This window comes from Roseomonas genomospecies 6 (genome assembly GCF_008365375.1).
GTDB lineage: Bacteria > Pseudomonadota > Alphaproteobacteria > Azospirillales > Azospirillaceae > Azospirillum.
Genome location: NZ_QOKW01000024.1, coordinates 55,658 through 104,353, shown reverse-complemented (window position 1 = coordinate 104,353; position 48,696 = coordinate 55,658). Strand labels below are relative to the sequence as shown.

Annotated in this window: 37 protein-coding genes, 2 tRNA genes and 1 riboswitch (1 of these 40 running past the window's edge); of the genes, 17 read left to right on the top strand and 22 right to left on the bottom strand. The window is 69.1% G+C overall.

The genetic code is table 11. The features are described 5' to 3' along the window. Positions 1-237 precede the first annotated feature (237 nt). From DS843_RS23995 to pyk, 5 genes are all read right to left on the bottom strand, one after another. A complete protein-coding gene (locus DS843_RS23995; protein ID WP_208852302.1) occupies positions 238-1,224 on the bottom strand; it encodes a TRAP transporter substrate-binding protein in 987 nt (328 codons plus the stop codon). A 430-nt stretch (positions 1,225-1,654) separates the two neighbouring features. Then, positions 1,655-2,416 carry a GntR family transcriptional regulator gene (locus tag DS843_RS23990; protein ID WP_149471350.1) on the bottom strand — a complete coding sequence of 254 codons (762 nt, stop codon included), beginning with the start codon at positions 2,414-2,416 and terminating at the stop codon, positions 1,655-1,657. Between the two features lie 162 nt (positions 2,417-2,578). Next, a complete protein-coding gene (locus DS843_RS23985) occupies positions 2,579-3,481 on the bottom strand; it encodes a formate/nitrite transporter family protein (RefSeq protein ID WP_149471349.1) in 903 nt (300 codons plus the stop codon). 28 nt (positions 3,482-3,509) lie between these two features. Next, positions 3,510-4,289, bottom strand: coding sequence for a pyruvate formate-lyase-activating protein (gene pflA, locus DS843_RS23980; RefSeq protein ID WP_149471348.1), 780 nt, complete (start codon positions 4,287-4,289; stop codon positions 3,510-3,512). A gap of 67 nt (positions 4,290-4,356) precedes the next feature. Next, positions 4,357-5,880 (bottom strand): pyruvate kinase, encoded by a 1,524-nt coding sequence (gene pyk / locus DS843_RS23975; protein ID WP_149471347.1) that lies wholly within the window; start codon positions 5,878-5,880, stop codon positions 4,357-4,359. Positions 5,881-6,385: 505 nt separating this feature from the next. On the opposite strand from pyk, the gene DS843_RS23970 reads away from it, so the two are divergent. Next, complete coding sequence (locus DS843_RS23970) at positions 6,386-8,926, top strand: HWE histidine kinase domain-containing protein (RefSeq protein WP_149471346.1); 2,541 nt, start codon at positions 6,386-6,388, stop codon at positions 8,924-8,926. A 76-nt stretch (positions 8,927-9,002) separates the two neighbouring features. Here DS843_RS23970 and DS843_RS23965 read toward each other — a convergent pair whose 3' ends face one another. The 3 genes from DS843_RS23965 to DS843_RS23955 all read right to left on the bottom strand — a co-directional run bounded on the left by DS843_RS23965 (position 9,003) and on the right by DS843_RS23955 (position 13,505). After that, the gene (locus DS843_RS23965) at positions 9,003-11,807 is read right to left on the bottom strand and encodes an ATP-binding protein (protein WP_149471361.1); all 2,805 of its coding nucleotides are present in this window, start codon (positions 11,805-11,807) and stop codon (positions 9,003-9,005) included. A gap of 130 nt (positions 11,808-11,937) precedes the next feature. Continuing rightward, positions 11,938-12,579, bottom strand: coding sequence for a TetR/AcrR family transcriptional regulator (locus tag DS843_RS23960; RefSeq protein WP_167525442.1), 642 nt, complete (start codon positions 12,577-12,579; stop codon positions 11,938-11,940). Between the two features lie 215 nt (positions 12,580-12,794). After that, positions 12,795-13,505, bottom strand: coding sequence for a TetR/AcrR family transcriptional regulator (locus tag DS843_RS23955; protein WP_149471345.1), 711 nt, complete (start codon positions 13,503-13,505; stop codon positions 12,795-12,797). 204 nt (positions 13,506-13,709) lie between these two features. On the opposite strand from DS843_RS23955, the gene DS843_RS23950 reads away from it, so the two are divergent. From DS843_RS23950 to DS843_RS23935, 4 genes are all read left to right on the top strand, one after another. Continuing rightward, the gene (locus DS843_RS23950; protein ID WP_149471344.1) at positions 13,710-14,894 is read left to right on the top strand and encodes an efflux RND transporter periplasmic adaptor subunit; all 1,185 of its coding nucleotides are present in this window, start codon (positions 13,710-13,712) and stop codon (positions 14,892-14,894) included. A 31-nt stretch (positions 14,895-14,925) separates the two neighbouring features. Next, positions 14,926-18,078, top strand: a complete 3,153-nt coding sequence (locus DS843_RS23945) for an efflux RND transporter permease subunit (RefSeq protein ID WP_149471343.1) — start codon at positions 14,926-14,928, stop codon at positions 18,076-18,078. A 273-nt stretch (positions 18,079-18,351) separates the two neighbouring features. Then, positions 18,352-19,821: a bifunctional enoyl-CoA hydratase/phosphate acetyltransferase gene (locus DS843_RS23940; protein ID WP_149471342.1), complete on the top strand. Its 1,470-nt coding sequence runs from the start codon at positions 18,352-18,354 to the stop codon at positions 19,819-19,821. Between the two features lie 10 nt (positions 19,822-19,831). After that, the gene (locus tag DS843_RS23935; RefSeq protein WP_149471341.1) at positions 19,832-21,049 is read left to right on the top strand and encodes an acetate/propionate family kinase; all 1,218 of its coding nucleotides are present in this window, start codon (positions 19,832-19,834) and stop codon (positions 21,047-21,049) included. Positions 21,050-21,134: 85 nt separating this feature from the next. Here the strand turns inward: DS843_RS23935 and DS843_RS23930 are convergent, their stop codons facing one another. From DS843_RS23930 to DS843_RS23910, 5 genes are all read right to left on the bottom strand, one after another. Then, positions 21,135-22,268 (bottom strand): glycosyltransferase family 61 protein, encoded by a 1,134-nt coding sequence (locus DS843_RS23930; protein ID WP_149471340.1) that lies wholly within the window; start codon positions 22,266-22,268, stop codon positions 21,135-21,137. Positions 22,269-22,335: 67 nt separating this feature from the next. Next, positions 22,336-23,103 carry an alpha/beta fold hydrolase gene (locus DS843_RS23925; protein WP_286192286.1) on the bottom strand — a complete coding sequence of 256 codons (768 nt, stop codon included), beginning with the start codon at positions 23,101-23,103 and terminating at the stop codon, positions 22,336-22,338. Positions 23,104-23,285: 182 nt separating this feature from the next. Beyond that, complete coding sequence (gene kduD / locus DS843_RS23920) at positions 23,286-24,050, bottom strand: 2-dehydro-3-deoxy-D-gluconate 5-dehydrogenase KduD (protein ID WP_149471338.1); 765 nt, start codon at positions 24,048-24,050, stop codon at positions 23,286-23,288. A 31-nt stretch (positions 24,051-24,081) separates the two neighbouring features. After that, the gene (gene kduI, locus DS843_RS23915) at positions 24,082-24,918 is read right to left on the bottom strand and encodes a 5-dehydro-4-deoxy-D-glucuronate isomerase (RefSeq protein ID WP_149471337.1); all 837 of its coding nucleotides are present in this window, start codon (positions 24,916-24,918) and stop codon (positions 24,082-24,084) included. A gap of 49 nt (positions 24,919-24,967) precedes the next feature. Beyond that, complete coding sequence (locus tag DS843_RS23910) at positions 24,968-25,717, bottom strand: GntR family transcriptional regulator (RefSeq protein WP_149471336.1); 750 nt, start codon at positions 25,715-25,717, stop codon at positions 24,968-24,970. Positions 25,718-25,863: 146 nt separating this feature from the next. Here DS843_RS23910 and DS843_RS23905 point away from each other — a divergent pair, with 146 nt between their 5' ends. The 5 genes from DS843_RS23905 (at position 25,864) to DS843_RS23885 (ending at position 30,079) form a co-directional block, all read left to right on the top strand. Next, positions 25,864-28,341, top strand: coding sequence for a mechanosensitive ion channel domain-containing protein (locus DS843_RS23905; RefSeq protein WP_286192285.1), 2,478 nt, complete (start codon positions 25,864-25,866; stop codon positions 28,339-28,341). A 136-nt stretch (positions 28,342-28,477) separates the two neighbouring features. Continuing rightward, positions 28,478-28,564 (top strand) — tRNA-Leu (locus tag DS843_RS23900). 30 nt (positions 28,565-28,594) lie between these two features. Further along, positions 28,595-28,670, top strand: a tRNA-Ala gene (locus DS843_RS23895). Positions 28,671-28,840: 170 nt separating this feature from the next. After that, a complete protein-coding gene (locus DS843_RS23890) occupies positions 28,841-29,215 on the top strand; it encodes a hypothetical protein (protein ID WP_149471335.1) in 375 nt (124 codons plus the stop codon). 126 nt (positions 29,216-29,341) lie between these two features. Beyond that, a complete protein-coding gene (locus tag DS843_RS23885) occupies positions 29,342-30,079 on the top strand; it encodes a superoxide dismutase (RefSeq protein WP_286192284.1) in 738 nt (245 codons plus the stop codon). 65 nt (positions 30,080-30,144) lie between these two features. Here DS843_RS23885 and DS843_RS23880 read toward each other — a convergent pair whose 3' ends face one another. Further along, positions 30,145-30,825 (bottom strand): energy-coupling factor ABC transporter permease, encoded by a 681-nt coding sequence (locus tag DS843_RS23880; RefSeq protein WP_149471334.1) that lies wholly within the window; start codon positions 30,823-30,825, stop codon positions 30,145-30,147. A 177-nt stretch (positions 30,826-31,002) separates the two neighbouring features. Beyond that, a riboswitch (cobalamin riboswitch) is annotated at positions 31,003-31,244 on the bottom strand. Positions 31,245-31,415: 171 nt separating this feature from the next. Here DS843_RS23880 and DS843_RS23875 point away from each other — a divergent pair. Both DS843_RS23875 and DS843_RS23870 read left to right on the top strand, forming a co-directional pair. Beyond that, positions 31,416-33,332, top strand: coding sequence for a glycosyltransferase family 9 protein (locus tag DS843_RS23875; RefSeq protein WP_149471333.1), 1,917 nt, complete (start codon positions 31,416-31,418; stop codon positions 33,330-33,332). A 207-nt stretch (positions 33,333-33,539) separates the two neighbouring features. Continuing rightward, complete coding sequence (locus DS843_RS23870) at positions 33,540-34,691, top strand: glutathionylspermidine synthase family protein (protein ID WP_149471357.1); 1,152 nt, start codon at positions 33,540-33,542, stop codon at positions 34,689-34,691. Positions 34,692-34,777: 86 nt separating this feature from the next. Here DS843_RS23870 and DS843_RS23865 read toward each other — a convergent pair whose 3' ends face one another. Together DS843_RS23865 and phaR are read right to left on the bottom strand one after the other, a co-directional pair. Further along, entirely contained in the window at positions 34,778-35,002 is a 225-nt protein-coding gene (locus tag DS843_RS23865; protein ID WP_149471332.1) for a hypothetical protein, read from the bottom strand. A 160-nt stretch (positions 35,003-35,162) separates the two neighbouring features. Continuing rightward, on the bottom strand, positions 35,163-35,822 hold the full coding sequence (gene phaR, locus DS843_RS23860) for a polyhydroxyalkanoate synthesis repressor PhaR (RefSeq protein ID WP_149471331.1): 660 nt from the start codon (positions 35,820-35,822) through the stop codon (positions 35,163-35,165). A gap of 503 nt (positions 35,823-36,325) precedes the next feature. Between phaR and DS843_RS23855 the strand changes: the two genes are divergently transcribed. From DS843_RS23855 to phbB, 3 genes are all read left to right on the top strand, one after another. Further along, positions 36,326-37,573: an alpha/beta fold hydrolase gene (locus DS843_RS23855; RefSeq protein ID WP_208852301.1), complete on the top strand. Its 1,248-nt coding sequence runs from the start codon at positions 36,326-36,328 to the stop codon at positions 37,571-37,573. Between the two features lie 112 nt (positions 37,574-37,685). Further along, positions 37,686-38,861 carry an acetyl-CoA C-acetyltransferase gene (locus DS843_RS23850; protein WP_149471329.1) on the top strand — a complete coding sequence of 392 codons (1,176 nt, stop codon included), beginning with the start codon at positions 37,686-37,688 and terminating at the stop codon, positions 38,859-38,861. A 97-nt stretch (positions 38,862-38,958) separates the two neighbouring features. Beyond that, positions 38,959-39,681, top strand: coding sequence for an acetoacetyl-CoA reductase (gene phbB, locus DS843_RS23845; RefSeq protein WP_149471328.1), 723 nt, complete (start codon positions 38,959-38,961; stop codon positions 39,679-39,681). Positions 39,682-40,150: 469 nt separating this feature from the next. Here phbB and DS843_RS23840 read toward each other — a convergent pair whose 3' ends face one another. The 3 genes from DS843_RS23840 to DS843_RS23830 form a co-directional block, all read right to left on the bottom strand. Beyond that, positions 40,151-40,558, bottom strand: coding sequence for a hypothetical protein (locus tag DS843_RS23840; RefSeq protein ID WP_149471327.1), 408 nt, complete (start codon positions 40,556-40,558; stop codon positions 40,151-40,153). A 4-nt stretch (positions 40,559-40,562) separates the two neighbouring features. After that, positions 40,563-41,816, bottom strand: coding sequence for an MFS transporter (locus tag DS843_RS23835; RefSeq protein WP_208852300.1), 1,254 nt, complete (start codon positions 41,814-41,816; stop codon positions 40,563-40,565). 115 nt (positions 41,817-41,931) lie between these two features. After that, on the bottom strand, positions 41,932-42,867 hold the full coding sequence (locus tag DS843_RS23830; protein ID WP_149471326.1) for a LysR family transcriptional regulator: 936 nt from the start codon (positions 42,865-42,867) through the stop codon (positions 41,932-41,934). A 111-nt stretch (positions 42,868-42,978) separates the two neighbouring features. Between DS843_RS23830 and DS843_RS23825 the strand changes: the two genes are divergently transcribed. Continuing rightward, positions 42,979-43,440 (top strand): NUDIX hydrolase, encoded by a 462-nt coding sequence (locus tag DS843_RS23825; RefSeq protein WP_149471325.1) that lies wholly within the window; start codon positions 42,979-42,981, stop codon positions 43,438-43,440. Here DS843_RS23825 and DS843_RS23820 read toward each other — a convergent pair. The 3 genes from DS843_RS23820 to DS843_RS23810 form a co-directional block, all read right to left on the bottom strand. Next, positions 43,403-44,224, bottom strand: coding sequence for a putative bifunctional diguanylate cyclase/phosphodiesterase (locus tag DS843_RS23820; protein ID WP_149471324.1), 822 nt, complete (start codon positions 44,222-44,224; stop codon positions 43,403-43,405). The genes DS843_RS23825 and DS843_RS23820 overlap by 38 nt on opposite strands. Positions 44,225-44,419: 195 nt before the next feature. After that, the gene (gene ychF, locus DS843_RS23815; protein WP_149471323.1) at positions 44,420-45,520 is read right to left on the bottom strand and encodes a redox-regulated ATPase YchF; all 1,101 of its coding nucleotides are present in this window, start codon (positions 45,518-45,520) and stop codon (positions 44,420-44,422) included. A 199-nt stretch (positions 45,521-45,719) separates the two neighbouring features. Continuing rightward, positions 45,720-47,606 (bottom strand): ATP-binding response regulator, encoded by a 1,887-nt coding sequence (locus DS843_RS23810; protein ID WP_286192283.1) that lies wholly within the window; start codon positions 47,604-47,606, stop codon positions 45,720-45,722. Positions 47,607-47,801: 195 nt separating this feature from the next. Between DS843_RS23810 and DS843_RS23805 the strand changes: the two genes are divergently transcribed. Then, a protein-coding gene (locus DS843_RS23805; protein WP_149471321.1) for a chemotaxis protein CheB crosses the window boundary here: on the top strand, positions 47,802-48,696 show its 5' portion. Its footprint extends 125 nt past the window's final position; 895 of the gene's 1,020 nt are visible here — the first part of the coding sequence; its start codon is at positions 47,802-47,804; its stop codon lies off the right edge, out of view.

Below are 48,696 nucleotides of genomic sequence, written 5' to 3'. Positions count from 1 at the left end.
GAGTCGTTCAGCACGTAGCGGCCGAAGACCTGATAGAACACCACGCCCACGATGGCCATCAGGCCGACCATCGCCACGCACATCCCCGACCGCGCCAGCCGCGCGTTCACCCGTGTCAGCAGGCCCGGTGGGGCAAGAGGTCGGACCTCTTCCAATTCCAGTTCGATGCTCATGATGCCGTCCTTCCCGCGGGTTCGCGGCGCCGGCCGGGGCAGGCGGGCGCCGCGACCGCGCGGCTTACTTCGTGTCTTGGATGCGCTGGACGAGGCCTTGCAGCTTCGGCGTGTTCGCGAACTTGGCGAACACGGGCTTCATCGCATCGATGAATTCCTGCTTGTTCGCCACGTCGCCGATCTGGGTTCCGGCCTTCTCGACGATGGCGCGGGACGCCTCCTCGCGCTCCGCCCACAGCTTGCGCATGTGGGGGACGGAGTCCTTGGCGGCCTTGCGGATGGCGGCCTGGTCATCCTTCGACAGCCGGTCCCAAGAGGTCTTCGAGAAGACCAGCACCTCCGGCGCCATGGCGTGTTCGGTGCGGGTGTAGTACTTGGCGGCCTCGAAATGGCGCGAGGATTCATAGGAGGGGTAGTTGTTCTCCGCCGCGTCGATGATGCCGGTCTTCAGGCCGGTGTAGACCTCGCCCATCGGCATCGGCGTCGGGTTGGCGCCCAGCGCCTCGATCATCGACACGAAGAGGTCCGACTGCTGGACGCGGATCTTCATGCCCTTCAGGTCGGCCAGCGAGGACACCGGCTTCTTGGTGTAGAGCGAGCGCGAGCCGCTGTCGTAGAAGGCCAGCCCGATCAGCCCCTGGCTTTCCATGGCGGCCAGGATCTCGTCGCCGATGGGGCCGTCCAGGACGGCGTGCATGTGGTCGGTGTCGCGGAAGATGAAGGGCAGGGCGACGACCATCGTCTCCGGCACCACGTTGTTCAGCGGCGCCACGTTGATGCGCATCATGTCGAGCCCGCCGATCTTGATCTGCTCGATCGTGTCGCGCTCGTTGCCCAGCGCGCCGTTCGGGTCGACCTTCACGCCGAGCTTGCCGCCGGTCCGCTCGCTCAACAGCTTGCCCATGTATTTGACCGCCTCGACGGTCGGGTAGTCGGCGGGGTGGATGTCGGCGGACCGGAAATCGCGGGCCGAGACCGGCGCGGCGAGCAGCGCGCCCGCGGCGCAAGCGGCGAGCAGCGCCATGCCGAGGCGACGGAAGGGAGTCTTCATGGACCGTACTCCTGCCTTAGGAGAATTGCCTGTTGGAGCGGTGGCGGATCGTCGTGCCCGCCGAAAATGGACAAACGAAATGTCTCGAATGCAAAAGGTTTCCCCGCCTTTTCCTCGGCGACGCCTTCGATAACAGCGCTGCGAAACATGAGTAAAAAATAATCCCGCAAGGGATGGGCGAAAAATCCCGAGGCCATCGGCGTCTGCCGACGGGCTGAATGTGTGGTCTTCCTTTTTCCTTTTTCCGGATCGCTCGCGGTCTTCTTCCACGCAGCGCATGAATTGTTGTTCGAGGAGCGGTCTGCGCTGGGCCGTTCGAGTCCGTGCCGGGCTCCGCTGAGCTAGTTATATTAATATATCAGATGAGAGCGCAAGCACAAAACGGGGGTTCGGAACGGTCGGCGCTAAAATGTCGCAAGCGGGTCGGGGATTAAAACCAGGGCAGCGTTTGCCGCCCCGCGCCGGCTGGGCGGTCTGTGAAACAGAGCGGTGCGACGGCGCGCAGATCGTCGATGGTCAGCCCCAGCCCGTCGAGATGGGCTCCCAGCGCCAGGACGCTCGCCTCCTGGTCGTGGGCGGCGATGGCGTCCACGATGGCCTCGTGCTCGGCGATGACCTTGGCCATCTGGCCGGGGACGGGCAGCGTCAGGCGGCGGCAGCGGTCCACCTGCACCTTCACCTGCCGCACCAGCGCCCAGAAGCCCGGGAAGCCCGCGATGTCGGCCAGCAGCGCATGAAAGCTCTCGTCGGCCTCGTGGAAGCCGTCGCGGTCGTCCGCGGCGCAGAGTTCGCGTTGCCCCTCCAGCGCCGCGCGCAGCCGTGCGACGTGGCTGGCGGTGGCGCGGGCGGCGGCCATGCGCACCGTGGCCTCCTCCAGCGCCTTGCGGATCACGCCGGCCTCCGGCAGTGCGGCGATGGGGATCAGGGCCACGTAGGTGCCGGATTGTGGAAAGACGTCGATCAGCCCTTCGTCGGCCAGCCGCAGGACCGCCTCGTGCACGGGGGTGCGGCTGACGCCGTAGGCCTCGGCGATGCGGGCTTCGGCGATGGGTTCGCCGGGCCTTCGGCGCATCGACAGGATGTCGTTCCGCAGGTCGCGGTAGATGGGAGAGGCGGAGCGCTGCGCGGGCCGGACCGTCGCAAGCCGGCGCTGCCGCGGCGGGGCCGCGGCGGTAAGGGTGTCCGATGGCATGAGCCACCTCGTCGTACGAGCGGGTCGCCCACGCACAGAGCGGCGCCCCAAGAGATTCGCTTCCGCTAATATATTAGTGTTTGCGCCCGTTGCTGAGGGGCAAAGGTGGGGACAGTCCAGGCAAAGTGTCGCAGCCTGGAATGCCCCCACCCCAGCCGCCGTTCAATGCGCCGTGCGGCGGCTCGGGCGGCGGTAGATGAACCAGTAGACGGCGCCGACCAGCACCGCTCCGCCGAACCAGTTGCCCAGCGTCACCGCGGCGAGGTTCAGCAGGAACTGCCCCACCGGGATGACCGGCGCGGCGCGGCCCAGGTCGGACCAGAAGGACGCCGGGGCACCCCACTCGATCAGCAGGCCCAGCGGCACGAAATACATGTTGGCGACGCAGTGCTCGAAACCCGCGGCGACGAAGGCGCTGACCGGGAAGACGATGGCCAGGATCTTGTCGGTCACGCTGCGCGCGCCGAGCGCCAGCCACACCGCCAGGCAGACCAGCACGTTGCACAGGATGCCCAGGAAGAAGGCCTGTCCGGCGGGAAGCCCCGCCTTGGCGGTGGCGAAGTAGAGCGCCGAGGCGCCCACCGCCCCGTGGCCGAAACCGTATTGCCCGGACAGGAAGACCAGCAGCGCCGTGCCGGCGGCGCCGACGAAGTTGCCGATCCACACGATCGTCCAGACCTGGAGCATCCGCTTTGTCTTCACCCGCCCGCTGGCCCAGGCCATCACCATCAGCGCGTCCCCGGTGAAGAGCTGCGCGCCGCCGACGATGACCAGGATCAGCCCCAGCGAGAAGACCAGACCGCCGAGCAGCCGGGTCACACCGTAGGGCAGCATGCCCTCCGCCCCCGACACGGCGACGGTGGCGAACAGCCCGCCCAGAGCGATGAAGGCGCCGGCCAGCACCGCCAGGGCGAACAGCGTCGCGGCGTCGTAATTGGCCTTCTTGACGCCCAGATTCTCCGCCGCGAGCGCGATGGCGTCGGGCATCAGCGCGTCGAGGGACGGGGTGGGCGGAGCGGCGGGGGAGGCGTGTGCGGGAGCCTCCGGAAGGGAATGCGTGTCCATGGATTGGGTCCTCATCTCATACGGCGTCTCACACGGCCTTCAGGCCATGCGCCCGGAAGATGCCGCGCACCCGCTCGGTCAGCTCCGGCGGGGGAGGTTCGGTGCCGGCCAGCGTGTAGGGCAGGCCGAGCTGCTTCCACTTGAACTCGCCCATCTTGTGGAAGGGCAGGACGTCCACGCGCTGCACCACGTTCAGTCCGGCGGCGAACTCCGCCAGCCCCTCGATCTCGTCGAGATGGTCGGTCAGGCCGGGGACCAGCACGTAGCGCAGCCAGATCGGCTTGTTCAGAAGCGACAGCCGCTCCGCGAATTCCAGCGTCGGGCGCAGCGGGACGCCGGTGACGGCGCGGTGGGTGGATTCCTTGAACGCCTTGATGTCCAGAAGCACCAGATCGACGTCGGCCAGCAGATGGTCGTCGGCGTGGCTGCCCAGGAAGCCGGAGGTGTCGAGCGCGGTGTGCAGGCCCAACGCCTTGGCGCCACGGTAGATGGCCGCGCAGAAGTCCGGCTGGACCAGCGGCTCGCCGCCGCTGATGGTCAGCCCGCCATGGGCGCGGCGCAGGAAATCGGCGTAGGTGGCGATGTCGGCCAGCACGTCGGCGGACTGGGCCGGCGACCCGTCGTGCATGTGGCGCGTGTCGGGGTTGTGGCAGTACTGGCAGCGCAGCGGGCATCCGGCCAGGAACAGGACGTAGCGCAAGCCCGGCCCATCGACCGTTCCGCCCGTTTCCACCGAATGAACCCAGCCGCGGACCGATGCGCCCGTCCCGGCGGAATGCGCGGGGTGTGGGGTAATCGGGCTGAGCATGAGGCACCTCGTGAATGGGCGCCGGTGCCCGCTTCATTGCGGCACCGGCGCTGTGTGCCATCCTACGTCAGGCCCCGGCGTCGGCCATGACAGGGGTCAATTGATCGGACGGGGCCTCCTGCGCGTCACGCGTGTACCCACCTGCCGGAAGGACGGGGCGCTCCACCCAGGCGATGCGCAGGATGTTGGTCGAGCCCGGCATGCCGAAGGGCACGCCCGCGGTGATGACCAGCCGCTGCCCGTCCTCGGCCAGACCATGGGCGTAGGCGATGCGGGTCGCCTTGTGCACCATGTCGGAGAAGTTCTGGATGTCCTCGGTCAGCACGCTGTGGACACCGTAGGCCAGCACCAGACGGCGCGAGGCGGCGACGGTCGCGGTCAGGCAGAGGATCGGCACCTCCGGCCGCTCGCGGGCGGCGCGCAGGGTGGTCGAGCCGCTGGTGGTGTAGGTGACGATCGCCGCCGCGTGGATGGTGTGGGCGACCTGCCGCGCCGCCGCGGTGATGGCGTCCGCCGCCGTCTCCTGCGGGTCGGCGTGCTGGGCGTCCATCATCTTGCGGTAGAGGTCGTCATGCTCCACCCGGCGGGCGATGCGGTCCATCATCGACACCGCCTCGATGGGGTAGGCGCCCGACGCGGTTTCCGCCGACAGCATCACCGCGTCCGCCCCGTCGAAGATGGCGGTGGCGACGTCCGACGCCTCGGCGCGGGTCGGGGCGGGGGAGGCGATCATCGATTCCAGCATCTGCGTGGCGACGATGACCGGCTTTCCGGCCTTGCGCGCCTCGCGGACGATGCGCTTCTGGATGCTCGGCACGTCCTCCGGCGGCATCTCCACGCCCAGATCGCCGCGGGCGACCATCACGCCGTCCGACAGTTCCACGATGCGCTCCAGATGCTGGATGGCCAGGGGCTTCTCCAGCTTGGACATCAGGGCGGCGCGCCCGGCAATCAGCTTGCGCGCCTCCGCCACGTCCTCGGGCCGCTGCACGAAGGACAGGGCCACCCAGTCCACCTCCTGGTCCAGCGCGAAGACGAGGTCGGCGCGGTCCTTCGCTGTCAGGGGCGACAGGGGCAGAAGCACGTCGGGCACGTTCACGCCCTTGCGGTCGGACAGGCGCGTCCCGGCCACCACGATGGTATCGGCGTGGTCCGGGCCGCAATCGACGACGTGCAGGCGGACCTTGCCGTCGTCCAGCAGCAGGTCGGTGCCGGGGCGCAGGGCGGCGAAGATCTCCGGATGGGGCATGCCGACGCGGGCGCCGCCGCCCGGTTCGGTGGAGAGGTCGAGGCGGAAGCGCTGCCCCACCGTCAGATCCACCGCGCCGTCGGCGAAGCGGCCAAGCCGCAGCTTCGGCCCCTGGAGGTCGGCCATGATGGCGATGGGCCGTTCCAGCTCGCGCTCCAGGGCGCGGATGGCGCGCACGCGGGCGCCGTGGTCGTCGTGCGAGCCATGGCTGAAATTCAGGCGGAAGACATCCACGCCTGCCTCGAACAGCGAGCGGATCATCTCCGGCGAGGAGGAGGACGGACCCAGCGTGGCGACGATCTTCGTCTGCCGGAAGCGGCGGATCGGGGTGGCGGTGGTCATATCGAAGCAGGCTCCGCAAGAAGAGGACGGGACGGCGGTCGGGTCGCGCGCGCGCAGGGCGGGCGCATGACGGTAAGACCGGCGCGCCGGCACAGGCGTGACGCGCGGGGCACCTCAGGCCGGTCGCGGAGGTGTTGCCGCGCCGACCGGGCCGCGCTTCTGTCCCTCTCAAATAAAATACTAGTATATTAGATCGAAAGGCAAGCCCGTTCCGCGGGGCGGCGCCTGCTGCTGCCAAAATGTCGCATGACGACGCGGGGGACGGTGGCAAGAAGGGGCATAGTGCCTTCCGCCGAGCGGTGCCGAGTTGGAGAAAAGGCGTTTCCGGATTATTTCACATCGGCACCGTGCCGCACCGCTAGGCCCGGATGTCGGCAAGGGCGATGTTGGCAAGGCTGGCAGGATCGTTCATCGTGAAAAGGCCGGCGTTCCGCAGTGCACGGTATAGTTTACGAATGAGTGGGACGCATGGCGATGGTGGCCGAATGACGGGAGCAGGGCGACGATGACCGGTGGCGTGGACTTGAGCAATTGCGACCGGGAGCCGATTCATCTTGTCGGGTCGATTCAGTCTTCCGGATTCCTGATCGCGCTGTCGACCGATTGGATCGTCAAGCACGTCTCGGCCAACATCGGCGCGTGGCTGGGCGTGGAGCCCGACGCCCTGCTGGGCCTTCCCCTGACCGGAGTGATGGATGAGGAGGCGCTGCACGCCATCCGCGGTCGGCTTCAGCTTTCCCTCATCAACGGATCGGTGGAGCGGCTCTTCCGGCTGAAGGTGTCGGCCGGCGCGCTGCCCCTGGACATCGCGGTCCATCTGTCCGGCCACTCGATCATCATCGAGGCGGAGCCGAGCGAGCCGGAGGGCGACCTGGACGTCGGCTCCATGATCCGCGCCATGATCACGCGGCTTCAGCGCACCGCCGATTTCGGCACCTGCTGCCGGGAGGCGGCGCGGCAGTTGCGGTCGCTGACCGGCTACGACCGGGTCATGGTCTACCGCTTCGACCGGGACGGGGCGGGGGAGGTGATCGCGGAATCCGCGGTGCGCGGCGTGCCCTCCTACCTCGGGCTGCGCTATCCGGCGTCGGACATCCCGAAGCAGGCCCGCGCCCTGTACGAACGGAACTGGCTGCGCTGCATCGACGACGTGAGCGCCCCGCCCGCGGCCATCCTGCCGCCCGTCGGGCCGGAGGGCGAGCCGCTCGACCTGTCGATGAGCGTCCTGCGCAGCGTGTCGCCCGTCCATTGCGAGTATCTGCGCAACATGGGGGTCGCGGCCTCGCTGTCGGTGTCGATCCTGCGCCGGGGCAAGCTGTGGGGCCTGTTCGCCTGCCACAATCTGGTGCCGCGGCGCCTGTCGCTGGAACGGCGCACGGCGGCGGAGCTGTACGGCCAGATGTTTTCCTTCCTGCTGGAAAGCGTGGAGCGCGACCGGGAGGAGGCTTACGAGGCCAAGGCGCGTCTGCTTCACACCCGCATCATGGCGGTGATGGCGGACGGCGCCTCCTCCATGGAGAATCTGGAGCGGCTGAGGGGCGAGGTCGGCCACTACATCCGCAGCGACGGCTTCGCCATCGTGTTGGGTGGGCAGACCCTTCTGGAGGGCAGCACCCCGACGCAGGAGGAGCTGCTCGGGCTGGTGCGCATGCTGAACCGCACGCACGCCAGCCGCGTCTTCGCCACGAGCGAGATCGGGCAGGTCCACCAGCCGGCGGCGGATTTCGCCGAGCGCGCCGCCGGCATGCTGGCCATACCCGTGTCGCGCAAGCCGCGGGACTACATCATCTTCTTCCGCAAGGAGTCGGTGCGGACCGTCATCTGGGCCGGCAACCCCGACAAGCCCGTGGAATCCGGCCCCAACGGACGGCGCCTGACCCCGCGCAAGAGCTTCGAGGCGTGGAGGGAGACGGTGCACGGCCAGTCGGAACCCTGGAGCGAGGCCGACCAGCGCATCGCGGATTTCCTGCGGATCACGCTGATGGAGGTGGTGCTGCGGCTGGCCGATCAGGCGGAGGAGGAGCGCCGGATGGCCCGCGAGCGGCAGGAGCTGCTGATCGCCGAACTGAACCATCGGGTCCGCAACATCCTGAGCCTCGTCCGCGCCCTGCTGACCCAGAGCCGGGCCGGCGTCACCCGCGTGGAGGAGTTCGCGGAGATCGTCGGCGGGCGCATCCAGGCGCTGGCGCGGGCGCATGACCAGTTGACGGCGGAGAACTGGAAGCCATCCCCCCTGCGCGCCCTCATCGCGGCGGAGGTCGAAGCCTATCTGGGCAGCCGGGCGGAGCGGGTGGTCCTGACCGGGCCGGAGGTGCTTCTGTCGCCCCCCGCCCTGTCCGTCATGGCGCTGGTCATGCACGAGCTGGTGACCAACGCCGCAAAATACGGCGCGTTCATCGACGGCGGGGGCCGGGTGGTGGTCCGCTGGAGCCTGGACGAGCAGGATGCCCTCGAACTCTGCTGGGAGGAAAGCGGCGGCCCGCCCGTTCAGGCGCCGGTGCGCCAGGGCTTCGGCACCACCATCATCGAACGCTCCGTCCCCCACGAACTGAAGGGCGAGGCGACGGTGACCTATGCCCTGGCCGGGCTGAAGGCACGCTTCTCCATTCCGGCCATCCATGTCAGCCTCGCGCCGGAGCGGGCTGCGGTGACGGAGGCGGCAGTGACGCCCTGCGCGGCGGCGGATGTTCCGCTTCGCGGCACGGTGCTCCTGCTGGAGGACAACATGATCATCGCCATGAGCGCGGAGGACATGCTGCTGAGGCTGGGCGCCGACCGGGTGGAGACGGTGGCGAGCGTCCGCCAGGCGCTGGTCGCCATCGCCGAGGACCCGCCGGACGTGGCGCTCCTGGACGTCAACCTGGGCATGGAAACCTCCTTCCCGGTGGCGGAACGGCTGCGCGAGCTGGGCATCCCCTTCCTGTTCGCCACCGGCTACGGCGAGTCCGCGATCTTCCCGGAGGCGTTCCGCGACGCGACGGTGCTGCGCAAGCCCTACGATTCGGAGCAGGTCCGGCGGGGGGTGCTGGCGGTGCGGGGGACGTAGACGGGCGGGCCGGGGTTCGGGATTCTCGGGGGCAACCTCCCCAGATGCCGCATCCACCCCACACCGAGCCGACGGCTCACGCGGCGGTGCCGGTCTGGCGGGACAGGGCTTCCTGGAGCAGGCGGGCGGTGACCGGTTTGAACATCAGGCCGATTCCGTGCCGCTCGGCCTCCTGCATCACGTCGGGGCCGGAATCGCCGGTCAGCAGAACGGCGGGGACCTCTTTCCCGGCCAGTTCGCGGATCTTCAGGATCGCTTCGGTGCCCACCTTGTGTTCCCGCAGCCGGTAGTCGGCCACCATCACGTCGGGCCGCCGTCCCGCCGCCCGAAGCCGCTCCAGCGCCTCTTCGGTGGAGGAGGCGACGATGGTGTCGTAGCCCCAATCCTGGAAGATCGACCGCAGGCCCATCAGCACGATGACATCGTCGTCGATCAGGACGGCCAGCCGCCCGCGCGCCGGTTCCCGGGAAGCGGGAGGCGGGGCCGGGCTTTCGGCGGCGGTGCCGAGGGGCACGGTGATGCGGAACACCGATCCCTTGCCGAGTTCCGAGCGCACCTCCACCGGGTGGTCGAGCAGGGCCGACAGCTTCTGCACGATGGCGAGGCCGAGGCCGAGCCCCTGGTTGCGGTCCCGCTCGGGATTGCCGACCTGATAGAACTCCTCGAAGATCCAGGACATCTGGTCGCCGGAGATGCCGATGCCGGTGTCGCGCACCATGATGCCGGCCTGCCCGTCCAGGAGGCTGCATTCCAGGCGGATCACTCCGCGCTCGGTGTAGCGGATGGCGTTCTCCACCAGATTGCGCACCATCCGGCCCAGCAGGTTGCGGTCGCTGCGCACCGTGATGTCGCGGTGGTTCATCACCTGGAGATCCAGCCCCTTGGCGGAGGCGAGCGGGGCGTAGGCGGCGCCGATGTCGTCGAGCAGCGGTTTGAGCAGGAAATCCTCGATCCGCGGTTCGATCACTCCGGCGTCGAGCTGCGAGACGTCCAGAAGGCTGTCCAGCAGCCCCTTCAGCGTTTCCATGCCCCGTTCCAGCATCGCCAGGGCGTCGCGCCCGCGCGGGGAATGGACGTGGCTGTGCAGGGCCTCGGCGAAGAAGAACATGGATTGCATGGGCTGGCGCAGGTCGTGGCTGGCCGCGGCCAGGAAGCGGCTCTTGGACCGGTCGGCCTGCTCCGCAGCGTCGCGCGCCATGCGGCTTTCGTGCACGTCGACGGCGGTGCCGACCCAGGCGATGATCTGACCGTTCTGGCGCATCGGGTTGATCCGGCAGACGTGCCAGCGGTAGGCCCCGTCGTGGCGCCGCATCCGCAGGTCGAAGCCATAGGGTTCGCCCGCGGCGATGGCGCGCTCGCGGACGCTGCGCATCATGGGATGGTCGGCGGGGTGGATGTGGGACCAGCGCTCATCCTCCTCCATCCGCTGTCCGGTGTAGTCCCGCCACGCCGCGTTGTAGAATTCCCGCCCGCCGTCCGGACGGTTCACCCACATCATCACCGGGGTGTTCTCGACCAACTCGCGGAAGCGCGCCTCGCTGCGGCGCAGAGCCTCCTCGCCGGCCTTGCGCTCGGAAATGTCGGTCAGGGTGACGACGGCCAGGGTGATGCAGCCGTTGGGATCGCGCACCGGCTCGGCATCGGCCAGACAGGTGACGGGACCGGCGGGGGTGTCGCGGCGGAGTTCCTCCTGCTTCACCACGGCGCCGTCGCGCAAGGCGCGGACCAGCGGCAGTTCTGTCGAGGTGCCGGGCGGTTCCTCCGGCGAACCGCCGTCGCCACCCTTTGTGAAAGGGCTGGGATAGTCCTCGATGCGGGCGATCTTGCCCAGCGGCTTGCCGATCAGCCGCTCCGCCGCGCTGTTGTGCAGCAGCACCCGCCCGGACGGCGCCTCCGCCACCACCACGCCGGAGGGCAGATGCTCCAGCACGGCCTTGAGCATGGACCGCTCCGTCTCACGCTGCCGGGTCAGGCGCCCGATGACCCAGGCGGTCCCGATCAGAGTCAGCACCAGGATGATCAGAAAGGGAGCCCATGACCGTATGGCGGCACGGTCGATGGCATGCAGGGCGGCGGAGCGGTCGATGCCGACGGCGATGGCGAGGCCGCTGCCGTTCGCGCCGGGCGGGGAATAGGCGGAGATGCGGGACACGCCGTCCGCCCCTTCGATCACCGCCGTTCCCGTGTTGCCGCCGTTCAAAAACAGGTCGAGCCGCTTTGGCAGCGTCTGGCCGATCAGCCCGGGAAGTTCCGGTACGCGGACAAGGACCGTGCCGGCGCGGTCGGCCAGCAGGACGGCCGTGTTCGGCGGAAGGGGCTTGCGGGCTTGATACTGCCGCAGCCAGTCGAGGTCGAGCAGCGCGGTGACGACCGCGGGATCGGGCGGGCCGCCGCCGTCGATGCGGCCATGGGGCGCACCGTCGCCGCCTTGGGCGTAGGGCAATGCAAAGGGCAGGACGTGATGGCTCAGCCCTTCGGTGACGCTGTATTCCCCCACCGCGAATCGGCCGGTGGACAGGGCTTGCTGGATTTGCAGCTGTTCCGCGATCCCGGCTCCGACGGTCCGCGGGTCGGTGGAGCACAGGACGGTGCCGGAACGATCCGCGAAGCCCAGCGTCAGATAGCTGGGCAGGCGCTGCCTCAGCCGTTCCATCGTCCCTTGGCAGGCCGGGCCGGCGATGTTCGCCTCCGCCAGCGTGGTGAGGATGTGTTCGACATCGGCGATGATCCGCTGCTGCTCGGTCTGGACCAGATCGAGCAGGCGCAACGCCTCCTGCCCGATCTCGGCCTCCCGCTCCGCCCGCAGTTTGGCATGGGAATAGATCTCGAACCCGATCAGGGGAGCCAGGGTGAGCACGAGCAGCAGCAGCCAGCGGACCATGGACACGATCGACCGTCCCGGCCCATGGGCCATTGGGATGAATGCAACAATCGTGAGAAACCTAGCATACTGAAGTATGTTTCGGTGCCTGTCCTTCTGTCCTAACGCTTTCCTTTGCGCCGCGACGCCGTCAGCCTTCCGACGGAGGTCGGGCGCCCGCCAGGAAGAGGGCGACGACCCGCCCGACGTAGCGCTCCATCTCCTCCATGGCGAGCGATTGATCCGGCAGGATCAGGCGGCGCAGCAGGATGTTGCCGGTGATCATGCCGATGAAGCCGCGGGCGGCAGCCTCCGGCTCCGCGACGCGCAGGGCACCCGCGGCGGTCTGCCGCTCCAGATAGTCGGCCAGACGCCGCTGGGCGGTTTCCGGTCCGATGCGGAAGAAGGCTTCGGCGATGTCGGGGATACGCCCGCCTTCCGACACCAGCACGCGGACGACGGCGATGGTGCGGTCGTCCAGCAGCGCCCGGACGAGGTGCAGGGCGAAGCGGGTCAGCCCGTCTTCCGGCGGGGCCTGTTCGTCGGCCTGGATGGCGGCCAACCCGTCCTGGATGCGGGCGCTGTTCTCCTCCATCATCGCGCGGAACAGCCCCTCCTTGTCGCCGAAATGCTCGTAGAGCGTGGCGCGGGAGCCGCCGGCGCGGCTGATGATGTCGGTCAGCGTCGTCTTCTCGAAACCCTTCTCCACGAACAGCGCCGCCGCCGCGTCGAGCAGGGCCTGCCGCCGCGCCCGTCCGCGCGGGCCGACCGTCGATGTGTCCTTGTCGGTCAATTCCCTGGCGTGTCCTTGGTGTGGTGGTTTCTTGCCCGCGCGCTGGAACCTTTGCCCCCTCCCTAACCCTCCCCCGCTTCGCAGGGGAGGGAACGGACGCCGCTTCGCAGAAGGCACCCTCTCCCGCGCAGCGGGGGAGGGCCGGAGTGGGGGCAAGGGTGCTATGCCGGACGACGCTCCCCGATGCAATGAGGCATGACGTCCGGGGGGTCCCGTCAGGGCCGGGTCCCCTGAAGGAACAACCGCACGGACTGGCGGACGTAGCGCTCCAACTCCTCCATGGAGACGGATTCGTCGGGAAGGATCAGCCGCTTGGTCAGCAGATCGCCGACCACCATGCCGATGAAGGCGTGGGCCGCGGCCTCCGGGTCGTCGATGCGCAGGCGCCCGGCCTCGGCCAAGCCGCGGAATCCGTCGGCGAGCCAGCGCACGGTCTTCTCCGGCCCGACCTGGAAGAAGGCCCGGGCGATGTCGGGGATGCGCCCGCCCTCCGACACCAGGATGCGCAGGATGGCGGTGGTCTCCGGCATGGTCAGCGTGCCGGCGATGTGCAGGCCGACGCGGAACAGGGTCTCCTCCAGCGCCTCGGACATCGCCGCCGGTTCGCCGGCCTGCATGGCCGACATCTCCTCCAGCACGCGGTCGCAGTGACGCTCCATCACCGCGCGGAACAGCCCCTCCTTGTCGCCGAAATGCTCGTACAGCGTGGTGCGCGACCCGCCGGCCTGCCGCAGGATGTCGGACAGCGAGGTCAGCGCGAATCCCTTTTCCACGAACAGCGCCGCCGCGGCGTCGAGCAGCGCCCGGCAGCGCGCCTGGCCGCGCGGGCCGAAACCGGGCGTGTCGAAGCCCCCTGAACCCAACCCGGCGGAGCCAATTGCGGCGGTGCCGTCACGGAACGGTGTGGGTGCCCCCTTGTCGGGCATTGCGGTTCCCCCTTGCGCAAGCGGTCGCTCTGAATGTATCGTCCAGTACAGTGTACTGTATGAGACAGTACGGATAAAGGGGTCTTTTCGCACCGTCCGCGCGCACCGGTCTTTTCCGCCGGTTCCCAACGCCGGGCGGGCAGCGGAGGCCCCGGCTCTTTTGAACATTTCATCGCCGCATCACGGCGTTTTGACGAGGAACGGATGTTCAACAGGAACGCATTGCTGTCTCTTGCCGTGGCGGCCTCCCTCACGGTGGTGCTGGGCGCCTGCCAGGACAAGAAACACGCTGCCGGGGGCCAGCCGGCGCCCGGGCCGGCGGAGGTGGCGGTGGCGACCATCCAGCCGCAACGCCTGTCCGTCACCACCGAGCTGCCGGGCCGCACCGCGGCCTTCCGCGTGGCCGAGATCCGGCCCCAGGTCAGCGGCATCGTGCTGAAGCGCTTCTTCACGGAAGGCAGCGACGTCAAGGCGGGCGACCAGCTCTACCAGATCGACCCGGCCACCTACGAGGCGGAGCTGGCCGTCGCCCAGGCCGACATCCAGAAGGCGGAAGCCAACCTCCAGGCCGCCCGCAACAAGGCCGCCCGCTACGGCGACCTCGTGCGCAGCAGCGTCGTCAGCAAGCAGGACTACGACGACGCCATGGCCTCGCTGAAGCAGAACGAGGCGCAGGTCGCCGCCGCCAAGGCCGCCTACAATCTGGCGCGCATCAACCTGGACTACACCAAGGTCTTCGCTCCCATCTCGGGCCGCATCGGCAAGTCCGCCGTGACGGAGGGCGCGCTGGTCACCGCCAATCAGGCGACGGCGCTCGCCACCGTCCAGCAGCTCGACCCCATCTATGTGGACGTCACCCAGACCGCCTCGCAGCTCATGCAGCTCCGCCAGGACATGGCGAGCGGCCGCATCCGCCCGGCGGAACCCGGCAAGATCCCCGTCTCGCTGGTCCTGCACGGGGCGGAGGCTCCCTATCCGCAGCGCGGCGATCTCCAGTTCTCCGACGTCACGGTCGATCCGGGCACCAGCTCCGTCCAGTTGCGGGCGGTCTTCCCGAACCCGGACCTGAACCTGCTGCCGGGCCTGTTCGTGCGCGCCCGCGTGGAGCAGGGCGTGGCCGAGAACGCTCTCGCCGTGCCGCAGGAAGCGGTCCAGCGCGGGCCGGACGGGTCGGCGCGCGTCTGGGTCGTGGGCGACGACAACAAGGTCAACCCGCGCACCATCAAGACCGAGCGGGCGATCGACAACGCCTGGCTGGTCTCCGACGGGCTGAAGCCGGGCGAGCGCATCGTGGTCGAAGGGCTTCAGAAGGTGAAGCCGGGGGCCGAGGTCAAGCCGGTGGCGCCGCAGAGCGCCGTGGCGGCCCTGCCCGCGCCGCAGGCGCGCTGATGCCGCAGGCGCGCTGATAAAGGACCCATCCATGTCGAAATTCTTCATCGACCGGCCCGTCTTCGCCTGGGTCATCGCCATCGTCATCATGCTGGCGGGTGGTCTGGCGATCCTGGGCCTGCCCGTCGAGCAGTACCCGAAGATCGCCCCGCCGACGGTGTCCATCACCGCCAGCTATCCCGGCGCGTCGGCGAAGACGCTGGAGGACACGGTCACCCAGGTCATCGAGCAGAAGATGACCGGGCTGGACCACTTCCGCTACATGTCGTCGAACAGCGATTCGTCGGGCAACGTCACCATCACCCTGACCTTCGAGCCGGAGGCCAACCCGGACATCGCGCAGGTCCAGGTGCAGAACAAGCTCCAGCTCGCCGTGCCGCTCCTGCCGCAGGAGGTGCAGCAGCGCGGCCTCCAGGTGTCGAAGGCCGGCAACGACTTCCTGATGGTCGCCGGCTTCGTGTCCAGCGACGGGCGGCTGAGCCAGGGCGACATCGCCGACTATGTGGCCTCCAACCTCCAGGACACGATCAGCCGCGTCGAGGGCGTGGGCGACATCACCGTGTTCGGCCCGCAGCACGCCATGCGGATCTGGCTGGACCCCGACGCGCTGAACAGCCACCAGCTCACCACCATCGACGTCACCAACGCCATCCGCGCGGAGAACGCGCAGGTGTCGGCGGGCCAGCTCGGCGGCGCCCCCGCGGTGCCGGGCCAGCGCATCAACGCCACCATCATGGCGCAGTCGCGCATGCAGACGCCGGAGGAGTTCGGCGCCATCCTGCTGCGCGTCAATCCCGACGGCGCCCAGGTGCGGCTGCGCGACGTCGCGCGCATCGAGATCGGGCAGGAAACCTACGAGATCACCGCCCGCTACAACGGCAAGCCGGCGGCGGGCGTGGGCGTCAAGCTGGCGACCGGCGCCAACGCGCTGGACACCGCCGCCGCCGTGAAGGCGCGCATCGCGGAGCTGTCGGCCTTCTTCCCCGAAGGGCTGGAGGTCTTCTACCCGTACGACACGACGCCCTTCGTCGAGCTGTCGATCCACGAGGTCGTCAAGACGCTGATCGAGGCGATCATCCTCGTCTTCGCCGTGATGTACCTGTTCCTTCAGAACTTCCGGGCGACGCTGATCCCGACCATCGCGGTTCCGGTGGTGCTTCTGGGCACCTTCGGCGTGCTGTCGCTGTTCGGCTTCTCGATCAACACGCTGACCATGTTCGGCATGGTGCTGGCCATCGGCCTTCTGGTGGACGACGCCATCGTGGTGGTGGAGAACGTCGAGCGCGTGATGAGCGAGGAGGGGCTGCCCCCGCGCGAGGCGACCCGCAGGTCGATGGACCAGATCACCGGCGCCCTGATCGGCATCGCGCTGGTGCTGTCCGCCGTGTTCGTCCCCATGGCCTTCTTCGGCGGCTCCGCGGGCGCCATCTACCGCCAGTTCGCTCTGACCATCGTGTCGGCCATGGCGCTGTCGGTGGTGGTGGCCCTGGTGCTGACCCCGGCGCTCTGCGCCACCATCCTGAAGCCGGTGGCGAAGGGCCATGGCCACGCCAAGCGCGGCTTCTTCGGCCTGTTCAACCGCGGCTTCGACGCCAGCAGCCGCGTCTATCTGCGCGGCGTGCGCGGGGCGGTGTCGCGGCTCGGGCGCTACGGCGTCGCCTACATGCTGATCGTCGGCGGTCTGGCCTACCTGTTCCTTCAGATGCCGTCGTCCTTCCTGCCGCAGGAGGACCGCGGAACCATGTTCGTGCTGTGGTCGGCCCCGCCGAACGCCAGCATCGAGCGCACGATGGAGACCACCAAGCAGGTCGAGACCTATTTCCTGGAGCAGGAGAAGGACAGCGTCGAGGGCTTGTTCACCATCGCCGGCTTCAACTTCGCGGGCCGCGGCCAGAACGCCGGCATGGCCTTCGTCCGGCTGCGCGACTGGAGCGAGCGCGAAACCGCCGACCGCAAGCCGGAAGCCATCGCCGGGCGCGCCATGGCCGCCCTGTCGAAGGCCAAGGACGCGGTGGTCTTCGCCTTCATGCCGCCCTCGGTTCCGGGCCTCGGCAACGCCACCGGCTTCGACCTTCAGTTGGTGGACCGCGGCGGCGTCGGGCACGACCGGCTGATGCAGGCGCGCAACCAGTTGCTGGGCATGGCGGCGCAGAACCCCAAGCTGGTCGGCGTCCGCCCGAACGGGCTGGAGGACACGCCGCAGTACAAGCTGACCGTGGACCGCGAGAAGGCGAGCGCGCTCGGCCTGTCGCTGACCGACATCAACACGACGCTGGCGGCGGCCTGGGGGTCGTCCTACGTCAACGACTTCATCGACCAGGGGCGCGTGAAGCGCGTCTATCTCCAGGCCGACGCGCCCTACCGCATGCAGCCGAGTGACGTGGACCGCTGGTATGTGCGCAACGCCACCGGCCAGATGGTGCCCTTCTCCGCCTTCACCACGGCGGAATGGACCTTCGGCTCGCCGAAGCTGGAGCGGTACAACGGCCTGTCTTCGCTCAACATCCAGGGCGCCGCGGCGCCGGGCGTCAGCTCCGGCGAGGCGATGGCGGAGATGGAGGCGGTGATGGCCAAGCTGCCGCCGGGCATCGGCTTCGAATGGACCGGCCTGTCCTACGAGGAGCGGCTGAGCGGTTCGCAGGCCCCGGTGCTCTACGCCCTGTCCATGCTGATCGTCTTCCTGTGCCTCGCGGCGCTCTACGAGAGCTGGTCGGTGCCGGCGTCGGTCATCCTGGTGGTGCCGCTGGGCGTCATCGGCGCGGTGATCGCCGCCACGCTGCGCGGGCTGCCCAGCGACGTCTACTTCCAGGTGGGCCTGCTGACGACCATCGGCCTGTCGGCGAAGAACGCCATCCTGATCGTGGAGTTCGCCAAGGCGCTCTACGACGAGGGGATGGAGCTGAAGGAGGCCGCCATCGAGGCGTGCCGCCAGCGCCTGCGCCCGATCATCATGACCTCGCTGGCCTTCGTTCTGGGCGTGCTTCCGCTGGCGACCAGCAGCGGCGCCGGCTCGGAAAGCCAGAACGCCATCGGCGTGGGCGTGATGGGCGGCATGATCTCCGCCACCGTGCTGGCGATCCTGTTCGTCCCGGTCTTCTTCGTCGCGGTCTACCGTCTGTTCGGCAGCAAGCGTGCCGGCGCCCTTCCCCCGCCGGGTGCCGAGCCGGTGCCCGCCGGCGACTGACGGTTCGGCTGCGGCTGGAAGCGGAAGGCCCGGTCCCGGAAACGGGGCCGGGCTTTTTGCTGGAGATGCTGGCAGCGCGTCCTGCGGCAAAGTGTCCGGTCGCACCAGTTTCGGTGCGCCGCAGCGTCCTTCCTGCTAATATATCAGTATACAAGAAGACGCTCATAGAAGAAGACGGCAAGACGCGCTTCCCATTCAGCAAGGCGCGCGCCGGGAGGGATCGGCTGAAACGGGCAGCGTCATGCCTTTTTCTCTTATCCGGAGTGTTCTGCAATGACTGCCAATGGTGAATCCAGCGGCGACCTCGGGGCGGCCTCGACCGAGGCGGTCCCGATCGAGAACGTCACCTTCGACGAGATCGCCGTCGGGCAGTCCGCCAGCATCGCGCGGCAACTGACCGTCATGGACGTCGAGCTGTTCGCCACCGTCTCCGGCAACATCGATCCGGTGCATCTGGACGCGACATTCGCCGCCGACAGCCGCTTCCAGAAGGTGATCGGCCATGGCATGTGGTCCGGCGCGCTGATCTCCGGCGTGCTGGGAACTCGGCTGCCCGGCGCCGGCACCGTCTATGCCGGCCAGGACCTGCGCTTCCGCCGCCCGGTCGGGCTGGGCGACGTCGTCACCGCCACCGTCACCGTGCGCGAGAAGCGGGCCGACCGGAACATCGTCGTCTTCGACTGCCTGTGCACCAACCAGGACGGCGAGGTCGTGGTGACCGGCACCGCGGAGGTGGTGGCACCCACCCGCAAGGTCCGCCGCGTGGCCCACGCGCTGCCGCAGATCCAGATGATCCGCCACGACAAGCACGACGCGCTTCTGCACAAGTGCGACGGTCTGGAGCCGGTCGCCACGGCGGTCGCCCATCCCTGCGACGAAAGCTCGCTGAAGGGCGCGGTGGAGGCGGCGGAAGCCGGCCTGATCGATCCCATCCTGATCGGCCCGGCGGCGAAGATCCGCGCGCTGGCCGCCGCCCATGGGCTGGACATCGCCCGCTACCGCCTGATCGACGTGGAGCACAGCCACGCCGCCGCGGCGGCCGCCGTCGCTCTGGCCCGCAACGGCGAGGCCGAGGCGGTGATGAAGGGCAGCCTGCACACCGACGAGCTGATGGCCGAGGTCGTGCGCAAGGACACCGGACTGCGCACCAGCCGCCGCATCAGCCACGTCTTCGTGATGAACGTGCCGACCTACCCGCGCGCCCTGCTCATCACCGACGCCGCGATCAACATCTACCCGACGCTGGAGGACAAGGTCCACATCGTCCAGAACGCCATCGATCTGGCGAAGGTGCTGGGCGTGGAGACGCCGCGCGTCGCCATCCTGTCGGCGGTGGAGACGGTGAACCCGAAGATCGCCACCACGCTGGAAGCGGCGGCGCTGTGCAAGATGGCCGACCGCGGCCAGATCACCGGCGGCATCCTGGACGGCCCGCTGGCTTTCGACAACGCCATCAGCGCCGAGGCCGCGCGCATCAAGGGCATCAGGTCGCCCGTCTCCGGTCAGGCCGACATCCTGCTCGTCCCCGACCTTGAGGCTGGCAACATGCTCGCCAAGCAACTGTCCTTCCTCGCCAACGCCGACGCCGCGGGCATCGTTCTGGGCGCGCGGGTTCCGGTCATCCTGACCAGCCGCGCCGATAATGTCCGCACCCGCCTCGCCTCCTGCGCCGTGGCGGCGCTGGTGGCCGCCGCGCGCCGTCCCTCCCTCGCACTCGACGCCGCCCCCTTGGCCGCGGAGTGAGGATCACGCCATGTCGCATCGTGACGCCTGCCTCGTCATCAACGCGGGCTCCTCCAGCCTGAAATTCTCCGTCTTCTGCGGCGCCGGGAAGAGCGATCCGGAGGCCGTCCTGACCGGCCAGATCTCCGGCATCGGCACCGTTCCCCGTTTCGAGGCGAAGGACGCGGCCCGCCGCGTCCTGGCCGACGGCATCCTGGACGAGGTCGGCCCCGGCGACCGCGCCGGGCTGCTCGGCTTCCTGCTGGCCTGGATGCGGCACGAGCTGCGCGACGTGCGGCTGGTCGCCGCCGGCCACCGGGTCGTGCATGGCGGCACCCGCTTCGACGCGCCGGTCCGGCTGACCCCGGCGGTGCTGGCCGAGCTGGAGGCCCTGGTGCCGCTGGCCCCGCTGCACCAGCCGCACAACATCGCGGCGATGACCGCGCTGGCCGAGGTCTATCCGGAGCTGCCGCAGGTCGCCTGCTTCGACACCGCCTTCCACAGCACGCGCCCCTGGCAGGCGCAGATGTTCGCCCTGCCGCGCGAACTGACCGACGAGGGCGTGCGCCGCTACGGCTTCCACGGCCTGTCCTACGAGTACATCGCCCAGCGCCTGCCGCAGATCGCGCCGGAGCTGGCCGAGGCCCGCGTGGTCGTCTGCCATCTCGGCAGCGGGTCCAGCCTGTGCGGCATGCGGGCGGGCCGCAGCGTCGACACCACCATGGGCTTCACCGCTCTGGACGGCCTGCCGATGGGCACGCGCCCCGGCACCCTCGACCCCGGCGTGCTGATCTATCTGATGCGCGAGAAGGGCATGGGGCCGGACGAGCTGGAGCGGCTGCTCTACCACAAGTCCGGGCTGCTGGGCGTGTCCGGCGTGTCCAACGACATGCGCGCCCTGCTGGACAGCGAGAACCCGCAGGCGGCGGAAGCCGTGGAGCTGTTCTGCTTCCAGGTCGCCAAGCAGGCGGCGGGGCTCGCGGCCTCCATGGGCGGTCTGGACGCGGTCGTCTTCACCGCCGGCGTCGGCGAGAACTCCGCCCCGGTGCGCGCTCGGGTGGCGGAGAAGTTGGGCTGGCTCGGCGTCCACCTCGACGGGGCGGCGAACCGTGCCCGTGCCACGCGCATCTCCGCCGCCGACAGCCGCGTGCCGGTCTTCGTCATCCCCACCGACGAGGAGCGCATGATCGCCAGCCACACGCTGGACGTCCTGGCGCAAGCCGCCGTGCATCCGCCCCTGGCGGCCTGATCGGGTGAGGGGCGTTCGACGGGAGGGGGAAGGGGCCGCACGGCCACGTTCCCCTTTTCGCGCCTGATCGCAGAGAATCGATGGATCAGGTCAGGAAGCCGGCCCTTATCAGCGTATCACGCGTCTGGTCGAGCGGAATTCGCCAGGTCCGGTCATGCGGCCAGACCGGTTCCCAAGGCCCTTGGATTTCGCCCATGACATAGCCGTAGCGCACGCCCCGAAGGTTGGAGAGGCGGCGGAAAAGCCAATTCATGTAACAGTCCATCTGGAGTTCGCACACCTGGGTTCCTGGACGGCAGAACACCAGATTGGTCAGTCCGGCGCCGTGCGGCCCGACCACATGGGTGGCTTCCGCGAAACGGCGGACCTGATCGGCGAGCGACATGCCGTCGAGGTCCAGGATCTCGTAGCCGGCGTTCGCGAGCAGGGCGATGACCTCGGCTTCGTTCTCCAGGCGGCGTTTCGGGGAGCGGGTTCGCTGGATGTAGAGCCGCCGGTGCGGGTTCGCGGCACCGACGCTTGCGACCAGACGGTCGAACGCGGCCAGCATCTCCGGGTGTGGATAATAGCCGAAGCCCGAAAGATTCGGGATCAGCACCAATTCGTCCACCAGAACGCTTTCCGCCGTTGCGATGGCGTGGGCGCGTATCGGCCGGCCGCCGGCCAAGTGGACGAGCGTGTCGGTTTGGAAGGCGTGGTCCAGCGGCGGCACCAGGATGATGTCGTCGCGATACCGATCCGGCACTGTGGGCAGGCGGGCCGCAGCGTCGATGTGCCAGTGGTAGTAGTTGAAGGCGCCCGCCGCCAGAAGATGCACGGCCCGTCCCGCGATGCGCCGGACGTCGGAGCTTTGAAGCGTCGTGAATCCGCTTTCGGGATCGACGTCCATCCCGTGTTCCGGAGGATAGACATGCTGGAGCGTCTCCGCGATCAGCCGGTTGGCCAGCATGGTCACCCCGGCGGTCGAATGAACGCAGGCATTCCTCAGGCGGTACAGTCTTACCGGGGCCGGGCGGTACACGGCTTCGCGCCAGGCTCCGGCGAAGGGGTGCTCGACGACGCGGCGGTCCGCAAGATCGCTGTCGCCAAAGGCCAGCGGGAGGATGGGCACCTCGCAGTCCGGCAACAGAGGTTCGGATTCCACCAGGGGACGGCCCGTTTCATCCTCGAGGCCCAACGCCTCCAACTCGCGCAACGTGATCTGAATCGGCGTCGCCATCCCAACGCTTCCCTTGTTCAGCGGCAAAGCAGCCTTTTACCGCAACTCCGACGTGACCAATGCACCCTCAGCGTTTGGCGAGGAAGCTTCCGATCTCCTCAATGACGAGCGTTTCCCTCTCCCGGTGCGGCACATGACCGGTGTCCGGGAGAATCCGCGGGGTTCCCCGCCCGGCGGCGATCCGTTCGGGGTGGGCGCTGGAGCCGTATTCGTCCCGGTCGCCGTGCAGCGCCAGAACCGGGCAGCGGACCGCCGTGAGGGCTGCATCCAGGGTCCAATCGGCGAAGCCGGGCGACAGCCACGTTTCCGTCCAGGCGTCCAGGACCCACCGGGCCTTGTCGCCGTGATACTTCGCCAGCCGCGCCACGTTGGCGGGGTCCTGAAAATCGCGCTTTGCGTCGCGGATGCCGGCGAGGGTCCTCTCTTCCACGAAGGCCTGCGCGGCGATGGTCACAAGCGCACGGCACCGTTCCGGAAAGCGCGCCGCCGTCTCGACCGCCATGCCGCCCCCGACGCTGTGGCCGCAGGCGACGAACTCCGTCACGCCAAGCTGGCCGAGCAGGTGCGGGATGGTGTCCCGCGCCTCCGCTGCGACGAAATCCAGCGCGAGCCGACCCGGATGCGGAGCCGAGCGTCCGAAGCCGAGCCGATCATAGGCGATGACGCGGCGGCTCGTCCCGGCTGCCAGCCGCTGCGGAAAACCGCGCCACAAATCCACGCTGCCGAGGGAGTCGTGGAACAGAATGATCGGCGCGGCGCCGGGAGTTTCCGGAGTCCAACTCTTCGCGAAGAGGGCGCCTTCCTTGGTCCGGATCGACCATTCCGTTTCGGTCACGGGGGCTTCGTTTTGCGTCGGCATGTCGGGTGCGCTGCGGTTCCGGGGCCTTTCGTTATGCCCTGAAGTTCCGAAGAACGCCCGCGGAAACGCGACGGAGGGGGCCGTGTCCGAACCCCGCACCCCCACAAGAGTAAGGCCGGGCGCCACCGTTGGCGCCCGGCCTTACTCTCGCAGACGCCTCAGCGGGCGAGCCAGCCGCCGTCCACCGGCAGGACGGTGCCATGGACGTAGTCCGACGCGTCGGAGGCCAGGAACACCGCCGGGCCGCCCATGTCGGACGGGACGCTCCAGCGGCCTGCCGGGATGCGGCCCAGGATTTCCGCGCTGCGCTGCTCGTCGGCACGGAGCGCCGCCGTGTTGTTGGTGGCGACGTAGCCCGGCGCGATGGCGTTCACGTTGATGCCCTTGCCCGCCCATTCGTTGGCGAGCAGCCGGGTGATGCCGGCCACGCCGCTCTTGGAGGCGGTGTAGGAGGGCACGCGGATGCCGCCCTGGAAGGACAGCATGGAGGCGATGTTGATGATCTTGCCCTTGCGGCCCTGCCCGATGGCGTAGCGCCCGAAGGCCTGGCAGAGGAAGAAGACCGTCTTGATGTTGATGTTCATCACGAGGTCCCAGTCGGCCTCGGTGAAGTCCACGGCGTCGGCGCGGCGGATCAGGCCGGCGTTGTTCACCAGGATGTCCAGCCCGCCGAAGGTGCCGACGGCTTCCTCCACCAGACCCTGCACCGGGGCGATGCTGGTCAGGTCGGCCGTCATGGCGTGGAAGCGGCGGCCGGCGGCCTCGACGAGGCCCTTGGTCTCGTCCAGCGGAACGACGTCCGCGGCGGCGATGTCGGCGCCGGCCTGGGCCAGCGCCACGGCGATGCCCTGGCCGATGCCGGTGTGGGCGCCGGTCACCAGGGCGACCTTGCCGGTGAGGTCGAAGGGATGTGCCTGAGCCATTGTCTTGGTCCTTATTCTTGGCGTCCGGGGTTCAGCGCAGGTCTTCCATGGGGATGAAGTCCATGTCGGTGAAGTCCTGGTTGTCGCCGGCCATGGCCCAGATGAAGGTGTAGTTGCGGGTGCCGACGCCGGAATGGATCGACCAGCTCGGCGAGATCACCGCCTGCTCGTTGGCGACGACGATGTGGCGCGTCTCGGACGGCTCGCCCATGAAGTGGAAGACGCGGGCCGGCTCCGGCAGGTCGAAGTAGAAATAGACCTCGCAGCGCCGGTCGTGCGTGTGGCACGGCATCGTGTTCCACATGTTGTTCGGCTTCAGCACGGTCATGCCGAGCACGAGCTGCGCGGTGCGGCAGACGTCCGGATGGATCATCTGGTAGATGGTGCGCTCGTTCGACTGGGCCGGATCGCCCATGTGCACGGCCTTGGCCTGCTCGATGGAGATCTTCATCGTCTCGAAGCGGGCGTGGGCCGGAGCGCTGTTCAGATAGAACTTCGCCGGGTTGGCCGGGTCCAGGCTTTCGAAACGGACGTCCAGGCTGCCCATGGTGATGTAGAGGCAGTCGCGCGGGGCCAGATCGAACACCGCGCCGTCCACCGTGATGCGGCCCGGGCCGCCGACGTTGACCGCGCCCAGCTCGCGCCGGTCGAGGAAGTTGGCCGAACCGATCGCCTTGGCCGATTCCAGCTTCAGCGGGCCGGACACCGGCATGGCGCCGCCGACCACGAAACGGTCGATGTGGCTGTAGGTGAGGACGATGTCGTCCGCCTCGAAGATGGACGGGACGAGGAAGTGGTCGCGCAGCTTGCCGGTGTCGTAGTTGCGGACGTCGTCCTGGTGTGACGCGTGCCGGACGGTGATCTTCATGGCGGTGTCCTCGTCTGGTGTCTTTGGGGTTCGGTGTTTTTGGGGCCGGTCAGGAGCCGGTGAAGAAGAAGGGGTTCGCCCCCTGGGCCAGGGGGATCGAGGTGAGCAGGCCGTCCAGGTGAACGGCCATCCGGTCGGCGGCCAGGGCCGGGTCGGCGTCGGCGATGGCGTCCACGATGCCGGCGTGCTCGGCCAGGACATGGGCGAGGCGCCCCGGTTCCGGCAGGGTCAGGCGGCGGTAGCGGTCCACCTGGACCTTCACCTGCTGCGCCATGCTCCACAGGCGGGGATAGCCGGCGATCTCCGCGATCAGGGCGTGGAACCGCTCGTCGGCCTCGTGGAAGGCGTCGAGATCGCCGTCCTGCACCGTCTCCTGCTGGAGCACCAGATTGGCGCGCAGGCCGGCGACCTGGCTTCCGGTGGCGCGCTGCGCGGCGTGGCGGACGGCGGTGCCCTCCAGCGAGGTGCGGATGACGATGGCCTCCGGCAGGGCGTTGACCGGGATGCGGGCGACGAAGGTGCCCACCTGCGGGAAGATTTCGATCAGCCCTTCGTCGGCCAGCCGTTGCAGCGCCTCGCGCACCGGGGTGCGGCTGACGCCGAAGGCTTCGGCGATGTGCTTCTCGACGATGGGTTCGCCCGGCTTGCGCCGCATCTCCACGATGTCCGCGCGCAGCGACCGGTGGATCGTACCCATGGTGGACGCGCCGCGCGCCGGCCCGCGGGACGGCTTCACCGCGCCCCGCGGCGGGGCGGGACGCTTGCTGCCGGCGGGCATCGGAGGGGTCGGCGTGTCCATGGCTGCACCTGTTTCACCGGTCGGTCCGGTCCTGAGAGAGCATATTAGTATATCAGTGCGGAGGTGCAAGCCGGAAATCGTGGTGGCCGCGATCTTCGGTCGTCGTCCGAGGGTGTCTGGAGGAGGGGAGAGGGTGGATCGTCGTCATGAAGCCCTTCCCGATTCCGTTCGGGTTGCTGCGCTGCAAGACAAACCGCGCCCGGCGCTGTTGGCTTGAGTTCGGTCCCGCCGACCGGACCGCTCCGCCGGACCTTTTCCAGAACCGGACCCGCCAGAGGACGATGACTTCCGACGAACGTGCCCCGCGGCTTTCCGCCGCCCGCCTCCGTGCCCTGCGTGGCCTTTCCGCCCTTCTTTTCCTGCTGACCGCCGCGCTGGGTGTGCCCGCCACACCGGCTTCGGCCCAGATCCCGACGCCCGCCCAACCCACCCAGCCCGCCCGGACCGACGCCGCGCCCGACCCGGAGGAGATCGCGCGGCTGCGCCAGACGCTGGAGGACCCGGAGCGCCGTGCCGTTCTGCTCGGCCAGCTCCGCGCCCTGGAGCAGGCGGAGGAGGCCGCCGCGCCGGAGGAGCCGGAAGGGATCGGCACGCGCCTGCTCACCCTCCTGTCGGAACGGCTCGACGGGCTGGGCCAGGAAGCCGCCCTGGCGGGGGATGCGCTGCTGAGCGCCCCGCAGGGGCTGAGCTGGCTGGAGCGGCAGGTTTCCGATCCGGCGCAGCGCGCGGCCTGGGGATGGCTGGCCGCGGAGCTTCTGCTGGTCGTGGTGGTCGGGCAGGGCGCCCGGCTGCTCGCGATCCGCACCTTGCGGCGCCCGCGGGCGATGCTGGCGGCGCGCCCCATCCATTCCGCCATCGCCAAGGTGCCGCTGCTGCTGGTGCGGTCGCTGTTCGACGTGGCCCCCATCGTGGCCTTCGCCGCCGCCGGATTCGGCGTGCTGGCCCTGTTCGACCCGCCGCCGGTGGTGCGGCTGCTCAGCGTCACCTTCCTGAACGCCAGCATCTTCGTTCAGGTCGCGCTGCTGGTCGTGCGGGCGCTGCTGGCTCCGGCCTCGCCGAACCTGCGGCTGATCCCGATGAGCGACGGGTCGGCCCTGCGCCTGCTGCGCTGGTGCCGCACCATCGCCATAACGACGCTCTACGGCATGTTCCTGGCCGAGGCGGCGCGGCAGCTCGGCCTTCCGGCGCGGAGCTACAGCGCGTTGGTGACCCTGGTCGGTCTGGTCGTCGCCGTCATGCTGGCCGCGCTGGTGCTGCAAAGCCGGGAGGCGGTGGCGGCGCGGCTGCGCGGCGGAATCGCGGCCTCCCAGTCGCTGTCCGACGCGGTATCGCCGCTTCCGCCGGGGCGGCGGGCCGCCGGACCGGGGCGGATGCTGCGCGCCGCGGGCCGCCGCGTGGCCGATGTCTGGCATGCCATCGCCATCCTCTACATCGTCGTCCTGTTCGGCATCTGGGCGCTGGAGATCCGCGGCGGGCTGCTGTTCGTGGTGCAGGCGACGGCGGTGACCCTGGTGGTCGCCGGGGCCGCGCGGCTGGTTGGGCGGGGGATCGCCCGCGCCGCCGCGGCGCTGCTGGAGCGCATGGACCGCCGGCGGGGTCAGGCGGCCTGGGCGGCGGGGCGGCTGCGCCGCTACATCGTGCCCGTCGCGCGGCTGCTGCGGGGGGCGGTGGCCCTGCTGGCCGGGCTGGCGGTGCTGACGGCCTGGGGGCTGGATGTCTGGGGCTGGCTGCAGACGGCGGTCGGCCTGCGCATCGTGGCGTCGGGCCTGTCGCTTCTGCTGGTCGGTGCCATCGCGCTCGGCGTGTGGGAGGTGACGAACGGGATGATCGAGCGCCATCTGGCGACGACGGACCGCAACGGGCGCGCCATCCAGCGCAGCGCGCGGGTGCGCACCCTGCTGCCGCTGCTGCGCAGCGCGCTTCTGGTGGTCCTGCTGACTCTGGTGACGCTGATCGCCCTGTCGGAGCTGGGGCTGAACATCGGCCCGCTGCTGGCCGGCGCCGGGGTGGTCGGCCTCGCGGTCGGCTTCGGCGCCCAGACGCTGGTGAAGGACGTCATCACCGGCCTGTTCATCCTGTTCGAGGACACCATCTCCGTCGGCGACGTGGTGAATGTCGGCGGCAAGGGCGGTCTGGTGGAGGGGATGAACATCCGCACCATCCGGCTGCGCGATTTCGACGGGACGGTCCACACCATTCCCTTCAGCGCGGTCACCAGCGTGTCGAACATGACGAAGGACTTCAGCTACTATGTGTTCGACGTGGCGATCCCCTATCACGAGAACGCCGACCGCGTGGTCTCCGTCCTGCACGGCATCGGGGACGAGCTGCGCAAGGACCCGCGCTTCGCGCCCCTGATCCTGGAGCCGCTGGAGGTGCTGGGCGTCGATTCCTTCCAGGAGTCCGCGGCGGTCATCAAGGCGCGGATCAAGACGCTGCCCATCCAGCAATGGAACGTCGGGCGTGAGTTCAACGGGCGCATGAAGGCGCGCTTCATCGAATTGGGAATCGACTTCCCGCTGCCGCAGCGGACCCTGCACATCGCCCGCGGCGCGGCGGAGACGCTGGCGGACGTGAGCGCCGCCGGAGCGGGCCGGATGCGCCACGCCGGGGCCGCGGAGTAGGGCGCCGGCGCGCGTTTGCAGGGCTTTGCGAAAAAGTGACGGGCCGATGTCGATTTCGCTTGAGCCCCGCCTTCGGCACGGCTATATCAGCGCTCCCGCGTCACCCCAAGAGACGCGGGATGCAAGAGTAGACGACGCGCTTGTGGCGGAATTGGTAGACGCGCTAGGTTCAGGTCCTAGTGGCTGAAAGGCCGTGGGGGTTCGAGTCCCTCCAAGCGCACCAACACCTCTTGTGTTGGTCTGAGAGTATAGTGGGGCCATAGCTCAGCTGGGAGAGCGCTACAATGGCATTGTAGAGGTCAGGAGTTCGATCCTCCTTGGCTCCACCAACTCTCTCCTTCCCGGCAGGACGCCGGTTCTTCCCGGTTCATCGATGGTTCCGATCCCAGGCCGATCCTCCCGAAGGGGGATGGCGGGCTAATCCGTAGGGGCCTTTGCCGCGGCGGCGTTATCGGTTGGATGATGGCTCACCCGATCGAACGAATCCCCGGAGCCTCCCATGCCGACACCGCCGCACGGATCGCCCGACAGCGGGTTGAAGCCGTTCATTCTCGCCATTCATCGTGAAGCGCTGGAAACCGCGGCAGCCAAGGGGCTGACCGGCACCCTGGCGCAGGTCGCCGCCCTTCAGGACACCGCCAGCCTCGCCTCGGCATGGGCCGGACGGACGGTCACGGAGGAGGAGGTGATGCGCCTGCTGCTGCGCGAACGCCGCACCCGTAAAAGCCAGGAGGCGGCAGGAGCGGCGGCGCCTGCGCCCGTCAGGAAGCCGGCGGCGGCACCCTCGCGTTTTCGCCTGGGGCGCTGGCGGGCGGTGCCGATGGGCCTGGCCCGGTCCGTCTCCGCGGGCGTGGCGGGAAAGCTCCCGCTGTAAAACCGGCGTCACGCCACATGTCGATGCCGAATGAGTACGCCCATTGCCCTGTTGAGTGGGAAGCGGGGCGCAAAGAGGCTGTCGCTTTCCCCGCCGTTCGGCACGCAACATAACTCGGGAGGTCTCATGTCCGCTCGTCTGGATCGCCGCCAACTGCTGCTGTCCGCCGGCGCCGCCGCGCTGGTTCTGGCCGTGGAGCCGCGCTTTTCATTCGCTCAAGCGCCGGGCGGAAAGGGGTTCACGCTGCCGCCGCTGCCCTACGCCCCGGCGGCTCTGGAGCCGCACATCGACGCGACGACCATGAGCGTGCATCACGGCAAGCACCATCAGGCTTACGTGGACAATCTGAACAAGGCGCTTGCCAACCACGGCGATCTTCAGGCGATGTCCCTGGCCGACCTGCTGAAGCGGGTGCCGGAGCTTCCGGAGAGCATCCGCACCGCCGTCCGCAACAACGGCGGCGGGCACGCCAACCACAGCATGTTCTGGAGCATCATGGGGCCGAACGCCGGCGGCGCTCCGAGCGGCGAGGTCGGTGCCGCCATCTCGCGGGACTTCGGCAGCTTCGACGAATTCAAGACGCGCTTCAATTCGGCGGGGGCGGGGCAGTTCGGCAGCGGCTGGGTCTTCGTCACCGCCGATCCGTCGTCGGGCAAGCTCGCCATCGCCGCCCGCCCGAACCAGGACTCCCCGGCCATGGAGGGCGTCCCCGTGCTGATGGGCAACGACGTGTGGGAGCACGCCTATTACCTGAAATACCAGAACCGGCGCGCCGACTATCTGGCGGCCTGGTGGAACGTGGTGGACTGGGGGGCGGTGAACCGCCGTTACGCGGCGATCCGCAAGGGCGAGCTGGTGATCTGAACGAAAAAGGGCGGCGGGGATGACCCGCCGCCCTTCACGCGATGGCCGTGCCGGCAAGCGCCCGATCAGGCGGCCTGATGCAGGCGAGCGTTGAACAGCGGCCCCCCGCTCTGGCGGCGCAGAGCCTTGGCGACGGCCAGAACGGCGAGGTCGGCCAGCGGCTCGATGATGATGACGGCCATGTAGGCGGCGCCGAAGGAGGCGACCTGCATCATGGTCTCGGCGGTGAAGCCGTTGCCGTAGAAGGCCCAGAAGGCCACCCAGGCGACGATGCCGCCCTGATAGGCGGTGGAGAGGGCCAGCGCCTGCGAATACTTCAGGTCGACATAGGGGGTGGCGTCCGGAACGATCCGCTTCGCCAGCAGGCTGATGCCCCACAGCGGGACCAGCAGCGTCGTGACGTTCATGCCGTACTGCGGCAGATCGAACGGAGCGAAGAACAGGCCCTGGATCAGCAGGCCGGCGGCAAGGCCGATGGAGGCCGCACCGGCGCCGAACAGCAGCAGCAGCGTCGAGCCCAGGATCAGGTGAACCTCGGACACGCCCACGGGGTGGTGCGGGAACACCTCGAAGAAGGAGAAGACCAGCGCGGTGGCGATCAGGCTGCGCAGCACCAGCGGCGCGATTCCGCCGTTGTTGCGGACGTCGTCGTGCGCCAGCTTTCCGGCCATGGCGAAGCCGCCGGCGGCGGTCGCATAGCTGAGAGCGATCTTGGCGCCGTCCACGACGCCGGGTTCGATGTGCATGCTCTATGCCCTTTCCGAGTCTGCCATGCGTTGGAAGGGGCGTCGTTGCAGGCAGGCACCGGCATCGCAACCCCCTTTGGTCCTGTGACGTGGCGCACCGGCAGGGACGGCTTGCGGGGGGTCCGGCGGCCTTCGGGCCGGACATCGGCAAGCGGTCACCGGGGCACCCCGCCCGAGGACGTACGTTCGGTTACGGCAGGTCTCCTGGCTTGCGGGTCAAGGCGGCATCGTCCGGCCTTCCCGGCGCCCTTCGCAAGGCGGCGCCAGTGACACGGAAAGGACGAGGCCGCTCACCGCTCACAGTTGCGGGGGCAGCGCCGGACTTGCCCTTACCTCCCCGGAACGGGGCGGCGGCGCACCGGCTTCCCTCTTAGCCCCGCCACCGGACGGCGCGGGGAACCATAACCGGCGCCAGGGTAGGGGCGGGGTTCCCCGCCGTCAAGAGGGGGGCGCCGTCAAGAGGGGGATCGGACATGGTTTTCGCGGAGGTCCCCCGCCGCGAACGCCTTCCTTGACACGGCTCCGCCCGCCAAGGACAAGTTCCCGCGGAGCGCGTGACGCCGGTTGCGCGGCCAAGAGCGGGGGTCGGCATGCTACCGGTTCATTTCCTGACCATCGTGCTGAACGGCGATCCCTTCATCCGCTATCACCTGGACGTTTTCCGGCAACTGCCCTTCCCGTGGCGCTGGCACATCGTGGAGGGGGTCGCGGAGCAGGTCCGGGACTCCTCCTGGTGCGCGCAGCGGGGCGGGCGCGTTCCGCAGGACCTTCATCGCGACGGCCGCAGCAGCGACGGGACGTCGGAGTATCTGGACCGCATCGCCGCGGAGGAGCCCGACCGCGTGTCGGTCTACCGCAAGCCGCCGGGGACCTTCTGGCAGGGCAAGGTGGAGATGGTGACCGCGCCGCTGGCCGCCATGACGGAGGAATGCCTGCTCTGGCAGGTCGATGCGGACGAGCTGTGGACGGCGGAGCAGATCGTCCGGGCGCGCCGGATGTTCCTGGAGTCGCCGTCGCGCACCGCGGCGCTGTACCTGTGCCACTTCTTCGTCGGCCCGTCGCTGGTCCTCGACGGGGTGGACCGCTACGGCAATTACCGTGCCTACGAATGGCTGCGGACCTGGCGTTACCGGCCGGGGGATTTCTGGCACTCGCATGTTCCGCCCCGGCTGATGCGCCCGCAGCCCGACGGGGGCGAGGTCGAACTCGGCGCGGCGAACCCCTTCCTTCACGAGGAAACGGCGGCGGGGGGGCTGGTCTTCCAGCATTTCGCCTACGCCACGAAGGAGCAGGTCGCCTTCAAGGAGGTCTATTACGGATACGAGGGCGCGGTCCGGCGGTGGGAGGCCCTCCAGGCGGCGGGCGGCGCCTCGCTTCCGCTGCGCGATTTCTTTCCCTGGGTGACCGACGCGGCGACCGTCGTCCGGGCGGAGCATTCCCTGGTGGAGCCCTTGGCGCGTCCGGACGCCGACGGCGATTGGGCCTTCGTCCCGCCGGCCCGCGGCGCCTCCACGGCCCCGGCGGTGGCGTTGCTGCGGGAGTCCGGCCCCGCCGTCCGCCGCCGCACGCTCGTCCCCGGCGAGCCGCCGGCCATTCCGGCGGACCTCATCCGGAACGTCGGCGTGTTCCTGCTGGACGGGCTCGCTGGGGTGCTGCGGGCGTCCGGCTTTCTGCGGGAGTTGCGGCGCGCCCTGCCGCTGGCGCGGATCACCGTCTTCGCCACGCCGGACGCTGAGGCGGCGCTCGCCCTCTGCCCCTACGTCAACCAGCGGGTCAACGTGCCGCCGCTGAAGGGGCTGGCGCCGGACGACGCGCTGGTGACCGCCGTTCGGCAGGAGATCGGCCAGCAGTTCAACGGCGCCTTCGACCTCACCATCAATCCCCGCTTGGGCGAGGACACGGGGTTCGCCAACCGCCTGATGAAGGACACGGGCGCGCCGCTCCGTCTCGGCTGCAAGGTCGGCCGTCCGGTGCGGGGCTATTACGCCGACGCCTTCCTGACGCATGTCGCAACGGCTCCCGCCGTCCTGCTCGGCGCGCTCACCGCCGGAGAGCCGGACCCCGCGACGGAGGTCTGGACCTCTCCCAACGGCGAGCGCGCCGCCGCCGCGATCCTGGCGGAGGGCGCGCCGGCCCGCTGGCGTTGCGCGGTCGGCCTGTCGGCGTCGGGTGGTGCCGGAAGCCTTGCGGCGCTGAGCCGACGCCTCGCCGCGCGGGGCGACACGGCCCTGATCCTGGTCGGCGAGGACGCCGCCAAGGGGGCCGCGGCGCGCATCGCGGAGGAGGCGGGGGGCGCCTGCCTGAACGCGGTCGGGCGGCTGGGCTTCGACGGGCTGTGCGCCCTGCTGCGGCGCTGCGACCTGTTTGTCGGCACCGGCGCCCCGGCGGTGGACATCGCCGTGGCGGCGGGGGCCCCCATGGTCGGGACGGGACCGGAGCATGGCGATCCGACCGCCGACGCCGTGGAGAGCGCCATCGCCGCGTGGCTGGCCGGACGGTCCTATTGACCGTTCCTCCACGCCCGGCCCGGACGATCCGGGAGGGTAGGCGTGGAAAAACAGGGGGGCACGAGCGCAAGGCGCTTGTGTTGAAGCCGTTGCGCCGCAATGATCCGCCCCCACCGAATCCCGGACGGCCGCGCGGTCCGCTCCCCGTCCGGGCACACCATGGATCGAATCGGGCGGCCCGGTAAGCACACGATGCGCAGAGTGATCATGAAACCCCGGGCGGACTGGCGTCCGGGGCTCCGCAAATATCCCTACGGCGTCCGCGCGATGAACGCCGGTGCCTTCTGGCGCGAGGACGTGCGGTACGAGTTCTCCGCCCATCAGATCGACCTGATCGAAAGCGTCGCGGACGAACTGCACACCATGCTGCGCGAGGCGCTGCGGTCGGCGGTGGACGGGCGGGCGTTGGCCCGGCTGGGGGTGCGCGGCGGGGTGGCGCGGATTCTGGAATCCTCCTGGAACGATTATTGGGCCGCGGGCCGGCTGAACGAGCGGGCGGGCGCGCTGATCGGGCGGCTGACGCTGGCCTATGACGGGCGCGATTCGGTCAAGCTGCTGGCCTGCAACTACGACACGCCGGAGGGGCTGTTCTCCGCCTCGATCATCCAGCGCAACTGGCGCGAGGCCCTGATGGCCGATGCCAACCAGTTCAACGGCCTGCATGAAGGGCTGGTGGAGCGTTGGGAGGAGCTGGCGGCGGGCATGCCGGGCCGCGATCTCGTTCATCTGGCCTGCGCCACCCCGGACCCGATGCGCGAGAGCGAGTTGGTCTATCTGGCCGCCACCGCGGCGGAGGCCGGCATCGCCACCCATCTGCTTCCTCTGCAAAGCCTGGGTTGGGACGGCCGGCGCTTCGTCGACGACGAGGGGCGGACGGCGTCCTGGCTGGCGAAGATCTACCCGTGGCAGGGGCTGGCCGACGACGCCTTCCTGCAGAAGCTGCGGATGGGCGGCATGAGCATGCTGTCGCCGCTGTGGTGCTGGCCGATGTCGAACCACGGGCTGCTGGCGATGCTCTGGGCGCTCTACCCGCGCCACCCCAATCTCTGCCGCGCCGGCCTGGATGCGGAGGAACTGGCCGGCTGCGAGGCGGTGACGGAGCGCAGCCTGTTCGGGCTGGACGACGCGGCCCAGCGCATGACGGCCCATGGCCGCATCGTCTCGGACACCGGCAGCACCGAGTATCCGGGGGGCCGGGTCTGGCTGGAAACCCCGCCGGTCTTCGAGGAGGAGGGCGTCCACGCGCTCCTGCACGCCTGGATCATCGGCGACAAGTGCCTGGGCATGTCGGTCCGCGAGTCGGCGGACCCGCGGGTCGGCTCCGACGCGGCGATGGTGCCTCACATCTTCCGGGGCTGACGGTACGGAGGGCGGAAGGACCCCGCCCTGTCCCCGAGAGGTGTGCTCGGGGCGCAGGGCGGGTGGGCCGTTCGTTCAGTGGCGGATCAGCGCCCGCGGCCCGGCGCGAAGGGATTCGGCAGCGGAGAGCCGAACGCCTGCCGGCGGGCGTCCCTCCAGGCGACGTCGTTGCCCACGCCATTGTTGGTGCTGGACACGGAGACCACCTGACTCTGGTGGCGCAGCCAGCCGCGCAGTTTCTCTTCGAACCGGCTTGCGTCCTGGGCGTCCGCAACTTCCAGTTCCATCGTCACGCACAGTTCGGTCTTCATGGCCATTCCTCCTGTGGACCGTTCCGTTGCAGAAACAGCCCATCGTACCACTGGTCCCGAACAAACAGAAAGGGCGGGGAACTTTCCCCGCCCTGCATACTCGAAAGGCCGATGCGCATAAGGTCGATGCGCATAAGGTCGATACGATGGCCGCTGCCGCTCACTTCCCTTCGGGCTTCGCCGGGCGGGCCGGTTTGGCGATGCTGGCGATCTGCTTCTGCAGGTCGTCGATCTGCTTCTGCAGTTCCTCATAGGTGTGGTTGGCCGTCGGCGGAACGGAGGGCTGGGCGGCAGGCGGGGCGGGGACCCCGGGGCGCGGCATGGCGGGGTGCTCGCCCGGCTGCCCGTCCTCGGCGCCGCCGAAGGGCGAGAACATGCGCATGGCCCGTTCGAACATCGCCATGTTCTGCTTGCCGACCTCCTCCAGCCGCCCGAAGGGGAACATCCCGCCCAGCGTGTTCTGGAAGTAATCGCGCATCTGCTCCTGATTGCGCGAGAAGGACTGCATCGAATATTCCAGATAGCGCGGCACCATCCACTGCATGTTGTCGCCGTAGAAGCCGATGAGCTGGCGCAGGAAGCTGATGGGCAGCAGGTTCTGGCCCTTGCTCTCCTCCTCGACGATGATCTGCGTCAGAACGGAGCGGGTAATGTCCTCCCCCGTCTTGGCATCGTAGACCACGAAGTCGAGCCCGTCCTTGACCATCTGACAGAGATGGTCGAGCGTCACGTAGCTGCTGGTCGCCGTGTTGTAGAGCCGCCGGTTGGCGTACTTCTTGATCGTGATCGTCGCGGACTTCTGATCTTCCTTGTCGGCCATCGCTGTTTCTTTCAAGAAGGGTCGTGCGGCGGGAATGTTCCAGATATAAGGACTACTCGAAGGAATGCACCCTGTCCAGTGCTGTGCCGCAGCGCTGCGACCGCAGGTGCATATCCCCTGGACGATTCGGGATTTGCGACATTTTCGAACGGCCCGTCGCGGCTCTGGTCAAGGACGCCGCCTCCCACATATACTCCCGGCCATGGCCGAATCGTCCGAATCCGATACCCCGTCCCTGGAAACGCTCGCGCAACGGTACCTCGACCTGTGGCAGGAACAATGGGCGGCCTGCGCCGCCGATCCCGAAATGGCCGATGCCGCCGCCCGCCTGTTCCAGATGATGGCGCAGGGCGCCGCGGCGATGGCGCCCTTCGTCCTGGGGCCGGGCGGCTTCGCCTACACCAGCCCGCCGGGCGGCGGCTGGAATCCGGCGCCGGGACCGGCCGCGCCGCCATCGCCCCCGCCCTCACCTCCACCGTCATCTCCGGCCCATGGAGCGCCGCGTGACCGGGGACAACAGCACGACTCTCCCGAACCCCTCCCCCCGGCTGGGGCCGCGCCCCCTGGCGCTGCATCTGGCGACGGTGGCGGCGACACTGCTCAGCTCCTCCGCCGCATTGCCGCACTTGAGGAACGGCTCGCTGCCATGGAAGCCGCATCTGCGGGACCGGGCGGAGGACCTGCGCCGACGGATCGCCGCAACCGACGCGGACGCGTTCGCCCGGGCGGTTGACCAGGAGGTCCGCCGCCAGCTCGGCCTCGCCCTGACGGGGATCGAGCGCTACCGCCGCCACCCCTACCGCCGCGACCTGCCCGACCCGCCCGTCGTCTGGACGGAGGGGGCGTCCCGGCTGCTCGATTACGGCTCACTCGGCCCGGCGACGGGAACGCCGGTCCTGTTCGTGCCGTCGCTGGTCAACCGCCACTACATCCTGGACCTGTCGGCGCGCAAGAGCCTGATGCGCTGGCTGGCCGCGCAGGGCCTGCGTCCCTTCCTGATCGATTGGGGCACGCCCGGCCCGCTGGAGCGGCGCTACAGCCTGACCGACTACATCGCCGGGCGGCTGGAGCGCGCGCTCGCCGCGGTGGTGGAGGCGGTGGGGAGACCGGTCCCGGTGGTCGGCTATTGCATGGGCGGGCTGCTCGCCACCGCGCTGGCGCAGCGCCGCCCGAAGGAGGTTGCCGCGCTCGGCCTGCTCGCCACCCCCTGGGACTTCCACGCGGAGGACGCGGGCATGGCCCGCCGCGCCGCCGCCGTCTTCCAGCCCTTCGGCCCGATGCTGGACGCCTGGGGGGAGTTGCCGGTGGACGTGCTCCAGGGGCTGTTCGCCCAGCTCGACCCGCTGCTGGCTCTGAAGAAGTTCTCCCAGTTCGCCCGCATGGAACCGGACAGCCGCGCGGCGCTCGCCTTCGTGGCGCTGGAGGACTGGCTGAACGACGGGGTGCCGCTGGTCGCCGGGGTGGCCCGCGACACGCTGGCCGGATGGTACGGGCGCAACGACACGGCGCGCGGGGAATGGCTGGTCGCCGGCCTGCCGGTGGAGCCGGCGCGGCTGACCCTGCCGGTCCTGGCGCTGATCCCGGAGCGCGACCGGATCGTTCCGCCGTCGTCCGCGGTGGCTTTGGCAAGAACAATCGGCGGCGCGCAAATGATCAGGCCGCCTCTCGGTCATATTGGAATGGTGGTCAGCGCCGGCGCCGAAACAGGCGTATGGCGGCCCCTGGCCGAATGGCTTAGTGCGGCAGGATAACCACAGCCTGTCAGGTGTCTTGCATTGCGGGAAATCCGCGCATAAGGTTTTTCTCACTCCGTGCGGCACCCAGTCACGATAATAAAACTGACAAAATCTGAGGAGCGTCAACATGACCGAGGTTGTGATCGCCAGCGCAGCGCGTACTCCCATCGGCAGCTTCAACGGGGCGCTCAGCGCCGTTCCGGCCCATTTCCTGGGTGAGGTTGCCATCCGCGAAGCGCTGAGCCGCGCCAAGACCGACGCCGCGGAGGTGACCGAGGTCATCCTGGGCCAGATCCTGACCGCCGGTCAGGGCCAGAACCCGGCCCGCCAGGCCGCCGTCAACGCCGGCATCCCGGCCTCCGCCACCGCCTTCGGCATCAACCAGCTCTGCGGCTCCGGCCTGCGCTCCGTGGCGCTCGGCTATCAGGCGATCCGCAACGGCGACGCCGAGATCATGGTCGTCGGCGGCCAGGAGAGCATGAGCCAGGCCCCGCACGTCATGCATCTGCGCAACGGCGTGAAGATGGGCTCCGCCGAGATGCTCGACACCATGCTGAAGGACGGCCTGTGGGACGCCTTCCACGGCTATCACATGGGCACGACGGCGGAGAACGTCGCCCAGAAGTGGCAGCTCACCCGCGACGAGCAGGACGCCTTTGCCGCCGCCTCGCAGCAGAAGGCCGAAGCCGCCCAGAAGTCCGGCCGCTTCAAGGACGAGATCATCCCGGTCACCATCAAGGGCCGCAAGGGCGACATCATCGTCGCCGACGACGAGTATCCGAAGCACGGCACCACCGCGGAGTCGCTGGGCAAGCTGCGCCCGGCCTTCTCCAAGGACGGCACGGTGACCGCCGGCAACGCGTCGGGCATCAACGACGGCGCCGCGGCGCTGGTGCTGATGACCGCCGAGAACGCGGCCAAGCGCGGCCTGACCCCGCTGGCCCGCATCGTGTCCTGGGCGACCGCCGGCGTCGATCCGGCGATCATGGGCACCGGCCCGATCCCGGCCTCCCGCCTCGCGCTGGAGAAGGCCGGCTGGAAGCACGAGGACCTGGACCTGATCGAGGCGAACGAGGCGTTCGCCGCGCAGGCCCTGGCCGTGAACAAGGACCTTGGCTGGGACACCTCCAAGGTCAACGTCAACGGCGGCGCCATCGCGCTCGGCCACCCGGTCGGCGCGTCCGGCGCCCGCGTCCTGACCACCCTGCTCTATGAGATGCAGAAGCGCGACGCCAAGAAGGGCCTCGCCACCTTGTGCATCGGTGGCGGCATGGGCATCGCCCTCACCGTCGAGCGGGGCTGACGAAAAGCGGGCCGTACCCTCCGGGGTGCGGCCCGTTTCGTATGTGCGTATAGAAACCGATAAAGAATCCAACATCCAAGCTTTGGGGGAGGAGCCAATGGCTCGAGTTGCAGTCGTCACGGGCGGAACGCGCGGTATCGGTGAAGCCATCTCCGTCGCGTTGAAGAACGCCGGCTACGTCGTCGCCGCCAACTACGCTGGCAACGACGAGAAGGCGAAGGAATTCTCCGCCCGCACGGGCATCGCGGTCTACAAGTTCGACGTGTCGGACTTCGACGCCGTGAAGGAAGGCATCGCGAAGATCACCGCCGAACTCGGGCCGGTGGACGTGGTCGTGAACAACGCCGGCATCACCCGCGACGGCGTGCTGCAGCGCATGACCCCGCAGCAGTGGAACGAGGTCATCGCGACGAACCTCACCTCCTGCTTCAACCTGTGCCGCAACGTCATCGACGGCATGCGCGAGCGCGGCTTCGGCCGCATCGTCAACATCGGCTCGGTGAACGGCCAGGCCGGCCAGTACGGCCAGGTGAACTACGCCGCCGCCAAGTCGGGCATCCACGGCTTCACCAAGGCTCTGGCCCAGGAGGGCGCGGCCAAGGGCATCACCGTGAACGCCATCGCGCCGGGCTACATCGACACCGACATGGTGCGCGCGGTGCCGCCCAACGTGCTGGAGAAGATCGTGGCCCGCATCCCGGTGGGCCGTCTGGGCAAGGCGGAAGAAATCGCCCGCGGCGTTCTGTTCCTGGTTGGCGACGACGCCGGCTTCATCACCGGCTCGACCCTGTCGATCAACGGCGGCCAGCACATGTATTGATCGGCCGGTGCATTGACTCCCGGGTCTTCGGACCCGTTCGAAGCGACACGAAGCCTTCGCCCCTCTCCCGCGCCCGCGGGGGAGGGGTTTCTCTTTGGAGGTCTGGTCGGGAAATGGCAGCGCCACCGGCAAGCCGAAAAAGCGAAACCCCCGCGCGGGGGGCGGGGGTTTCTGCGGTTGTGCCAGGACATCCGCAATGGTTGAGCCGTCTCAACGGCAATGTTCAGAAATGTGTGGCCGAACAGGTCGGCTTCCTCAGATAAGCGCAGGTGGACTCATGAGCAGTTCACCCTCCTGGCTACGGGAACATTTGCTGTGATGAGAAGTTGGCCTTGGGACCAACTTGATGCGGCATCCACCGCGTCTTCACCTCAACCAGTGTTGCTCTGAGGAATAGCCTGCTCCTCCTTGCGGGGGTTGTCAATACCCGAAACGTTGCTCCGTCACCGCTTGACGACGGGTTTTTTCGTCACTTGAACTGGAAGCCGACCGGGCGCTTGTCGTCCAGCGACACCACCGCGCAGCCGCCCAACGCCGGGCCGACCGACAATTCGCCGTAGGCGGTGACCGCCCCTTCCGCCTTCAGCCGCCCGACGAAGCCGTTTCCGTCGCTGCGGGCGACCCAGGCGAAGGGTATCCAGGTCTGGCGCACCGGCTCCCCGCCGGCGCGGACCACCGCGGTGAAGGCGTCGGCGGTCGGCGTGCCCGGCGGGAAGACGGCCAGCACGGTGCCGCCGTCCTCCTCGTTCAGGGCGGCCTGGGTCAGCGCCACGCCCGTCACCACCGCCCAGACGGCCAGCGCCAGCGCGCCGAGCGCCAGCGCGAAGCCGTGGCCGAAGCCGGAAGAAGAGGAGGGGGCAGGCGCCGGTTCCGTCATGGCCTTACGCTTTCGCTTCCGCCGCCAGGGAGGGGGCCGGCTTCTCGGCGATCGGCCAGTTCACCGCGGCGGCGGCCAGCGCCAGGACCACGCTGGCCCACCACACCACGTCGTAGGAGCCGACGCGCTCGTACAGCACGCCGCCCAGCCACACGCCGAGGAAACCGCCGATCTGGTGGCTGAGGAAGGCGAAGCCGTAGAGCATCCCCAGATAGCGCGTGCCGAACATCAGCGCGACGAGGCCCGACGTCGGCGGCACGGTGGACAGCCACAGCAGGCCCATCGCCGCGGCGTAGAGAATCACCGACAGTGGGGTGACCGGCACCAGGATGAAGAGAGCGGTGCACAGGCCGCGCAGCGTGTAGTTGGCGCAGAGCAGCACGCGCTTGCTCATTTTCCCGCCCAGCACGCCCGACATGTAGGAACCGACCACGTTGAACAGCCCGATCAGCGCCATCGCCCAGGAGGCGAGGCTGGGGCTGATCCCCGCCGCGGTCAGATAGGGCGGCAGATGCGTGGTGATGAAGGCGAGCTGGAAGCCGCAGACGAAGAAGCCGGTGACCAGCAGAACGTAGCTGCGGTGCTGGAAGGCCTGCCGGATCGTCGCGGCGAAGCCGATGTTCGCCCCGGTGACGGCCTGCGCGCTCTTCGCTCCGCCCGCCCCGGCGAAGGAGGAGGCGAGCACCGGGATCATCAGCATCGACGCGCCGAACAGGATCAGCGCCGTCTGCCAGCCATAGGCGGCGATGAAGGCCTGACCGGTGGGGGCGAACAGGAACTGGCCCATGGACCCCGCGGCGGTGGCCACACCCATCGACCAGCTCCGCTTCTCCGGCGGGACGATGCGGCTGAAGCCGGCGATGACGATGCCGAAGGACGCTCCCGCCAGACCCAGCCCGATCAGCAGGCCGGAGCTGAGATGCAGCATCAGCGGCGTGTCGGCGTAGGGCATCAGCGCCAGCCCCAGCGCATAGAGAATCCCGCTGATTCCCAGCACCAGCGCCGGCCCGTAACGGTCGCACAGCGCCCCGGCGAAGGGGGTGCCGATGCCCCAGACAAGATTCTGGATGGCGATGGACAGGGCGAAGACGTCGCGGCCCCAGCCGTGCGCCTCCGACAGGGGTGCGGTGAACAGGCCCATGCTGGACCGCGGGCCGAAGGCCAGCAGCGCGATCAGGCAGCCGCAGGCGATCACGAAGCCCGGCGTCCGCCAGGAGCGGGCCACGGCCGCTCCGTCCGCCCGGTTGCTGGTGTCCAATTGATCCTCCCTTCGCGCGGGCTGTGGCCGGTGCGGCAACGCTGGCCCGCTGCTCAACAGGGTGACACGATAGGCCCGCGCCGGGCGTCCATCAAATTCACAAAGAGAAAGAAGGTTATTCGGCGGCGGAATGGCAGCGCGCGGGCACCGGCTCTGCCTCCGCCGGGGGCAGCAGGTCGAGCAGGCTGTCCTCCAGCACGTCGAAGACCGGGCCGATGCGCCCCGTGAAGCGCCCGCGCAGCAGCCACACCGCGACGGTCAGCGCGAAGTCCGGCATTTCCAGAGCCCGCAGGCTGGCGGCCTGGGCCGTCGGCGCGATCAGCCGCAGCGGCGCCAGCCCGAATCCGAATCCGCGCGCCACCAGCGACAGCAGCAGCGACTGGTCGAACGCCTCCACCGTGACGTTCAGCCCCGATCCGTGCTCCGCCATCCTGCGGCCCATGGCGATCCGGTACTGGCACCCGTCGGGCTGGAGCACCCAGCCCAGCGCGTTCATGGCGGGCAGGGTCCACTCCTGCCGCGCCGCGAGATCGGCGGAGGCGATGATCCGCACCGGCTCGCGCGAGATGCAGACGGCGTCCAGATCGTCCGGCGGCATCTGGGCGTCGTGCGTCAGCACCAGCGCGCCGTCCAGCGTGCCGTTGCGCACCTGCTCGATCAGCGGCGTGCTCCAGTCCGAATGCAGGCGGACGGTCAGGCCGGGGAAAGCGGCGCGCAGCCGGTCCAGCGGCTGGTGCGCGGCGATGGTGGTCAGCACATGGGCCACCCCCAGCCGCAGCAGCCCCTGGGGCTGGGCCGCCCCGGCGAAGGCGTCCGACAGCTCGTCCGCCGCCTTCAGCACGCGGTGCGCGTGGGCCAGCGCCATGTCGCCGTCGCGGGTCAGGGCCAGCGGCTTGGTCTGGCGGTCGAACAGCGGCACGCCAAGCTCCGCCTCCAGCCGCTGGATCAGGCGCGAGACGGCGGATTGGGTCAGCCCCAGCCGATGCGCGGCCTCCTGCACGGACTGGGCCTCGGCCACGGCGACGAAGGTGCGGATCTCGTTGAGCTTCATGGCGGCGTCCGGGTGGCGGTTCGTTCGGCCTCATGGCCACTGAAATTCGGCCACTGGAATCCAACTGTCCGCCTGGGTTAGCGTCGGGTCAAGCGCAACGAGGGAGTTTCCATGTCCGCCACAGAACACGCCGACCGTACGGCCCGCGAATATCCCGACCGTCCCTGGGTGGGGGTGGGCGCGGTGGTGTGGCGCGGCGACCGGGTCCTGCTGATCCGCCGGGGCCGCCCGCCGCGGATGGGGCAGTGGAGCCTGCCCGGCGGTGCCCAGTCGGTGGGCGAGACGGTGTTCGAGACGGCGGTGCGCGAGGTGCTGGAGGAAACCGGCCTGCACGTCGTGCCGACGGAGGTGGTCACGGTGGTGGACGCCATGACGCTCGACGACGCCGGGGCCGTCCAGTACCACTACACCATCGTGGAGGTGGCGGCGGACTGCCCGGAGGGCGAGGCCGTCTGCGCCGACGACGCGCTGGAGGCGGTGTGGGCCACCGTCGAGGAGGCCGCGGAACTGACCGAGTGGGACGAGACGGAGCGGGTCATCCGCCTGTCGGCGTCGCGGCGAGCCGGCGGATGAAGTCCGGCACCTGACCCTCGTCCAGGGGCTTCGCCAGCAGATAGCCCTGGATGCGGTCGCAGCGGTAGGCGCGCAGGTACAGAAGCTGGTCGTTGGTCTCCACCCCCTCCGCGATCACCTGCATGCCCAGCGCGTGGGCGAGATCGATGACGGCGCGCACGATGGCTGCGGCGTCGCGGTCCTGCACCATCGCCTGGGTGAAATGCTTGTCGATCTTCAGGGCCTCCACCGGCACGCGGCGCAGCAGGGATAGTGAAGAGTAGCCCGTCCCGAAATCGTCCAGCACCAGCCGCACCCCGGCGCCGCGCAACTGGGTCAGCACCTCGCGCGAGGAGTCGCTGTGCTCGAACAGGGCGGTTTCGGTCAGCTCCAGCTTCAGGTTGGCGGCGGGCAGGCCGGTTTCGGCCAGGATGCCCAGAACGGTGCGGGCAAAGCCGGGATCTTCCAACTGGCGGGCCGACAGGTTCACCGCCACCGGCACGTCGGCGATTCCACCATGCATCCAGCCCGCCGCGGTCTCGCAGGCGCGGCGCACCGTCCATTCGCCCAGAATGTTGATGGCGTCGCTGGTTTCCGCCATGGGGATGAAGACGTCGGGCGGGATCACCGTCCCGTCGTCCAGACGCCAGCGGGACAGCGCCTCGAACCCGGTCAGGCGCCCGCTTTGGGCGTCGGCCTGCGGCTGGAAGGCCAAGCGCAATTCGCCGTGCCGGATGGCGTCGCGCACGCGGTCGGAGAAGGTGCCGGGACCCGGCGCGATGGTCGCGTTCTGGTTCACCGCCATGTCCCCTCCCGTCCTGCCCTCGGCTGCCGTCTCAAGGCAGTAACAGCCGAAGCGGGATTTGTTAACCATATCTCAGGGGTATTTAAGCGGTTTTTCCAGAATTACGAAAGGGTTAACGGACTCCCCGACGGTGATAAGATTGGGTGGCGTTAACCCTTCTCCCCCGGAGAGGAGAAGGGTTGCGTGACTGTCCAATCAAACGTTGAAGCGGAAGTGGAAGATGTCGCCGTCGTTGACGACGTACTCCTTGCCTTCCTGGCGCATCTTGCCGTTGTCCTTGGCGCCCTGCTCGCCGCCCAGCGTGACGTAGCTGTCGAAATCGATGGTCTCGGCCCGGATGAAGCCGCGCTCGAAATCGGTGTGGATGACGCCCGCCGCCTCCGGGGCCTTGGCGCCGCGGCGCACGGTCCAGGCGCGGGCCTCCTTCGGGCCGACGGTGAAGAAGGTGATGAGGTCGAGAAGCTGGAAGCCGGCGCGGATCAGCTTGTTCAGGCCGGTCTCCTCCAGGCCGAGGGATTCCAGGAACTCCTGCTTCTCGGCGGCGTCGGAAAGCTGGGCGACCTCCGACTCGATGGCGGCGGAGATGACAACCATGCCGGCGTTCTCGGCCTTGGCCTTCTCGGCGACCTTGGCGGTCAGGCTGTTGCCGGTGGCCGCGGAAGATTCCTCGACGTTGCAGACGTAGAGGACGGGCTTGGCGGTCAGCAGCATGAACTGCTTGAACACCGGCCACTCCTCGTCGCTGACCTCGACGACGCGGGCCGGCTTGCCGTCCTGAAGGACCTTCAGCGCGCGCTCCATCAGATCGGCCTTGATCTTGGAGTCCTTGTCGCCGCCCTTGGCCTTCTTCTGGAGGCTGGTGAGCTGGCGCTCCAGGCTCTCCATGTCGGCGAGCATCAGCTCCGTCTCGACCACCTCGGCGTCGCGCAGGGGATCGACGTTGCCTTCCACATGGGTGACGTCGTCGTCCTCGAAGCAGCGCAGGACGTGGACGATGGCGTCCACCTCGCGGATGTTCGCCAGGAACTGGTTGCCCAGACCCTCACCCTTCGAGGCGCCGCGGATCAGGCCGGCGATGTCCACGAATTCGAGCTGGGTCGGGATGATCTTCTGCGACTTGGCGATGGCCGCCAGCTTGTCCAGCCGCGGGTCGGGCACGCCGACGCGGCCGACGTTCGGCTCCTTGGTGCAGAAGGGGAAGTTGGCCGCCTCCGCCGCCTGGGTGGCGGTCAGCGCGTTGAAAAGGGTCGACTTGCCGACGTTCGGCAGGCCGACGATGCCGCAATTGAAGCCCATGGGGGTGCTCGCCGTCGGAAATCTCGGGAATTGGGGCGCTTTATCCTACGTGGAGCCGCAAAGCGCAAACGGGAAGTGGGGGTGGGGCAGGGCATCGGCGCGGGCGGAGCGGAAAGGGCACGAGCTTTTGGGTCAGCGATTGCGCCATGCCGGCGCCCACCGGCTCCAGGTCCGTCGGCCCGCTCAACGGGCGGCGGCGTCAGGAATGGAGCACCTCGCCCAGCGCTCCGGCCAGATCCGCGGGCAGCACCGGCTTGTGCAGCAGGCGGCAGCCGAGCGACATCGCTTCGCGCAGCCGTTCCGGGGCGGTGTCGCCGGTGATGATGACCCCCGGCACGGGCCAGCGCCGGCGCACCAGCTCGACCACCGAACGTCCGGAATTGCCGCCGGGCAGGCGGTAGTCGGTCAGCACGACGTGCGGACGCCGCAGGCGGGGCAGGATCGCCGCCAGTTCCGCCGTCGAGGACACGGCGACCACGCGCAGGCCCCAGCGCTTCAGCATCATGGTCATGCTGCGGCGGACCTGCTCGTCGTCCTCCACCAGCAGCACCGTGTGCCCTTTCAGCCTCCGTTCCTGGTTCGCGCCGCCCAGGGCGGGCACCGCCGTGACGCCGGCCTCCGGCTTGCGGGCGTAGGGCACCGTCACCGAGAAGACCGACCCCGCCCCGACCCGCGACCGCAGCGCCACCTCCACCCCCAGCAGGCGGGCGAGCCGCGACACGATGGACAGCCCCAGCCCGAACCCCTGCGCGGCGTTGCGCTCCGGGTTGTTGAGCTGGCGGAACTCCTCGAAAATGGCGCCACGGGCGTCTTCCGGAATGCCCGGCCCGTTGTCCCACACCTGGAACTCCACCCCGTTCGCCCGCCGGCGGCAGCCGATCAACACCCGTCCGCCGGCATCCGTACCCTTGGGCCGGCCATGCGCGATGGCGTTGGACAGCAGGTTGCGCAGCAGGCGCTCCAGAAGATGCGGGTCGGTGGACACCGCGACGCGGGTGGTCCGGCAGCGCAGCTCGACCATCGACGCTTCGGCCAGGCCGCGGAACTCCTCGGCCAGACGGCTCATCAAGGCCGTGGGCACGAAGTCGGTGACCGACACCTCGATGACGCCGGCCTCCAGCCGGGACAGGTCGAGCAGCCCGCTCAGCATGCCGTTCAGGCTGTCGATCGAGGCCTTCAACCGGAGGAGCGATTCGCGGGCGACCGGGTCCGCGCCGACCGCCCCCTGCAGGACATGGGCGTAGAGGGCCGCCGCCTGGATCGGCTGACGCAGGTCGTGGCTGGCGGCGGCGAGGAACTTGGTCTTCGCCCGGTTCGCCGCCTCCGCAGCCTCCTTCGCACGCCGAAGCTGCTCCTGGGCTTCCTTCCGTTCGGTGACGTCCTGGAAGATCACGGCGATGCGGCGCTGTTCGGGGGCACCGACCTTGAAGACGTAGAAGCTGATCCACTTCTCCAACGGTGCCGCGTAAAGCTCCGTCCGCACCGACTCGCCGTCGCGCGCAGCGCGGCCGAACACCTCGTACCAATGCTCTTCGAAGGCCGGGCTGATCTCGCGCAGCCGCCGCCCGACGAAATCCTCGCCGGTCACGCGCCGCGCCGCGGGATTCATGTCCAGATGGAGGACGTCCACCGGGCGGTCGCCGTCGAAAAGAACGTCGGCGAGGAGGAACCCCTCGTCCATGGCCTCGAACAGGGTTTGGAATCGCCGCTCGCTCACGGTGAGCTGGGCCGTGCGCTCCTCGACCCGCCGTTCCAACTCGGCGTTGGCCCGCTCCAACTCCTCGGTTATGACCTGAAGCTCCTCGTAGGAGGTCTGGAGTTCCTCGGACAGGTGGGTTTCGTCCCGGCGGAGGACGCTGAGCCTCTGGTCGGAAGCGGTCAGAGCGTCGAGCAGCTCCGACCGGCGGGTTTCGGACTGGGCGAGACGTTCACGCAACGCGGCGATCTCCTGCCGCTGCGCGTTCAGTTCCTCCTCCATCTGGACGCGGTCGGCGGCCAGGAGGCGCGCTTCCTCCTGCGCATCCTCCGCCGTCACCAGGGCCTGTTCCAGGCTCCGGTCCAACTCCGCGACGCGCTGTTGCAGCAAGATGCGCTCGGAGTCCCGCGTATCGTCCCCTGCGCTGATCGGCACCGGCTTCCCCACGCTCCCCCCTTCTCCCGGGAACGAATGATTGCACAGCCCGCTCAACAGTGCGCGCGTGGAAAAGTGATAGGACCAAAGCTGGAATTTCTTCGTCGCAGTGTTGTTGTCACTTGGCATGCAAAATATCGATTCCGGTCCATGGACAAGAGAAGCATCCTGGCTGTTGGCGCCTCGGCCGGCGGGATCACCGCCCTGAAGACGCTGTTCGCGGCAATGCGGCGCGACGTGACGGCAACGGTCTTCGTCGTCCAGCACATCGGCGCCACGCAGAGCGTGCTGCCGGCCGTCCTGTCGCGCGCCGGATGGCTTCCGGCCTTCCATCCGGAGGATGGGGAACCGGTGCGGCCCGGCTGGATACACATCGCCCCGCCCGACCACCACCTGCTGGTCAAGGACGGCTGCGCCCTGGTGCGCCGCGGGGCGCGGGAGAACCGCTGCCGCCCCGCCATCGACCCGCTGTTCCGCTCGGTGGCGGTCGCCTATGGGCCGCGGGTGGTTGGGCTGATCCTGACCGGCACGCTGGACGACGGGACCGCCGGGCTGCGCGCCGTGAAGCGATGCGGCGGTGTCGCCGTGGTTCAGGACCCGGAGGACGCGGAATGGCCGAGCATGCCGCGCAACGCCCTGCGGCATGTGTCCGTGGATGCCTGCGCCCCGCTGTCCGACCTGCCGGCGCTGCTGGCCCGCCTTCTGAACGAACCGCCGGGACCCGCCGTGCCGATCCCCGCCGACATCGCGGAGGAGGCGCGCATTTCCGAGAGGGAATTCGACGCCGTGCCGGAGTCCACCGCGTCCGTCGGGCGGCCCAGCACCCTGAGCTGCCCCGAATGCGGCGGCAACCTGGTGGAGATCGAGGACGGCCCGCTGCTGCGCTTCCGCTGCAAGGTCGGGCACGCCTATGCCCCCGAAACACTGGCGGCCGGCCATCGGGAATCGATCGAGCAGGCCATTTGGGTCGCCCTGCGCACCCACGAGGACCGCGCGGTCATGTTCCGGCGTCTGGCCGATCGGGCCCGGGAGCATGGGCACGTCA

What these genes read in the sequence shown, in the direction of transcription:
- DS843_RS23830 (WP_149471326.1), bottom strand. Translation starts at nt 42,867, where the DNA reads ATGAAGCTCAACGAGATCCGCACCTTCGTCGCCGTGGCCGAGGCCCAG.
- pyk (WP_149471347.1), bottom strand. Translation starts at nt 5,880, where the DNA reads ATGACCACCGCCACCCCGATCCGCCGCTTCCGGCAGACGAAGATCGTC.
- DS843_RS23985 (WP_149471349.1), bottom strand. Translation starts at nt 3,481, where the DNA reads ATGGACACGCATTCCCTTCCGGAGGCTCCCGCACACGCCTCCCCCGCC.
- DS843_RS23850 (WP_149471329.1), top strand. Translation starts at nt 37,686, where the DNA reads ATGACCGAGGTTGTGATCGCCAGCGCAGCGCGTACTCCCATCGGCAGC.
- pflA (WP_149471348.1), bottom strand. Translation starts at nt 4,289, where the DNA reads ATGCTCAGCCCGATTACCCCACACCCCGCGCATTCCGCCGGGACGGGC.
- DS843_RS23935 (WP_149471341.1), top strand. Translation starts at nt 19,832, where the DNA reads ATGTCGCATCGTGACGCCTGCCTCGTCATCAACGCGGGCTCCTCCAGC.
- phaR (WP_149471331.1), bottom strand. Translation starts at nt 35,822, where the DNA reads ATGGCCGACAAGGAAGATCAGAAGTCCGCGACGATCACGATCAAGAAG.
- DS843_RS23885 (WP_286192284.1), top strand. Translation starts at nt 29,342, where the DNA reads ATGTCCGCTCGTCTGGATCGCCGCCAACTGCTGCTGTCCGCCGGCGCC.
- DS843_RS23955 (WP_149471345.1), bottom strand. Translation starts at nt 13,505, where the DNA reads ATGCCCGACAAGGGGGCACCCACACCGTTCCGTGACGGCACCGCCGCA.
- DS843_RS23880 (WP_149471334.1), bottom strand. Translation starts at nt 30,825, where the DNA reads ATGCACATCGAACCCGGCGTCGTGGACGGCGCCAAGATCGCTCTCAGC.
- kduD (WP_149471338.1), bottom strand. Translation starts at nt 24,050, where the DNA reads ATGGCTCAGGCACATCCCTTCGACCTCACCGGCAAGGTCGCCCTGGTG.
- DS843_RS23940 (WP_149471342.1), top strand. Translation starts at nt 18,352, where the DNA reads ATGACTGCCAATGGTGAATCCAGCGGCGACCTCGGGGCGGCCTCGACC.
- ychF (WP_149471323.1), bottom strand. Translation starts at nt 45,520, where the DNA reads ATGGGCTTCAATTGCGGCATCGTCGGCCTGCCGAACGTCGGCAAGTCG.
- DS843_RS23930 (WP_149471340.1), bottom strand. Translation starts at nt 22,268, where the DNA reads ATGGCGACGCCGATTCAGATCACGTTGCGCGAGTTGGAGGCGTTGGGC.
- DS843_RS23875 (WP_149471333.1), top strand. Translation starts at nt 31,416, where the DNA reads ATGCTACCGGTTCATTTCCTGACCATCGTGCTGAACGGCGATCCCTTC.
- DS843_RS23820 (WP_149471324.1), bottom strand. Translation starts at nt 44,224, where the DNA reads ATGGCGGTGAACCAGAACGCGACCATCGCGCCGGGTCCCGGCACCTTC.
- DS843_RS23990 (WP_149471350.1), bottom strand. Translation starts at nt 2,416, where the DNA reads ATGCCATCGGACACCCTTACCGCCGCGGCCCCGCCGCGGCAGCGCCGG.
- DS843_RS23890 (WP_149471335.1), top strand. Translation starts at nt 28,841, where the DNA reads ATGCCGACACCGCCGCACGGATCGCCCGACAGCGGGTTGAAGCCGTTC.
- DS843_RS23970 (WP_149471346.1), top strand. Translation starts at nt 6,386, where the DNA reads ATGACCGGTGGCGTGGACTTGAGCAATTGCGACCGGGAGCCGATTCAT.
- DS843_RS23995 (WP_208852302.1), bottom strand. Translation starts at nt 1,224, where the DNA reads ATGAAGACTCCCTTCCGTCGCCTCGGCATGGCGCTGCTCGCCGCTTGC.
- DS843_RS23825 (WP_149471325.1), top strand. Translation starts at nt 42,979, where the DNA reads ATGTCCGCCACAGAACACGCCGACCGTACGGCCCGCGAATATCCCGAC.
- DS843_RS23910 (WP_149471336.1), bottom strand. Translation starts at nt 25,717, where the DNA reads ATGGACACGCCGACCCCTCCGATGCCCGCCGGCAGCAAGCGTCCCGCC.
- DS843_RS23950 (WP_149471344.1), top strand. Translation starts at nt 13,710, where the DNA reads ATGTTCAACAGGAACGCATTGCTGTCTCTTGCCGTGGCGGCCTCCCTC.
- DS843_RS23905 (WP_286192285.1), top strand. Translation starts at nt 25,864, where the DNA reads ATGAAGCCCTTCCCGATTCCGTTCGGGTTGCTGCGCTGCAAGACAAAC.
- DS843_RS23840 (WP_149471327.1), bottom strand. Translation starts at nt 40,558, where the DNA reads ATGACGGAACCGGCGCCTGCCCCCTCCTCTTCTTCCGGCTTCGGCCAC.
- DS843_RS23945 (WP_149471343.1), top strand. Translation starts at nt 14,926, where the DNA reads ATGTCGAAATTCTTCATCGACCGGCCCGTCTTCGCCTGGGTCATCGCC.
- DS843_RS23965 (WP_149471361.1), bottom strand. Translation starts at nt 11,807, where the DNA reads ATGGTCCGCTGGCTGCTGCTGCTCGTGCTCACCCTGGCTCCCCTGATC.
- DS843_RS23865 (WP_149471332.1), bottom strand. Translation starts at nt 35,002, where the DNA reads ATGAAGACCGAACTGTGCGTGACGATGGAACTGGAAGTTGCGGACGCC.
- DS843_RS23870 (WP_149471357.1), top strand. Translation starts at nt 33,540, where the DNA reads ATGAAACCCCGGGCGGACTGGCGTCCGGGGCTCCGCAAATATCCCTAC.
- phbB (WP_149471328.1), top strand. Translation starts at nt 38,959, where the DNA reads ATGGCTCGAGTTGCAGTCGTCACGGGCGGAACGCGCGGTATCGGTGAA.
- kduI (WP_149471337.1), bottom strand. Translation starts at nt 24,918, where the DNA reads ATGAAGATCACCGTCCGGCACGCGTCACACCAGGACGACGTCCGCAAC.